Origin of the sequence: Nocardia testacea NBRC 100365, assembly GCF_000308775.1 — a bacterium.
Lineage (GTDB): Bacteria > Actinomycetota > Actinomycetes > Mycobacteriales > Mycobacteriaceae > Nocardia > Nocardia testacea.
Genome location: NZ_BAGJ01000273.1, coordinates 1 through 56312 on the forward strand (window position 1 = coordinate 1; position 56312 = coordinate 56312).

A 56312-nucleotide genomic window follows, 5' to 3' on the forward strand; every position below is an offset into this window, starting at 1 on the left:
CGCACCGCCGCGTCCGGGTCGGTGAGGGCGCCGGCCAGTGCCGCGCTCGCCTCGTCACCGGGTATCTCCGCGATCGCAAGCACCGCGCGCCGCCGGATGGCGGCGTCCGCGGCGCCCAGCCCGGCCACCACGCCGGCCAGGCCGTCTCCGCCGGCTCGGGCGAGCGCCCAGCGCAGCGCCCCGGCGACATTCGGATCGGATTCGGTGAGAACCGCCCCGGCCAGCAATTCGGTGGACACCGGAGCATCCTCGGCCGAGGCCAGGGCGGTCCGCTGCCGGCGCGCGGCACTCGGCGACTCGAGCCCGTGCAGCAGTTCCACGATGCGCAGGACATCCGGCCAGCCCGCCGGTGTCGAGGCATCGACGGTCCGGAGCCGGTCGAGAAGCTCCTGTTCCCGTCGCACCCGCGCCTCGGTCCGCTCGATCAGAGCGCTCACCAGTTCCGCCGGGGTGAATGCGGGGTCCTCGAGCGCCCGCCCGACCTCCCGTAACGACAGGCCCAGCGAGCGCAGGCTTTCCACATGGAAGATCCGCCGGATATCGGCGGGGGCGTACTCGCGGTAGCCGCCGACGGTGCGACCGGTCGGCCGCACCAGCCCGAGGGAGTCGTAGTGCCGCAGCATCCGGGTACTCACCCCCGAGCGGCGCGCCACCTCACCGATCAGCATGCGGCCGGTCCGGCGCGTTCGGGACCGAGCGCGATGATCCGTTTCGCCTCGGCGATATCGGGGTCGAAACCGGCCTCCGGGTCGCGCAGCAACCGTTCGGTGGCGCGGGCATGCGCGCGCACCGCCGGATCCGGTCCGGCCGACCTGGCCCGGACGGCCGGACCGGCGTGGTCGCCGAGCGCGACCAGTGCCCGGCTGAGACTCAGCTGGACGGTCCGGTCGCCGCGCCCCAGCTGGGTGGCCAGTTCCGCGGCCAGCTCCTCCTGCTCGCCGTCGGGCACCAGGACCACGGCAGCTCGCCAGGCGCTCCGGGCGACCTCGTCGTCGGCGTCGCGCAGCAGCGATCGGGTGATCGCCGGCCAGACGGACCTGTCGCCGATCTTGGACAGGGTGTGCAGCGCCTGGCTCCGGGCCTGCGCGCCCGCGGCACTCAGTTCCGCGCGCAGTGCCGGCACGGTGATGTCGGCCGGATGGCGGGTCAGGGCCCAGGTGAGCATGTCGCGGACGTAGAAGTCGGGTTCGATCGCGCACCGCGCGATCAGCGGGCCGACGAGGCCGGGCACGGGGTTCGTACCGGCGGCCAGCGCCGCCTGCAGCCGGGTCGACGAGGCCGGGGCGTGCAACGCCTCGAGCAGGCGCGTATCGGGTGAATCGATTATCGGGTCGATGGGGACCACCTCCTGCGCTCAGTGAAGACCTTGTCACAGTGTCAGGGTCAAATCCGTGAGGTCCGGGCCGCCGCGCGCGGGTGCCGTCGATACCCCGCCCCGGCCCCGCGTGGTGTCACCGGATCGGTATGCCGGAATGTATTGGGCGCCTTGCCCGGATGGGGTATACCTGCGGGGTACCGACCGCACGACCCCACGAGGAGCATCCGCCGTGTCCGACGGCTCTATCGATCTGCGTACCGATGTCGCGCATCCCGCGCGCATGTACGACTACTTTCTGGGTGGCAAGGATTCCTACGATGCCGACCGAGCCGCGGCCGAGCAGGCACTGCGCGATTTTCCGGCGGTCCGGCTGACCGCGCGCACCAACCGCGAGTTCATGCGACACGCCACCCGTTTCCTCACCGAGCAGGGAATCCGCCAATTCCTCGATATCGGTACGGGTATCCCCACCGAGCCCAATCTGCACCAGGTCGCCCAGAGCCTGGCACCGGACTCGCGGGTGGTCTACGTCGACAACGACCCGATCGTCCTCGCCCACGCGCGGGCGCTGCTGGTGAGTACCGAGCAGGGCCGTACCGCCTACATCCAGGCCGACGCGGGGGATCCGGAGGCCATCCTCGCCGCGCCGGAACTGCGCGCGACGCTGGACCTGTCGCAGCCGGTGGCGGTTTCGCTCATGGCGGTGCTGCATTTCGTGCCCGGTGATGTGTACGAGATCGTGAACACGCTGATGGCTCCGCTGGCGCCGGGTTCGTATCTGGCGATGTCACATGTCACGACGGAGTTCGACGAGGGGCCCGACGATCCCGACGGTATGGCCCGGCTGTTGCAGGTCTACGTGGATCGCGGAATTCCGGTGCGGCCGCGGACCCGCGCGGAGGTGGCCCGGTTCTTCGATCAGCTGGAACTGGTGGAGCCGGGTGTCGAGGTGATCCACCGATGGCGCAACTCGGGTATCGAGCATCCGCCGAGCCATGACAAGAAGGTGTCGCTCTACGGTGCCGTGGGCCGGAAGGTCTGAGACTGACCGGCGCCCGGCGGGAGTGCTCGTGGCCGGGCACCGGTAGCGGTTCCGGCCACCAGGGGCGGCTCGACGGGGACCGCGTCGTGGTCCGGTTCGGTGACGGCCGGGATCCGACGCTGTTCCCGATCGTCACCGATGCTCTCCGCGGCGGGTGGCGCGGGACGGCGTGCCCGCTGGGCATCGACCACCGCGCCCAGCAGCACCGCGAAATTGGCGACCCACAGCCAGACGAGGAATACGACCGCCGCCGCCAGGGAACCGTAGACCTTGTCGAAGGAGTCGAAATGCGCGGCATAGAACGACAGGCCGGCCGAACCGGCCAGCCATACTCCGACCGCCAGCGCGCTGCCCGCGGTGAACCAGCGCAACGGCTGCCCGGAAACATTGGGCGCCAGCCGATACAGAAGTGACAGCGCGAAACTCGCTACCAGGGCGAGCACGATCCACCGCAGTATCGACCAGATTCCGTGCACGAACGGCAGACCGGCGAGAACTCCGCCGTACCGTCCGGCCATGCCGTTGGTGACCACGAAGCCCAGACCGGTGAACACCATCAGCGAGATCAGGACCACGCTGAGCGACAGCTGCAGAAGTACCGTCCTGAGCCGGGATCGGCTCTCCACCACGGAATACAGCGCATTGGCGGCCCGGATGAACGCGCCGATATAGCCAGACGCCGTCCACAGCCCGGACACCAGTCCCGCGATCGCGATCGGCGCCGACCAGACCCGTACCTGTTCGAGATGGCGTACCGAATCGGCGAGCAGCGTCCGGCTGCCCTGCGGACCGACATGGCTCGCCGCGCCCGCGAGCGCACCGGTCGGCTCCGGCCCGGCCCGGCCAGGCCGAGGACGGCGACGGTGAGCAGCAGGGCCGGAAAGAGCGACAGCATACTGTAGTACGTCAGTGCCGCCGCCCAGTCCGACAACTCGTCCGACCACGCCGCCCGCACTGTGCGAACCAGAATCCGGAACTCGCCACTGCGCAGCACTCGCACGCGCACTCCGCGCCACCGCCGATCCATCCCCGGCAACACCTCCGGTTCTCTCGGCTACCCGCGCCGTGCGCTGCGCAAACGCGATCCTGCCCGGTGGCTCTCACATATGCGAGCCGCCGTCGACGCGGATCTCGGTCCCGGTGACGAAATAGGCATCCGGTGAGCCGAGCATCGCCACCACCGCGGCCACCGCGTCGGGTCCGGCGAAGGGTGCCCCCGCGGGCAGCGGCAGGGCGGGTGTGGCCTTGGCGAACAGTGCGATATCGGCATCGGCGGGCAGCCCGGGGCCGAGGCTCTGACCGGACGCGCCACTGCCGTCGGTCATGCCGGACGAGATGGAGCCCGGCTGAACGGCATTGAACCGGATGCCCTGCCGCCCGAACTCCATCGCCAGCGCGTGCGTCATCGCCTGGATACCGCCCTTGGACGCGGCATAGGCGGACATGTAAGGGTGGGCGAACGCCGCGGAGGTAGAACTGAAATTCACGACCGCGGGGTCGTTCCCGGCCCGCAGCGCGGCCAGGGATTCGCGCGTGACCACGAAAGTGCCGACGAGGTTGATCCGCAGGATCTGCTCGAATTCCGCGACCGAGGTCTGTTCGAAATGTGCCGACCGCAGGACACCGGCCGCATTCACCAGGGTGTCGAGCCCGCCGAGCCACCGCAGGGCGTCGGCCACTCCGGCGCGGACCGACTCCTCATCCGCGATATCCATGATCGATGTGCTCAGTCGCGCCCGGTCGGGACCGGCCTTGGCCGCGGTGTCCTCGAGGCCGGCCGCGCTGATATCGGCGGCGACCACCCGGCCGCCTTCCCGCAGTATCCGCAGCGTCGTGGCCTGTCCGATACCGGATCCGCCGCCGGTGACGAGGACGCGGCGGCCGTCGTATCGCTGGAGTTCGGTCATGGGAGGGCTCCTGTCGGAAGTCGGGCTCGGTGGGCGGAACGAACGGTGCTCCGCCCGACTCCCGAGGATGCTGGCCCGCGCCGCCGCCCGGCCGTGCGATTCCATTGAGTGGGCAGTCGCCTCAGGACCCGGCGCGCAGCCCTCGAGAATCACGCGTATGAGCGATGGACTCCCCACACCGGAGCAGCTGACCGCGCTACCCGGGACGATGACCGGGACGGTCACCGCCGAGACACTGGACGGCGGTGACCATATGAATGTCGTGCAGTACCTGCGCTGGGGCACCGAAGGGGCCGATACGCTCGTCCGCGCGGTCGGTATCGACGACACCTACCGCGCCGAGCGGCAGATGGGCCTGTTCACCGCCCGGCACCATCTGTCCTACACCAGCGAACTACGCGAAGGTGATCGGTTCGCGGTGGCCGGACGCATCCTCGACCGCAGCGCCAAAGCCGTGCACATGATGACCTTCCTCGTCGATACCGGCCGCGGCCGGATCGCCAATACGCTGGAGATCCTGCTGATCCACGTGGACCTGCGGCACCGGCGTGCGGTCGAGCTGCCCGCGGATATCGCCGACTCGCTGGACGAGCACATCGCCCGCTCCCGGGCACTGCCCTGGGCGGCTCCGCTCTGCGGCGCCATCGGCATCCGGCGCTGACGGCCCGGGCCGGGAGCTCGGCAGGAGAAGCCGCTCGCCGGCGGCACAGGATCGAGCGGTAGCCGTCGCCCGCGGCCGTCGCGTACCGGCGGCGGGGACCGCGGGCGGGTACCGCTTCGCGAGTTACCGGGTCAGTCCGGCGCCGGCCGCACCGGCGGTGAGTGCTTCGAGACCGAACGCTTCGACGGGGCCCAGCGCACCGGCGCCGCGCAGACCACCGTCGAGCGCGGTCTGCGCACCCCAGGCGAGGATGGACGCGGTGAAATCGTAGGGGTCTCCACCGGTCAGGGTGACCGATGCGAGATTCGAACCGGCCGCGTCCGACACTTCGGCCACCACCCATGTCCGGGTGCGGGAGCGCGCGGTGGCCGCCGGACCCCCGGTGGATCCTTTGACGATCCGGGTCAGCGCACTCTCGGCCAGTCGTCGCACCGGGCCGATCCGGGCCAGGGTGCCGGTGAGCAGCGAGGTGACCCGTAGACCGTGCGCCGCCCCGCCGGGCATACCGAGGTAGACGTCGGCGTCACGCAGCTGCGGATAGGAACGGGGGAGCGCGAAATGTTCCGAACCGGGCACCGACGCGCCGGTGAGCTCGCGGCCGGCGACCTCGAAACCGCGGACCCGCGCGGCCGTGCGCTCGGGGACGACCCGGCCGCCACGCAGCGCGAAACCTCCTTCGAAGAGCATGCCCGCCATCGAGGCCCGGGTACCGCCACTGGTGCCGGGGTCGGTGATGAAATAGCCGATCTCCGCGCGGACCGCCTCCGGCGCTTCGGCCAGCGCGAGACCGGCGGCCAGATTGCCGGGGACGTAGTCGTAGCCGAACGCGGTGAGCAGGCCGACGCCCGCCCGGCGGGCCACGTCGTCGTGCTCGAAGACGGTCCGGATGAACGGGCCCTCACCGGTGGAGTCGAAATAATGCGCCCCGGCCTCGACGGCCGCGGCCAGTGCGGGGCTGCCGTAGCGCAGGAACGGCCCCACGGTGCTGATCAGCACATCGCCGGGACCCAGCAGGGCCCGGACCGAATCCGGGTCGGTCACATCGGCCACGGCGGTGTCGGCGCCGCCGAGGTCCGCGGCCAATTTCTCCAGGGCGGCCGCATTGCGTGCGGCCAGGACGGGCGCGGCGCCCCGGCCGACCAGGGTCTCGGCGATCAGCCGGCCGGTGTAACCGGTGGCTCCGAACAGAACGATCTTCGGCATCACTGGTACTTCCCTATCTGTACTCGGTGCGGCAGGACATGGTTGCGCGGTGCGGCCGAACGGTCATTCGAGCCGGTCGCGGGGATGCTCCGGCCCCGGCAGGTGCAGGGCCAGCAGCGCCGTGTCGTCGGTGACACCGGGGCCGAACGAATCGAGTAGGGCGGTGATCGCGGAGACGGTGTCGCCGGCCGACGCGGGAGCGAGATCGCGGGCGAAGTCGAGCAGCGCCGACTCCCCGTAGAAGCCCGCGGCGGTGCGGGCCTCGGTGAGTCCGTCGGTGTAGAGCAGCAGCGTCGCGCCGGGTTCCAGGACGAAGGTCACCGTCGCGACCGCCGCGTCGGGGAACACCCCGACCAGTTGCCCCCCGGGAGTGTGCAGGTAATCGGCCGTGCCGTCGGCGCGCAGCAGCAGGGCCGGGGGATGCCCGCCGGAGGCGAGGGTGACGGTGGCGCGGGGGCCGGCGACGCTGTCGGTCAGCGTGAGCCGGCCGTAGATGACGGTGCAGAAACGGGGATGGCCGCGGCGGTGGTCGCGCACCATGGTGGTGTTCAGATGCCGCAGGACCGCGGTGGGATCCGAATCGTAGACCGCGGCAGCACGCAATGTGTACCGGGCGAGCGAGGTGATGGTGGCGGCGACGGCGCCCTTGCCGCAGACGTCACCGAGAAAGAAGCCCCAGGTACCCGGGGAGATGGGGAACAGGTCGTAGAAGTCGCCGCCGACCTCGTCGGGGGAGGCGGGGTGGTAGTGCGCGGCGACATCGGCTCCGGGGACCTGCTCGAGTGCCGCGGGCAGCAGCGTGCGCTGCAGGGTCTCGTTCAGCCGCTGCAGGCGTTCGCGGTCGCGTTCGACCTCCCGGCGTGCGCGCAGCAGTTCGGTCTCGTAGGCGCGGCGCTCGCGGGCGTCGAACACCGTGGTCCGGATCAGCATCGGCTCCTCGTCCGTCCCGGTCTTCACCGTGGAGGTCACCAGGACGGGCAGCCGCGAGCCGTCGGCGGTCCGGAGTTCGAGCGCGATCCCACTGATCTGGCCCTGCATCCGTAGCAGCGGCGCGAAATGGGTTTCGTGGTAGAGCCGGCCGCCGACGGTGAGCAGATCGCTGAAGTGACGGCGGCCCACCAGGTCTTCGCGCCGGTAACCGAGCCAGCCCAGCAACGTCGAGTTGATCTTGGCGATCCGCCCGTCGAGCAAGGTGGACAGATAGCCGCAGGGGGCGTTCTCGTACAGGTCTTCGACGTCGTCCTCCAACAGGGCGGTGAACTCCGCGCGCTGCTCCGGATCGTCCGGTTCGAACCCGGCGCGTTCCGGTCCCGAGCCGCCCGCGCGGCACATCATCATGATAGGTCGCGCACGAAGCCGGCGATCGCGGCGGCGGTCTCCTCGGGAGCCGCCAGTTGTGGACAGTGCCCGGTCGCGGTGAGGGTCACCAGCCGGCTGCCGGGGATGCGGGAATGCACGAACTCGCCGACGCCCGGCGGGGCGATCGCGTCGTTCGAGCACTGTGCGACCAGTGTCGGAACCCGCACGGCCGCGAGATCGTCGCGATTGTCGGACAGGAACGTCACCCGGGCGAAGATCCGGGCGATCTCCGGATCGGTGCGGCAGAACGTCGTCTCCAGCTCCTGCGCGAGCTCCGGGCGCTCCGGGTTACCCATGATCACCGGTGCCATTGCTCCTGACCAGCCCAGATAGTTGGCATCCAGCGATTCGAGCAATTCATCGATATCGTCGGCACCGAAGCCGCCCCGGTAGCCGCTCGCCGGGTCGTCGATGAAGCAGGGGCTCGGCGCAAGCAGCACCAGGCCCCGGAACAACTCCGGCTCCGCCGTCGCGGCCAGCACGCCCATCATGGACGCCACCGAGTGGCCGACCAGGACCACCGGACCCATATCGATCGCCCGGCACACCTGCCGGATGTCTTCGGCGTAACCGTCCATCGTCGAGTAGCGTCGCGGGTCCCACGCCGACAGATCGGACCGGCCGGAGCCCACGTGATCGAACAGGACGACTTCGAACTCCTGCGCCAGCAGGGGCGTCACCAGACGCCACAGGCCCTGATCGCAGCCGAAACCGTGCGCGAGGACCACCACCGGCGCTCCGGTGCGACCGGTGACGACCACACGATTTCTCTTCAGCACATCGACCACAGACCTCATCCTCGCAGAACTACCCCGGCGGACCGCGCCCAGACGGTCGCCCCGGCATACTTCGCTTTGTGGACCATCGGGCGGTCACCGGCGCGGGGAACCCGTCCGCCGGACGCCGCTCCGCGCCCACCGGCTTCGGGACGGTCCGGACTCTTCCCATGCCGGGAGAGTCGTCGTCATCGCATGGCGGACCACGACGTTTCACACTGTTCACATGTCTGTGTGCGTCATATCGGGGATGCCGGCCGAACCGACCCACGGTCCGGCCCGGCCGCGGTGACGACAAGCGGGGACATCGTTGAACGAGACTCCGAAGGTGGACACGGACGAACTACGGGCCTTGGTGACGACGCTGGAGAAGCTGATCACCGAGGCTTCCCGGGTGACGGGGGAATTGAAGGCCGCCATAGCCTCCGCCGAGGCGATTTCGGCTCCGGGCCCGGCGGTCGTCGCCTCCTCGATGGTGACGGCCTCTCCCGAACCCGCTGTCGCGGTGGAGGGTCGGCTCGCCCGCGGTGGACCGCCCGTGGCCACGCCCTCGGCCGTCCGCGCACCGGCTTCGACCCCGTGGGCCCGTAAGCGGGCAGCCACCTCCGCTGTGGTTCGTCCCGCACCTCCCGGTACGGTTGCCGCCCCCGTCGTCGCGGCATCACCCGCGGAAACGACGACCCTTCCAGAAAAGCCGGCGGCCGCGGCATCGGCGCCGGAGTCGCGGCCGATGCCGGTCGCGCCCTCGACGCCTGTCCGGTCGGTTCCCGCGCCTTCGGCTTCCGTACCTTCGGTTCCCGTACCTTCGGTTCCTGCGCCTTTGATCCCCGCACCTTCGGCGTCCGTCCTCGCGATGGCGGCTGCCGGATCGGTGCTACCCGCTTCGCCGGCGTCCTCCGTTGTGGCCGCACCGGAACCACTGCAAACGACCGGCCAGGCCGAGTCGTCGCCCGGTCCGGTGCAGACCGCCGGCGCCGTGGGTGTGTCGCACGAACCCCAGCGGCCGCCGGCGACCTCCATGACCGGTGGTAAGACGACGTCCGAAACCATTGGGCGAGAGATCGATTCCGTGCCGCTGGGCGTGCTCGGGGCCGGGGTCGATACCCGTGCCGCCGCCGCGGACAGCAGCGTGAGCGCGGCTGCGGCGAACGTCGGTACGCGAGCGCCCCGAGAACAGCCGGAGCCGCTCGAGGTCGCGGCGTGTTCATTGTGGGATTCGGCCGGGGAACCGGTGGTCCCACACGCCGAGCCGGTCCTGTCCGCAGGCAGGGTCGAGGTGTCACCGCCCCCGGAACGAGCCCGGCCCGCGGGTGGGCCGGGCGAACGGCCGCGTATGGCCGTGCACAGCGAAACGCCCCGGCCCGTGGCGCCGGAGCCCCGCCCCGTGCCGCGCACGGTCGAGTTGCCCCCCGAGTTGTCGCTGCAACTGGCCCGGATCACGAAACCGGCCGGAACCCGGCCGGTGCCGCGGCCGGACGATCCGGTGCGGCGGGAGCCGTCGGCCGAGCCGGTTCGCCCGGACATACCCGTCGCGCTGGTTCGCGGGGAGGTACCGGCGGTGGCGATGGGTGCCGAGCCGCCACCCGGGCCGATGCGAACGGAGGCACCGGCCGAATCGGCGCGCGCGGAGGAACCGAGGCGCCGGGAGTCGCCTGTCGGTCCGGTGGCCGAGGAGTCGTTGGTCGGTGTGGCGCCTGCGGAGTCGCCTGCCGGTCTGGTGCCTGCGGAATCACCTGTCGAGCCGGCGCGCGCGGAGTCGCCTGCCGGTCCGGTGCCTGCGGAATCACCTGTGGGTCCGGTCCCCGCCGAGTCGCTGGTCGGTGCGGTACCCGTGGACTCGCCCGTCGGGTCACTTCGGTCGGAGTCGTCCGAGCCGGTACGCGGGGAGCCACCTGCCGACCCGGTCCGCCCGGAGCCGCCGGCCGAGCCGGAGACAGCTCCCACATTGCATTTGGTGGGGGACCCGTCCACGCCGGATATCCTCTCGGCGTCCGGGGCGGAGCCGGAGCCGTGCGGGCCGCCCGAGGCGCTGACCGTGGTGCCGGGAACGGGCGGCGACCCCGGCGGCGCGATCCGGCTCGCGCACGATATGGCCCGCAGGCACGGCCTGAGGATCCGTGGCTTCGAGACGGTCGAGCTGGAAACCGAAGTGGTGCAGCAGATCTCCGCGGCGTTGAACGACCTGATCGCGAAGTACACCGTCGAGCTGTACGGCATCGAGGTCACCGAACAACGCGACGATACGATTCGCCGGGAGCGCAAGAAAGCAGTGGAGTCGGGTTCGGCCGAGCCACCCCCGGTGTGGATCACCCTGGAGCGCGCGGAGCTGACGGGCCCGGATGCCGGCGGGCCGGGCTCGACGAGAAGGCGTTTCCGCCGGGGCCGCACCACCGGCCGGCCGGCGTACACCGCGGTGGTCCGCGCATTCGCGGCCGCGCTCGACGAGGCGGGAGATTACCGGGCACGCCAGGAAGCCTGGCGGATCCTGATGGCCGGTTCCCTCAGCGGTGGGCCGGATATCGGTGCCGGTCTGCTGGATCCCGGGCGGGCGCTGGTCGAAGGCTTCGTGGAAGTCGAGTTACACGGCAAGCGGGCGGGTGAGCCGGCGAAGGCGCTGCATCAAGCCCTGCTGAAAATGGCTCAGGCCGACTCCACGGAGTCGACGGCCTGACCGGCGTCCCGCCCGCTCCCGTGGTGTCGGATATGGGTCCGGGTGGGTGTCGCCGCGCGGACGTCGCGCAGGCCGAGGTTGTCGCGCAGGGTGGTGCCGGTGTACTCGTCGCGCAGGACGCCGCGGTCCTGGAGCAGCGGCACCACCTTGTCCACGAATTCGTCCAGCCCCCACGGCACGAGATGGGAGCCGAGAATGAATCCGTCCGAGCCGTTGTCCTGCACGAAGGTATCGATCTGTTCGGCGACCTGGGCGGGGGTACCGACCAGCGGGCCGCGCTCGAACTGGTCGATCACCACTTCCCGCAGCGTGAGTTTTTTCGCTTCGGCCACCTCGCGCAGGCGTCGCGCGGTGGCGAAGCGATCCTGATGCACGAACGCGCGGCCCTGGATGATCGGGGGTGCGTCGGGATCGGGGTCGATATCGGGTACCGGGCCCTGCGGGTCGTAGCCGGACAGATCGCGGTTCCAGATCTGCTCGAGCAGGATCAGCGCGGTCTGTCCGGTGACCTGTTCATCGCGGACGGCGTGATACTTCTCCACCGCTTCGGCTTCGGTATCCCCGAGCACGAAACCGGCCGAGGGCAGGATCTTGATATCATCGGCGGCTCGTCCCGCCGCCACCGCCCGTGCCTTGATATCGCGGTAGAACTCCGCTGCCTCCGGTAGTTTGCCGTACGGGGAGAAGATCGCGTCGGCGTTCGCGGCCGCGAAATCCCGGCCCTGCGGTGATACTCCGGCCTGCAGGATCACCGGTCTGCCCTGCGGGCTGCGCGGTACGGTGAACGTTCCGGAGATATCGAACTGTTCACCCCGGAAGGCGAAGGCGCCCGCGTCCGGGCGGGCCAGGAACCGGCCGGACAGCCGGTCCGCGACCACATCGCCCGCCTCCCACGAATCCCACAGGGCACGTACCGCGTTCAAGGTCTCCTCCGCCCGCACATAGCGGTCGGCGGGGTCGAGGAAGCCGCCGCGCCGGAAGTTCTGACCGGTGAACGCGTCGAAGGAGGTCACCACATTCCAGGCGGCGCGTCCCCCGGAGAGGTGGTCCAGGCTCGCGAACTGGCGGGCCAGCTCGTAGGGCTCGTTGAAGGTCGTGTTGATCGTGCCCGCCAGTCCGAGATGTTCGGTGACCGCCGCGAGCGAGGCCAGCACGGTGAAGGTATCGGGACGGCCGATGATGTCCTGATCGAAGATCTTGCCGGCGCGTTCGCGCAGGGCGAGTCCCTCGGCGAGGAAGAAGAAGTCGAATTTCCCGCGCTCGGCGGTGCGGGCGGTGTGCTCGAAGCTGCCGAAGTCGATCTGGCTGCCCGCCTCGGGGTGCCACCATGCGGTGTGGTGGTTGACGCCGCCGAGGTAGGCGCCCAGGATGACCTGTTTACGGGGAGTGCTCATGGTGGCCTCGCTCAGGTGGTCGCGTAGCGGTTGGGAACGGTGGTGGGCAGTCCGAGCAGCGCGCGCAGCGAGCCGTCCGGATACTCGGTGCGGAAGACACCGCGGCGTTGCAGGACGGGAACGAGCCGATCGGACACCGCGGCCAGATCGTCGACCGCGACACCGGGCCGCAACCGGAAACCGTCGATACCCCGGCCGCTCCAGTCGATGAGCAGCTCGGCGAGTTCGTCGGCGCCACCGGCGGATACGGCGGCATCGGAGGTGTACTCGGCACCCGCCGCCTCGTTCAGGCGGGCCAGGCGTTGTGCTCCGGTCGCGTCACCGGTATCGAGGAAGACGACGAGATCGGCGTAGACCCGCAAGGGCTCGCCGGTGCGGCCCACCGCCGCCGCGGCCGTGGCTATCTGTTCGAGTATCGGGGCGGGACCTGCTTCGCGAGTGGGTGTGACGAACACCAGATCGGCTCCCCGCGCGGCGAATTCGTAGATCAGCGGCGCGTGCGCGAGTGCGGTCACCACCGGCTGGCCCTGCGGTGGCCGCGGTGTGATCGACGGGCCACGGACGTTGAAGTGACGGCTCCGGAAATCGATGTAGTGCAGTTTGTCGCGATCGATGAAACGCCGGGTGGCGATATCGCGGATCTCCGCGTCGTCCTCCCAGCTGTCCCAGAGCCGTCGCACCACTTCCACGACATCGGCGGCCTCGTCGAATAGATCCCGCACGAATTCGGGAAAGATGCCCGCGGCCCGCGCCTGCGCCAGTTCGGTGGCGGAGAGTTCTCGCGTGGGGCGGCGCCCGAAATGCGCGGCCTCCGCCGCGGTGGCCGAGACTCTGGCCTGCCAGCCGGCCCGGCCGCGTGAGGTGTGGTCGAGCGTCGCGATGGCCTTGGAGAGGTGGAACGGCTCGGTATGGGTGGTGGTTACGGTCGGCACGAGACCGATGTGGCGGGTGACGGGCGCGAGGCGCGCGGCGATCAGATGGGCGTCGATCCTGGCCCGGACGCGGTCGAGGGCGCCGTCGGGTGTGTCGGGCACGGTGAGACTGTCGTCGATGGTGAGGAAGTCGAGTAGGCCACGCTGGGCGGTGGCGGCCAGGTCCGTCCAATAACCGGGGGTGAACAGTTCGGCGGGCCTGGAGTTCGGTTCCCGCCACGCGGCCGGATGCCGGCCCGCTCCGTCGAGCGCAACGCCGAGATGTAGTTTCGGTGCCATCGTCTCCCGTTTCCTGTGCGTACGCCAGTGGTCTCCGGGTCAACGCCGGGTTCGTCGCCGGCGGCCGCGCGGGTCGGGCGAACACCGCGCCGAGTGGGTTCTCCGGATGAGCGGCGGGGGAGTCGTGTACGGCGATAACGGGTGGCCACGCCTTCGCCGCGAGCGCCGTCCCGCCTGGCGCCGGGCGCTGTCAACGATTGGGATCAGTTCGAGCCCGCTGAAATAGGAGTCCGGTGCACGCCGCCGCGCTCCGTGATCGGCTCCGGGGAACGGCCGCGACCGTCCGGCCGCGGGCACCGACATAGTGTGACCTCGTGCGCGCGCGACTGATCGAATCTCCCCACCGGGTGGCCGCGGGGCTCGTCGCCCTGCTGGTGCTGATGGCCGCAGTGGTGGTGACCGTCGCGGTCGACGGGAGCGGCCCGCGGCCGGTCCCCGCGACGGCGACCGATGGGTTCAGCGCCGAACGGGCCCTCACCCACCTGAACCGTTTCGCGACCGAACCGCGGCCGCTGGGCAGTCCGGCGAGCGACCGGGCGCGGCAATACCTCACCGGACAGTTGCGGTCGGCGGGCTTCACGGTGGAGACCCAGCGCGCCGTCGGCGCGCGGGCGTGGGAAGGGCTCGCGACATTCGGCCGAGTGGACAATGTGATCGCCACGCTGCCCGGGCGCGCGTCCACCGGAACGGTGCTGTTGGTCTCGCACTACGATTCGGCCGCGACGGGCCCGGGCGCCTCCGACGACGGCGCGGCGGTCGCGGCGATGGTCGAGGTGGGCCGGCTGATCGCCCGGCAGTGCGAGCAGCGCAACGATCTCGTGCTGCTGTTCACCGATGGGGAGGAGGACGGGCTGCTCGGTGCCGAGGCGTTCGCCCGGGAGCATCCGCTCGCCCGCTCCGGCGGTGTGGTGCTCAACTGGGAGGCCCGCGGTGTCGCCGGACCGTCGCTGATGTTCGAGACCTCGGCGCACAATGCCGCGCTGGTATCGCTGTTCGCCGGCGCGGTGCCGCATCCGCGGGGTGATTCGTCGCTGGTCGAGGTGTACCGGACGATGCCGAACTTCACCGATTTCACGGCTCTGTCGGACGCCGGCTTCACCGGGCTCAACTTCGCCTATATCGAAAACCCGTCCTACTACCACACGGCCGGGGACACCATCGGCAACCTCGATCGCGGCAGCCTGCAACACCACGGCGAGAACATGCTCCACCTCGCCCGGGCATTGGGTGCGGCCGATCTGGCCGACTTGCGATCCGACCACGACGCCACCTATTTCCGGCTCGCGGGCACCATGATCACCTATTCGAACGCGCTGGTCCTGCCGATCGCCGTGCTCGCGGCGGTGGCGGTCGGTGCGGTGGCGGTGCTCGCCCGCCGTCGCGGGTATGCCGGAACCGGGCAGCTACTGCTCGCCGCGGCGTCGGTGGCACTGCCCCTCGGAGCGGCGGCGCTGCTCGGGCAGGGCATGTGGTCGGTGCTGGAGTGGCTGCGTCCCGCGTACGCGCAGATGGGCGGGCTACTGCATCGCCCCCAGATCTACGAGTGGGCGCTGGTGGCGCTGGCCGTGACGTCGGTACTTGCCTGGTATCTGCCGGCGCGCCGCCGGCTGGGAGCGGCCGCGCCGGCCATCGGGGTCCTGGCCTGGCCCGCGGTACTCGGTGTGGTGTGTGCGGTGGTGGCGCCCGGCGCCTCGTTCCTGTTCGCCCTGCCCGCCCTGTGCGTGGCGCTGGGCATACTCGCGGCACTGCTACCGGTGCGCTGGAGCCTGTGGCCGGTGACGGTGTTCACGCTGGGCGCGCTGGTTTCCGCCGCGCTGCTGGCGCCCCTGACCGGCAACCTGGTCGACGGCATCGGCCTCGCACTCGGCGGGGTCGCCGGGGCCGGCGCGGGACTGTTCGTGCTGATGCTGCTACCGCTGGTCGAGTTGCTGCTGCCCGCACCCACCGCCCACCGCCGCGTCACCGTCGCGGTGCCGGTGACGGCGGCGGTCGTCTCGGTGCTCCTGATCGGCGCGGGGACCGTGGTCGACACCTTCGACGCCCGCCATCCCGCCCGCGCTCACCTCGCCTATGTCCTGAACGCCGATACCGGTGTGGCGAGCTGGGTGAGCAAGGACGCGGAACCGGCCGAGTGGACCCGCACCTTCGTGGACGGCACCGACATCGCGCGGCTCTCTCCGGGGTATGCGCGGGGCACCCTGTGGACCGGACGAGCCGAGCCGATGGCGCTCGACGGCCCGGTGCTCGATGTTCGCCGTCGCGACGGGGACACCGTCACCGTGCACGTGGCGTCCCGGCGCGCGGCGACCGGCCTGGTGTTGCGCATCGATCACCCGATCGACCGCGTGACCGCGGCCGTCGCGGATGCGACGCCGGTCGAGCTGGCCGTCACGGGGGAACGGGCCGATACCTGGCCAGGGGAGATCCAGTTCCGCGATCTGCCGCCGGAAGGAGCCGATATCACCGTGCGCACCCCCGGCGCCTATCGCGTTCGGATGACGGTTTCCGACGAGACCCACGGCCTGGCCGCCGCGCCGGGCTTCCGGCCTCGTCCGGAGGATCTCGTGGCCTCGATCCGGGACGACGGCGAGCGGATCGTGGTGACACGCACGGTAGAACTCTGATCGGCAGCCGAAACCCGGAAGCGGGTGGTGCGGAATCGCTGACCCGGCGAACATCTCATGCGCGGTAGTCCGGCGGTGCGGCCGGACGTCCTGAAGCTGTTGCCGCGCCCGCGGTTTACCGGCGTCCGATGATGCCGTCTTCGTCCACGGACAGTTCTGTATGTGGGCGGTGGACGGGTGAGTGTCGCTGCGGCGGTACCGATCCCGGGGTGAGCCCGCCGCCGGCCGGCGGCGCCCGGGTGGCCGTTGTCCGCAGGAGGCGCCGGGTCGGCGGGCGACACATCGGGACGGCTGTGTTCGGCCCGATCCCGGTGACCGCACGCTACGACGGCATCCGTCGACCTCCCGCCGGTCGTTCGCGCCACACGGACCGGTCGGCCCGCGTGCGCTGTACCCCGCCGGAAAGGACCCGGCCCGTGCCGAAATCGGATGTGCATCGCAGGAAGGCTCTCTTCGATGCCGAGGCCAGGTTGTCCTGGGGGCTCGCCGGTCTGGCGGGGCTCATCGGCGCCGCGGCCCTCGCCCATACTGCGGGTGGTTCGCGATCCGTTACCGTCCAGAGTCCTTGCCGGAGCCGACAACCGGCAGCATTCCGGCCGGTAAATGAACAACAGGAACACTTTTCGCGCTGTGCGGGCCGCGGTGGGCGAAACCCTGGATGTGGTGGGGCGAAATCCGCCGATGCCGTCCCCGAGCATCGGGCGAACCTTTACCGTTCCGGCGGCGGCGCATTAATCTGGGCGCACGGGGTCGCCGGAAGGTCGGTGGCTCGGTCGTTTTCGAGAGCGAGGGAAAATGTCCGGCCCGTCGAAAAAGCCCTTCGTCCCCCCGCGTTGGTTCGTCAGGTCCTTCTGGGCGGGCCACCGCCTGATCTATCGCCTCACCGCGCGCGGTCTGGCGCGCCCCGAACACCACGGCCGGATGGGCATGCTGCGACTGCGGACCCGGGGGCGGCGCACGGGTCGCGAGCGCGCGGTGATCCTGGGCTATTTCCGCGACGGCGATGATTTCGTCACCCTGGCGATGAACGGCTGGGCCGAGCCCGCGCCCGCCTGGTGGCTCAACCTGCAGGCCGATCCGGCCGCCGAGGCCGACACTGTCGACGGTGTGATCCGGGTCCGCGGCCGGGAAGCCATCGGCGCCGAACGCGATCGTCTGTGGGCGGAATTCCCGCGGTACAACGGCTGGGGCGGCGCGGACTTCGAACGGAACGCCGCACTGCGTTCCCACGCCACGCCGGTGGTTGTGCTCGAACGGATATAGCCGGGACGCCGGTGGCCGATCCGGGTCGGGGTGCCGGCGAGCTCAGTCCGGTGGTTCCTGTGTCTCGTCGGCGACGGTCACCTCCGGCGCGATCTCCCGCGTGGCCATTCCGCCGTCGCGGCCCTGATCGGTCGGGCCGGGCCGTCCGCCTTCGGGCTCGTCGTTCTCGGTCTTCTCCGTGCGTTTCGCTTCGGTCAAGACGACTCCTTTCGCTGTGGCTTCGGCCTACCCCCGTTTCCGCGGTCGAAAAGCGGAGATCCGGCTCCGTGCGCGGGTTTGCGGCGGAGCGCCCGGGGTATCGCGCTCGGGCTGCCGGGCCGACATTCGGGAAGGGAGAGCGCGTGAACTATCTACAGAAGGCGATGGACGAAGTGACCACTCTCATCGGCCGAGCCGTGGGTTCGGTATCCGGCGGAACCGGCCGGCGGGCGCTGACTATCGAGCGGCCGCGCGCGGCAGTGGAAGATTTCTGGCGTGACCCGGACAACCTGTCGCGTGTCTTCGACGGGTTCGCCGACGTGCGGTCGACAGCTCCGGACCGCTACGAGTGGACGGCGCCGCCGGACGGTGCGGACGCGATCCACTGGGAGAGCGTGCTGCTGGCGGAGCAGAACGGACTGAAGTTCGTCGACGCGGTGGACCCCGACCGCGCGCGGATCGAGCTGGAGTTCACCGACGCGCCGCGGGGCCGCGGTACCGAAGTGCACATATCGGCGACGGCGCCGCTGCCACGGCAGCTCACGGGTGCGGCTGCCTTCGCGGTCCTCTATCGCGCGCGTGCGCTGATACAGACGGGAGAAGTGCCCACCCTCGACCGCAACCCCAGTGGCCGGGCGGCCACACAGGAGGCGTGATGCGTGCACTGTGCTGGAACGGAGTCGACGATCTCGCGGTCCAGACCGTGCCCGATCCGGGCCTGGTGAATCCGCACGATGTGATCGTGCGCGTGAAACTGACGACGACCTGCGGCTCGGATCTGCATTTCATCGACGGCTATCTCCCCGGTATGCGCGAAGGTGACGTGTTCGGCCACGAGTTCATGGGCGAGGTGGTGGAGACCGGGGCGGAGGTCACCGCCACGAAGGTGGGGGACCGCGTGGTGGTGCCGTCCTTCATCGGATGCGGGGCGTGCTGGTACTGCGAGCACGACCTGTACTCGGTGTGTGACACCACCAACCCCAACGCGGCCCTGCAGCAGCCGGTCCTCGGTCATCCGACGGGCGGGATCTACGGGTACACCCATCCGTTCGGCGGGTACCAGGGCTCGCACGCGAACTACATCCGCGTCCCGTTCGGCGACGTCAATTGCTTCACCGTGCCGGAGGGCATCACCGACGAACAGGCCCTGTTCTGTTCCGACGCGGTCCCCACCGGCCTGATGGGGGCCGACTTCTGCGATATCGCCCCGGGTGACACTGTCGCGGTGTGGGGCGGTGGCGGGGTCGGCCTGATGGCGGCACACTCCGCCCTGCTGCTCGGCGCCGAACGGGCCGTGGTGATCGATCGGATTCCCGAACGTCTGGCTCTCGCCCGGGACCGCTACGGCGCGGAGACGATCGACTACACGGCGGTGGACAGCGTCCAGGAGGCGCTACTCGAGCTGACCGGCGGCCGGGGACCGGACGCGTGCATCGACGCGGTGGGCATGGAGGGGCACGGAACGGGGCTGCAACAACTCTACGATCGGGCCAAACAGCTACTGCGACTGGAAACCGACCGGGCGACCTCGCTGCGGCAGGCACTGCTCGCCTGCCGCAAGGGCGGAGTGGTCTCGGTGCTCGGCGTCTACGGCCTCACCGATAAGTTCCCGATGGGGGTGGTGACGAACAAGAGCCTCACCATCCGTACCGCGCAGCAGCACGGGCAGCGGTACATGCCGCGGATGTTCGACTACATCCAGCAGGGCGATCTCGACCCCTCCCATCTGATCACCCACGATATGCCGCTGGAGGACGCGGTGCGCGGCTACGAACTGTTCAAGACCAAACAAGAGGGCTGTATCCGGGCGGTTTTCCGGCCGTGAACGGCGATGTGTGCGCCGGGGGGCGGTGTCGATGAAGGTCGTGGTCACCGGCGCCAGCGGCAATATCGGTACGGCGCTACTGCGCTCGCTGTCCCGGGAGGGGCCGGAACCGGTCGGGATCGCGCGACGTCGTCCGCCGCGGGGGCAGCAGCCCTACGACCGGGCCCGGTGGGTCGAATGCGATATCGGCGAGCCGGCGGCGGTAAGCCTGCTGACGAAGGTGTTCGCCGGCGCGGATGTGGTGGTCCATCTCGCTTGGGCAGTGCACCCGCACCGGACCGATCCGCCGCTGACCAGGACCAACGCCGGTGGTACCGCCAATGTTCTCCGCGCGGTCGCCGAGGCAGAGGTGCCACATGTGGTGTGCGCGTCCTCCGCGGCGGCTTACACGCCGGCCGCGCGATGGCGGCGCGTCGACGAGCAGTGGCCGTGCGATGGACTGTCCGCGAGCGCCTACAGCAGGGGCAAAGCCGAACTCGAGGCTCGACTCGACGAGTTCGAACAATGGCAGCCCGCCGTGCGGGTGGCGCGTATCCGGCCGTGCGCTGTGGTGCAGGCCGACGCGGCGGCGGAACTGGGCGACTGGTTGTTCGGCCGCTGGCTGCCGCCTGCGGTGATCGGCCGTCCCGGGTTGCCCGTTCCGCTGTGGAACGGCCTGCGCCTGCAGTTGGTGCATGCCGAGGACGTGGCCGCGGCCGTCGTCTCGATCATCGAACGACGCGCCGGCGGCGCCTTCAATCTCGCCGCCGACCCCGTGCTCACCGCGGCCGATCTGGCCGCGGTGTTCGGCGGCTTCCGGATCCCCGTGCCGCACCGGGTGCTGACCGCGGGCGCCGAGGTGAGCTGGCGGCTGGGTTTACAGCCGCTGCATCCGGCCTGGCTGCGGCTGGCCGACCGGGCCTGCCTGCTCGACACCGGCCGGGCCGCCCGCGAACTCGGCTGGACGCCGCGATACGACGCGGCCGCTGCCTGCGCCGAACTCGCTGCGGCAATGCGCGCTCGGCAGCGCGGTCCCAGTGCACCGCTGGCGCCGGGTCGCCCCGCTTTCCGATTGGGGCGACCGACCCACCAGAGCCAGCGACCGCCCGCGCCCGGGTGACAGCCGCGGGACCGGCACCGGGGGTCGGTGGGTCAGCTCTGGGAGTGGGGGGATCGCCCGACGGCCAGGGCGGCGAGACGCTGGAGTGATTCGCGATTGCGCGGCACCAGCGCCAGGTCCTGCAGCGCTCCGGGAAGGTATTTCCCGGGGCCGCGGACGATTCGTTCGGTGATCCCGATCTCGGTGCGGTCGGGTCCGAGTTCGGTGAGGTCGAGCTGGATATAGGCCGCACCCGCCGGCCACAGCCGGGCTTCCAGTTCCAGCCGGTGCGGTGCGTCGACCGCGCGAACTTTCGTGGTGTCCTGCCGGGCCAGTGGCCAGCCGCCCACGCTGTGGTGGATACGGGTGCCCACCTGCGGCCATCCGCTGTCGACCGCGCGGATATGCGAGGCGCCGACAACCCACAGCCCATACAACCAGCCGTCGGCGAGGACCGCGAACACATCCTGTACGGGTACCGGTATCTGCACGCTCGGTTCGGCCGCCATTGCTCCTCCGATCATCCGGACCATTCGGTCACCGGGCGCCGCTGCCCGGCCGGTGAACCGGGGCGCGATACCCGGGATCCGTGACTCGAAACAGTGGCGCCCGGACGCGGTACGCGTCCGCGCGGGGTTTGCCGCGCGGCGGGCGGGGCACCCGGCGGAAGGCCGGAGCGGGAGCGGCCCGCTCGGGCGCCAGGAGGAAAGGACGAGCCAGTGTCGAACCGTGACCGCACCACCACACCGACCGCCCGTTCGCCGGTACAGTTCGCCGCCACCGCGGTCGGTGCGGTTTTCCTTCTTGTGGGCGTGCTCGGCTTCATACCGGGGATCACCACGAGCTACGGGGATCTCGCGTGGGCGGGGCACCACTCCGGGGCGCAATTGTTCGGTCTCTTCGCGGTGTCGGTGCTGCACAACATCGTGCACCTGGCATTCGGTCTCGCGGGCCTGGTCGCGGGCGCGCGAGCCCGGGCGGCCCAGGTGTACCTGCTGGCAGGCGGCGCGATCTATCTGGTGCTGTGGGTGTACGGGCTCATCGTCGACCAGGACAGCACCGCCAATTTCGTGCCACTGGACACCGCGGACAACTGGCTGCACTTCGGTCTCGGCGTGGGCATGATCCTGCTCGGGGTCCTACTGACCCGGCACAGTGAAGATGTGGGGCGCCGACTGTCCGACCGACAGCCGGGCATCATCGAATAGGCGCAGGAACAGCGAGTGGAGGGATGATGGCGAACGGACCCGAGCCGCCCGGGTCCGCGGCGCGGGCGGCCGGTGGGATGGACGATCGCGCGTCGCCCGTGGTGGTCGGTGTGGTGGCCGACCCGGATCTGCCGGCGCGGCTGGCCCGGGAACTGGTCCAGACCCTGCCCGCGGAACTTGCCCGTCGCGGCGATCCGTCGCGGTGGCGGCTCGAGGTCCTCGACGATCCGTTCGAGGCCATGTACCCCGATCTGGAATATCTGATCGACAAAGCCGGGCGGCACGTCCGCGACACCGCATGGGATCTGGCGTTGTGCCTGACCGATGTGCCCATACGCAGTGACGGCGAGATCCTGCTACTGAGCTTGGATCTGCGGCACCGGGTTGCGCTCGTCTCGCTGCCCGCGCTCGGCGGTCTGGGGATACGGCAGCGTCTGCAGAAGCTGGCCGCGGTGGTCGTCGCCGCCCTGCCGGCCACGGATCGGACGGCGGCGGGCGCGGCGGTCGCCGAGGTGGCGACCCGCGTCCGGCGCGCCCGGGTGCGGATAGATCCCGAGGACAGTGGTGTGCGGGTGGTGCGCGACCGGGCGGTCGGCTATCCGGCGTTGCTCGCGGGCATGGTGCGTGCGAACCGGCCTTGGCGGCTGTTCGTCGGCCTGTCCACGGCGCTGGGCAGCGCGCTGGCCGGTACCGCGTTCGGGGTGCTGTACTCGAGTATCTGGCAGCTGGCGGACGCGATGGGCGCCCTGCGCCTGGCCGCTGTGGCGCTGGCTTCGGTCGTCTCGTTGACCGTATGGATCGTGATGGGCCACGGACTCTGGGAGCGCCACGGTGCCGGAGAGCCGGCCCGCGGACACGACACCGCACTGCGCAATGCCGGAACCGCCGTCACGGTGGGTATCGGGGCCGGGGTCTTCTTCGCCGTGCTGTTCCTGCTGACGCTGGCCGCGGTCTGCCTGGTGATCCCGCCGTCCTATCTCGCGAGCGTGCTCGGCGGTCCCGCCGGTTTCGCCGAGTACCTCACGATCGCGGTGATGGCCAGTGCGCTGGGCACGGTGGCGGGCGCTGTCGGATCCGGATGGGAGGACGACATCACCGTCCGCAAGGCGACATACGGATACCGCGAGCAGGAACGCCGCGGCCTGGTCGACCGCGGCGACCGGCCGGGGCGGCCCTGACCGCGACGCGGTACGGGGTGCGGACCGCCCCGGCGGGCTCAGAGAATCGGATTCCCGCCGGTCACCGCGACCCGCGCACCCGAGACGTAACTGCCGTCGTCGGAGGCGAGCAGAACATAGACGGGAGCCAGTTCGGCGGGCTGGCCCGCACGCCCCAGCGGAGTGCTGTCGCCGAACGCGGTGACCTTCTTCTCGGGCATGGTGGAAGGGATCAGCGGCGTCCAGATCGGCCCGGGGGCGACACTGTTCACCCGGATCCCCCGCTCGCCCAGAAGCTGCGCGAGGCTCGCCGAGAAGTTGGCTATACCGGCTTTGGTGGCCGCGTACGGCGCCAGGGTGGGCGAGGGCGAATCGGAGTTCACCGAAGAACTGCCGATGATGGAGGCGCCCGGGCGCATATGCGGTAGCGCGGCCTTCACCAGGTAGAAGTACGCGCCCATATTGAGTTTCCAGGTGTAGTCGAACTCTTCGTCGCTGATCTCCTCGAGCGTCTCGTGCGTCATCTGATAGGCGGCATTGCTGACCAGCACGTCGATCGTGCCGAAGGCGCCGGCGGCGCGCTCGATGACGGCCCGGCAGTGGGCCGGGTCCGACAGATCGCCCGGCACCAGGATCGCCTTGCGGCCCGCTTCCTCGACCAAGGCGCCCACTTCCGCGGCATCGTCGTGTTCGTCCAGGTAGGAGATCAGCACATCGGCCCCCTCCCGGGCGAAGGCGATGGCGACCGCCCGGCCGATACCACTGTCGGCGCCGGTGATCACCGCCGACTTGCCGGTGAGCTTGCCGCTGCCGCGATAACTCTGCTCGCCACAGTCGGGGACGGGTGTCATCGCGGACTGGATGCCGGGGACCTGTTGCTGCTGTTCCGGGAAACCCATGATCTTGCTCCTTTCACGGCATGCGGGGTCACCACCGCGGTGGTGGGTGATCGAGGTGCGGATTACCGGACCGGGCCGTTCGAAACCGGGCGGGCCGGATCGGTACATCCCCACCGAATCGCGGGCGCCGTGCCGCGCCCCGGCGCGGTGTCGTGCGTGGGCCGGCCCGGCCACGCCGACCGCGCGCCGGAAGGTTTGCTGGCAGCCCCCGGCGCAGTGCCGGTGGGGCGCACCGCCGCCCCGCTCCGCTGTTCCTGATGAACCAAGCGTTCGCCGCTGGCGCGCAGCAGGTCTCGATCGCCCGGTCGGCCGGCGCCGGAGCCGGCGTGCGCAACCGGGCCCGAACGTGTCGTACCCCGCTGCTACCGTCCGGTTGTAGTGCGAAAAGCGTTGTGTCTCAGTTCAGCTGTGCTCGCCCTCGGGTCACCGCCGTCAAACCTGTTGGTTCATCGATCCTTCCGGGCCTAGGCGGAGCGCGGGAAAATAATTACACTCGGCGTCAGGCTCTGGCTACGAGCCTGGACGCAGGGGTCGGGTAGCTGGAAGGTGTCGGTGTGGGTATCGAGCTTGTTCCGGGAGTGCAGGGTTCGCCCGATCGGGCCGGTCACGGAGGCGACCGGGCCCGGATACACGCCGGTTCGGCTCCTCGGTCCGGAAGGCAGCTCGGCCGGACCCGTGACGACTCGTACACCCGGCCGCACCGTGCCGACCCCGGAGAGGGAATCGAGTGGGAACTGTCGGGCTTCGCGGGGGAAGCGGGAACACCTCGCGAGCGTGGATCGGTCAGAACTGGAAACGCTCATGGGCAACGAAGCTCCGGACCGCCCCGTGGCTATGGCGGACTATCTGAACGCTGATCCCACCACGACGACCGTTTCGTCGTTCGTCGTCGAGGCACGTCGGCGCGGGATCGATCCGTCTCCGTTACTGGATGCCGATTTCCTTCTCCGCGGCGAGGACTAGGTCGCTCGGCCGGATGCCGAAGACCTTGCAGATCTTGTACATCTGTGCCATCGTCATCGCCCGTTCGCCACGCTCGAGCCGGATGATGGTCTTCTTGTTGTAGCCGGCCTTCTCGGCGAGCGCTTCCTGACTCCAGCCGCGCCGTGCCCGCATCGCGCGGACTTCCGCGCCCAACGCCGCGTCCAGTCGTGCCTCCTCGCTGGTCGCTTCCTCCGACTCCGCGGGCGTCGCATCCATGTCGACCATTCTGGGATCGGGCAGGGTCTGAATCAAGTGCCCGATAGTTTCGGATCCGCGGCGGAATTCCGGATCTATAGTGTACTAACATGGCCCATTAGTGACTGAAAAAGGTTGAAAAGAGACCGAAAAGGGCCTACGGTGAAGAGAGCGGTTATCTATCACCGCAGTTCACGCCCCCGCAGCGCCGGTCGCGTCCGCACCGGTGAACACGGCCGGCCTCCCGGGGCGCCGACGACGATCGGCGCGAGGACAGGAGGGTCCGATGGCCTGGAGCGGAGACCCGGTATGGCTGGCCGATGTGCTGCGCGGCGCCGGCTTGGCGGTGATCGAACACGACGGCTGGCGCCAACGCGGCCACGGCGACTTCCTCGACATCCGCGGCGTGCTGTGTCATCACACCGGCGGGGGTGGTCCCAACGACTGGCGCATCGTCCAGGACGGCCGTCCCGATCTGCCGGGCCCGCTCGCCCAGCTGGTGCTGGAGAAGGACGGCACCTACCGGGTGATCGCCGTCGGCGTCTGCTGGCACGCCGGGCGCGGGAGCTGGCCCGGCTGGCCGACCGACAACGCGAACTATCACACCATCGGCATCGAAGCCGTATCGCGTGGCACCCCACCCTGGGATTGGACGCCGGCTCAGCTCGACGCCTACAAACGCGGCTGTGCCGCCCTGCTCCGGCGCATCGGTCGCGGCGCAGGCGATTGCGTCGCGCACCGCGAGTACTCCAGTGAAGGAAAGATCGACCCGGCGGGGATGGATATGAACGCCTTCCGCCGGGATGTACAGGCGCTCCTCGACGGAAAGGGCGAGCAGATGGCGTTTCTGGAAGAAAAAATCACCAATTATCACGGCGAGCAGGTCACTGTGGGGACCCTGCTGCACTATCTGGACAAACATGTCGGGCTCGCGCTCGACCAGCTCTCCGGTGCCGGGACCGCCCGCGGTGCGAACTTCCCCGGCTGGGATTTCCTGGGCGACCGCACCACCGCCGAGGCGCTGGGCGTTATTGGCGCGGCCCTGAAGATTCCCGGATTCCGCGATCCGGCCGCCGACGAACGCGCCTGAGAAAGGACGCGACAACCCCGCCGCAGTTGGGAGGACAGCATGATCAGCGAAGTGGCATCTGTTCTCGGCGGCCTGGTCACCGGCGTCGGCGGGGTATGTGCGGCCGGGATATTCGGCAGGCGTAAACGACGGGCCGACGCGGTCCAGGTACTCACCCAGGCCGCCGCCCAGATGGTCGAGCCGCTGTCGCGGCAACTCGCGGCGATGACCGCCGAATTGGAAGCGCACCGCCGGATCGTCGCCGACGCGGAAAGACGTTGCCGCCTCGCCGCCCCCCAGCACGCCAGCTGGGACATCGTCGTCCGGTCCTCCCTGCTCGATCTGGGTGTCGATGTACCGCCACCGCCCCCGCTCACCAGGGAGATCGCCGAATGACGGGGTAGCCGGGCGCAGGAGTCACCGCCTGACGCGGCACTCGTGATCCCGTAGTGGCGCGCGGGCGGTTCTCGGTGACCGCACGGCGGCTACTCGGTACCCTCGCAGGTCCCGAACGCGGGGTGGCCGGGCTGAAACAGGCGGGCCGGTGGTACGCCGGGACACGGGCGCTCGACGACCCGGAGATCAGCCCCGCCTTCGCCGACCTCACCGATCTTCCCCCGGCGATCGTGTTCATCGGCCACCGCGACATCCTCCTGCCCGACGCCCGGCGGATCGAAGAGCTCGGTGCCGCCGCCGGCGTACGGGTCGAACTGCGCGAAACCCCGGTGAACCCGCGTCGTGCAGGGTGACCCGCGCGCCGATCGCCGGGTGAACGACCGGTTCGGCTCAGCCGGTGCTCACCGGTCGGCTCGATCGCGCCGTTGGTGTCGGATCCGTCGCCTCGGCGGCGAGATCCAGTGGGGCCGACAGATCTTCGTGTTCAGACCTCGATCTGCGAGCCCATGATCACCGTCCGGTCGCGGGGGAGCCCGAAGTAATCGGCGGCGTCGGAAGTGAGGTAGGAGGTGGCGATGAACAGGTGTTTGCGCCAGGGCGCCATGGTGTGCGCCGGGCCCGGTTTGAGTTCGATCTTCGACAGGAAGTAGGACGCGTCCTCCACCGAGATCGGGCCCTCGGTCTGCGCGGGATCGAGCAGGCCCAGCAGCCGCGGCACCCTCGGGGTCTCCATATAACCGTGGTGGACGGTGACATGGATGATCCCGTCGTCGGGGTGGCCGAGTGGATCGATGCGGAGCCGGTCGGTGTCGGGTACGCGCGGAACCGGCAGGGTGTCCAGGGACAGGATCACGACGTGTTCGTGCAGGACCCGGTTGTGTTCGACGGTGGCGCGCATAGCCAGCGGCGTGGTGCTGCTGCCGCGGTTCAGGAATACCGCTGTCCCGGGGATCCGGATCAGCGGCGGGCGGCGGCTGCGCAACTGTTCGACGAACTGCGGGAGCGGACCCTCGGCCTGCCGCCGCGCGGCGGTGACGAGGACCCGGCCCCGCGCCCAGGTGATCATCACGGTGAACGCGGTGAGTCCGATCAGCAGCGGGAGCCACGCGCCGTGGACGAGCTTGGTCAGGTTCGCCGCGACGAACAGCGCGTCGATGGTGAGCAGTGGGACCGCGCCGAGCAGCACCAGCCACAGCGGGGTTCGCCATTTGGTGTGGGCCACGTAGAAGAAGAGCAGGGTCGTGATGGTGATGGTCGCGGTCACCGCCATACCGAAGGCGTAGGCCAGCGCCGCGGAACTGCGGAAGGCGAAGACCAGGGTCAGTACCGACACCATGAGCAACCAGTTGATCCACGGCACGTAGATCTGCCCGATGGTGGATTCGGAGGTGTGCGCGACCCGCAGGCGCGGCAGATATCCCAGTCGCACCGCCTGCGCGGCCACCGAGAACGCGCCGGTGATCACCGCCTGGGACGCGATCACGGTCGCGGCGGTGGCCAGCAGTACCAGGGGCAGCCGGGCCCACCCGGGAGCGAGCAGGAAGAACGGACTGTCCACCGCGGTTTCGTCACCGAGGACGAGCGCGCCCTGCCCGAAATAGCTCAGTGTGCAGGCGGGCAGGACCAGACCCAGCCAGCCCCGGGTGATCGCCTTCCGGCCGAAATGGCCCATATCGGCGTAGAGCGCTTCGGCGCCGGTGACCGCGAGCACGACGGCCGCCAGGGCGAAGAACGCGATATGGAAATGCCCGATGGCAAAACCCAGCGCGTAGGTCGGGGAGAGCGCTTTCAAAATCTGGGGATGCTGGGCGATTCCGGCGATGCCCAGAGCGGCGATGGACAGGAACCACACGATCATCACGGGACCGAACAGCCGGCCCACCGTGGCGGTCCCACGTCGCTGGACGGAGAAGAGAGCCACGATGATCACGACCGTGATCGGAATGATCAGGTCTTTCAGATCCGGTTCGACGATCCGCAGCCCTTCCACCGCGGAGAGCACCGAGATGGCGGGGGTGATCATGCCGTCACCGAAGAACAGTGCGGCGCCGAAGATCCCCGCCCCCGCGAGGAAGCCGGCCGTGCGGCGGCCGCGGGACGCGCCGAGGCGGCGTAGCAGCGTGATCAGCGCCATGATGCCGCCTTCGCCGTCGTTGTCCGCGCGCATCACCAGTGAGATGTAGGTGAAGGTGACGATGGTCATCACCGACCAGAAGATCAGCGACACCACCCCGTACACATTGGCGGTACCGATCGGCACCGGGTGTGGATCCTGCGGGTCGAACACAGTCTGGATGGTGTAGATGGGGCTGGTGCCGATATCGCCGAATACCACTCCGAGCGCGCCCACGATCACCGCCGCACGCACCGGGTCGCGGCCTGGGGTATGCGCGGCGGGACCGGTACGGGTTTCGCTGGCCATGGTTCGCTCCTCGTCGGCCGGGTCCGCACTATCGTGCACTGCCCGACCGCCGGTCTGCGGGAGCGGCCGCCCGCGCGCTTGTCGGGCCGCGGGAGTGGTCGGTACGCGGATCCCCGGCCGGGGACCGCGATCAGTGCGCCGCCAGAGCCCGGTCCGCGCGGGCCACGGTGATCCGGTCCAGCGCCATGACCAGGGCCAGGGCCGCGACCACCGGAATGCAGGCGAGGAGCACGATCGTGGCGGTCGACGCGCCCAGCGCGATGAGCGCACCCCCGAGGATCGGCCCCAGTACCGAACCGAGCCGTCCCAGGGACGACGCCCAGCCGACTCCCGTGGCGGCGGTGCGGTCGGGGTAGAGCGAGATCGCCAGCGCGGCCTGTCCGATCATGCCGGCCTGCAGCCCGAGGCCGACCCCGGCGAACACGATGAGCAGCAGCGCCTTGTCCGCGCCGAGGAAGCCGGAAACGACCAGGAAGATCACGGCCGCGACGGTGGTGCCCGCCAGTACCGAGGTCATGCGCAGGCGCAGCGCGCCCAGCATGAGTACCGCGGCGCCGATGATGCTGCCGACCCCCAGTGCCGCCGAACCCAGCGGGGCCAGGCCCTTGCTGAACCCGTAGCCGGTGAGCAGGGTGGGCAGCCACGACGAGAAGATGTAGAACACCGAGAAGGTGAGGAACGAGAAGCCCCACAGCAGAACGGTGCGGAGGCGGACGCCGGGGTCGAAGAGCCGGGCCACCGAGGCGCCGTGCCTGGCGGCCGCCGGTTCGATCGTGCCGATGACCGTCGTTTCGTCGGGCAGCCCCAGCCACAGCAGGGGGAACAGCAGGGCGGAGGCGAGCGCACCGGCGACGAACACCGACTGCCAGCCGTAACTGCTCACGAGTTCGGTGCCGACCAGGCCCGCGATCAGGGAACCCAGGGAGATCCCCATGGTGACGAACACCGCGATGGATTGACGTAAGCGGGCCGGGTTGAGGGCGGTCGCGTGCGCGACGGCCGCGGGAAGCACCGCACCGAGACCGAGCCCGGTGACCAGGCGTAGGGCGGTCAGCTCCCAGAGGGATGTCGCGGCCGCGGTGAGCAGCGATCCCGCGGTGAACACGAGCACGGCGGCCAGGATGACGCGCCTGCTCCCGAAACGGGCGACCAGCCGGCCGACCGCGATATACCCGAGTGCGACGCCGAGGCTGGTGATCGAGAGCGCCGGGGTGAAACGCGACGCGGCGACACCCCAGTCCGCGGAGAGCGCGGGGATCGACAGACCCAGGGCGATGGTGTCGTAACCGTCGAGCACGACAGCGACGAAGGTCAGGGCGAGCACGACCCGGTCGGGGCGGGTGACGGTGCCCGGGGTTACGGCGGCGGGGTGTCCGCTCATGGTGGCGTCCTCGGCAATAGTCGGCGCTGGGCGCATGATCGATAAGTTTGTGGTCGGGCGCTCATCTCCGCCGAGACGGCTCGGCGCCAAGGCATGTGTAATCGCTTAGCACTAAGACGTCAATGCGTGATAGTGATCCCGGCATGCTCCGAACGGCTTATCTGGCCGGCCGGAAACGGCGGAGACGCAGGTCACAGGCTTGGTGACGCCGGTCACGGAGATCGGAAAAAATTTTCGGGCGCGGACGTCGGTTCGAGCGGTGCGTTCACCCGGAGGGCGCCGACGCGGTAGGTACTACGGTATGCGGAACGCGCCCCGCTGTGCAGGGGCCGGCCGAGCTCGACCGAACTGGAGGCTCCCCGGATGAAGGGCCCGATTCCGCTGCCGATCGTGCTGCTCGGCTACGGACCCGTCGCGCGGAACTACGCCGCCGTGCTCCGTGCCCGCCGCGCCGAATTCCGCGGCCGGTACCTGGTGGACCCGTACGTCGTCGCGATCCGCGGCCGCGACGGTCAGGTCCGCACACCCGACGGCGGCGTGCCCCCCGATCGGAACCGCTGGCCGGCCCGCACATCGATCGAGGAATTACTGGCGGACACCGCTCCCGCTGTCGTCGCGCAGGCCGTCCCGTCACACCCGGACGGCGCCGCGGAAGCGCTCGCCGAGGGACTCGCCGCACTCGCCGCCGGGGCGCATCTCGTGACGGCGACCAAATCCCCGCTGCTGTGCGGATGGTCGCGATTGCACTCGGTGGCCACCGAATATGGACGAGGCGTCCGGATCTCCGGTGCCACGGGCGCGGCGCTGCCCGCCGGTGATCTCGCCCGCGCAGGGCTGCGCGGTTTCGAGGTGGCGGAGGTACGCGGCTGCGTGAACGGCACGGCCGGTTTCGTTCTCGATCGGCTCGGCGAGGGCCTGGCCCCGGCCGCCGCACTCGCGCTGGCCCGCGACCGCGGGATCGCGGAGGCGGACGCCACGGCGGACCTGTCCGGCGCCGACGCCGCCACCAAACTGCGCCTGCTGTCCGGTCTTCTCTGGGGGTGGGATGTGGCGGCGTGCCGGGTCGAGGCGGAACCGATCACCGACGGCACCGCCACCCGGGCCGTCGCCGCCCACGCGCGTGGAGCGGTGCTGCGGCATATCGGGTCGGCCCGGGCCGATGATCCCGGCCGGGTCGTCGTCGCGCTGCGGGAGTTCTCCCGGACGGCCGTGCCCTTCGGTGTCCTGACCGGCCCCGAGAAGGCGGTCCAGTTCCGCTGCGGCGACGCCGGCGACATCACGGTGTCCGGGGGGCGGTCGAGTCCGCTCGGCGCGGGACTGGCGATGGTCAAGGACACGCTCGCGCTCGCGATCGACCCGGTGGCCGGGATCGGCTGAACCTCCCGTCGCGGTGCTCGGCCCGGCTCACCGTTCGTCGCGCAGCCGGTACAGCGTGGCGGTGACGGCGCTGGTCGCGATATCGGCCGCGAAGTCGGGGTCGCCTTCGGCGTCGAGCAGGACGGCCTGGGTGAACAGCGGGCTCAGATGCGCGGCGACCGTACGTCGCAGCTGATCCGGCGGGGAGCCCGTGCCGCCCGCCGCCGACCAGAGAGTGCCGGTGATCGTGGTGAACAGCTCGTGCAGTGCGCGCAGATTCTCGTCGTGGGCGGCGGCCAGCAGCGGCGGCAGCCGCCGCGTGCGCAGATGCCAGATGATCCGGCCGGCCGCGGCGGCCTGCCGGTGCACGCGACGGGTCAGTTCGGCCAGCCAGTTCTCCCACTCGGACCCGTCGTACTGCGGGAGGGAATCGAAGAAGTCGGCGTAACCGGCCGCGAGGGCGTCCCGGATCAGCTTCTCCCGGGTGGCGAAATGGCGGAAAACGGTGCGGCGCCCGACTTCGGCGTGGGCGGCGATCTCCTCGACGGTGATATCGAGCCCGTGTTCGTACATCGCCCGCTGCGCGGCGGCGAGGATGGCGTCGGTCGTTACCCGCACCCTCTTCAGTTGCACCGAACTGTGCTGGTCAGTGCTACCGGTCACGTTTCCCGCTCTCTCCTTGACGCGCCACAGTGTCGCTCCGACACTTGAGAGTGTCAAATGACACTCGCGAGTGCCACCTACGAGAGTTCGAAGGTGAGTCCGATGTCGATCGATACACGCGAATCCCCTCTGGAACACCGCATCGCGGAGTTGTACCGCACCGATCGGCAGTTCGCCGCGGCCCGGCCCGACCCGGCCGTTACGGCGCGAGCGGAGAAACAGGGCGCGCGGCCGGTCGAGGTCGCCGAAACCGTGATGCAGGGATACGCGCGGCGGCCCGCGGTCGGTCAGCGCGCGATCGAATTCGTCACCGATCCGCAGACCGGGCGTACCTCGGTGGCACTACTGCCCCGATTCGACACCCTGACCTACGGCGAAGTCTGGGACCGGGCCGGCGCGCTCGCCGCGGCGCTGTCCGGTGATCCCGTGCGGCCCGGCGACCGGGTCTGTGTCCTGGGGTTCTCCAGCGTCGACTACACGCTCGTCGATCTGGCGCTGGTACGGCTGGGGGCGGTGGCGGTGCCGCTGCAGACCAGCGCGCCGGTCACCCAGTTGCGGTCCGTCGTCGCCGAGACCGAGCCCACCGTGCTCGCCGCGAGTATCGACCACCTGGACGTGGCCGTCGACCTGGTACGCACGGGCCCCGGCGCGGCCCGGCTCATCGTGTTCGACTATCACCCGCAGGCCGATGACCAGCGGGCGGCTTTCGAAGCCGTGGTGGCGCGGCTGTCCGCCGCGGGCAGTCCGGTACGTGTCGACGATTTGTCCGAGGTCATCGCCCACGGCGCCACACTGGCGCCGCCACCGGTGCCGCCGCCCGCCGAAACCGACCCGCCGGCCCTGCTGATCTACACCTCCGGAAGTACCGGCGCGCCGAAGGGTGCCATGATCACCGAGCGCCTGGTGGCCGATCAATGGCGTGCCGCGACCAGCGAACGGTGGGGCCAGCCCGCCACCGAGCCGGCCATCGCGCTCGGCTTCATGCCGATGAGCCACATCATGGGCCGCGCGATCCTGTACATGACGCTGGCCCGCGGCGGCACCGTTTTCTTCGCCGCCCGCAGTGACCTCTCGACCCTGCTGGACGATCTCGCGCTGGTCCGGCCCACTCAGCTCGTATTCGTGCCCCGTATCTGGGAAATGCTCTACCAGCGGTTCCGTGGCGAAGTCCAGCGTCGTACCGCCGCCGGCGCCGACCCGGCGACGGTGGAGGAAGAGGTTCGCACCGAGCTCCGGGAGAAACTGCTCGGGGGCCGCTTCCTCGCGGCGACGACGGGTTCGGCGCCCATCTCGCGGGAGCTGCGAACCTGGGTCGAAACGCTGCTCGGCTTCCACCTCGTCGACGGTTACGGCTCCACCGAGGCCGGGAGTATCGCGGTCGACGGCCGGATACGCCGGCCGCCGGTGCTCGACTACGAGCTCGTCGACGTCCCAGAGCTGGGTTACTTCCACACCGACCGGCCGTATCCGCGCGGCGAACTGGTGATCCGCTCGGAAGCGCTGATCCCCGGCTACTACAAGCGTCCAGACGCCACCGCCGAGGTGTTCGACGCCGACGGCGCGTACCACACCGGCGATATCTTCGCCGAGGTCGGCACCGACGAACTCGTGTATCTCGAGCGGCGCGGTTTCGTGCTGAAGCTCTCCCAGGGCGAGTTCGTGGCGGTGTCCACGGTGGAGGCGGCACTCGCCGAAAGCCCCCTGGTCCGGCAGGTCTACGTCTACGGCAACAGCACCCGCTCCTACCCGCTGGCGGTGGTCGTGCCGACGGCGGAAGCGATCGAACAGACCCGCGGCGATATCGAGGCACTGCGGCCGCTGCTCGCCGAATCATTGCGCCAGGTCGCGAAAACGGCCGGTCTGCAGTCCTATGAGATCCCGCGCGACCTGCTCGTCGAGACCCGGCCGTTCACCCCGGAGAACGGGCTGCTCACCGGAATCGGCAAACTCGCCCGGCCGGCGCTGAAGCAGCGCTACGGGCCCCGGCTGGAGCAGCTCTACGCCGATCTGGCCGCGGCCGAGGCCGAGGAATTGCGCGCACTGCACCGCAGCGGCGACCGGCCGACGGTGGACACAGTGGTCCGCGCGGCCGGTGCGCTCCTGGGCTCGGCCACCGGTGATCTGCGTCCGGACGCGCATTTCACCGAACTCGGCGGTGATTCGCTGTCGGCCCTGACCTTCGCGCAACTGCTGCGGGAGATCTTCGATATCGAGGTGCCGGTGGGAACGATCATCGGACCGGCCACCGACCTGCGCGCTCTCGCCGATTACATCGACGGGCAGCGGCGCGGCGGTCACCGGCCGACCTTCGCCTCGGTACACGGTGCGGGTGCCACCGAGGTGTATGCGCGCGATCTGACCCTGGACCAGTTCATCGACGCCGGAACGCTCGCGGCCGCGCCCGGGCTTCCGGAGCCGAGTGCGCCGGCGCGAACCGTCCTGCTGACCGGTGCCACCGGGTTCCTCGGCCGTTATCTGGTGCTCGAATGGCTGCGTCGGCTGAACCACTCCGGTGGGACGCTGATCTGCCCGGTCCGGGCGCCGGACGACGCGGCCGCCCGGGCCCGGCTGGACGAGGTGTTCGAGACCGGCGATCCGGCGCTGTCCGCCCGCTACCGGGAGTCGGCCGCCGGTCATCTCGAGGTGATCGCCGGGGACAAGAGCGCGCCTCGGCTCGGCACGACCCGGGCCGTGTGGGAGCGGCTGGCGGATACGGTCGACGTGATCGTGGATCCGGCCGCGCTGGTCAATCACATGCTGCCCTACCGGGAGCTGTTCGGTCCCAATGTGGTGGGCACGGCAGAGTTGATCCGCCTCGCGCTGACCACCAGGCAGAAGCCCTACACCTATATCTCGACCATCGGGGTGAGCGATCAGATCGATCGGGCGGCGTTCACCGAGGACGCCGATATCCGGGTGATCAGCCCGCGGCGAGCGATCGACGGCGGTTACGCCAACGGATACTCGAACAGTAAGTGGGCCGGTGAGGTCCTGCTCCGGGAGGCCGCCGACCTCTGCGGTCTGCCGATCGCGGTGTTCCGCTGCGATATGATCCTCGCCGATACCGAATACTCCGGTCAGCTCAATCTGCCCGATATGTTCACCCGATTGGTCCTGAGCGTGGAGGCCACCGGGACGGCGCCGGGCTCCTTCTACGAACTCGATGCCGAGGGCCGGCGGCCGCGCGCCCACTACGATGGGCTCTCGGTCGGTTTCATCGCCGAGGCGGTCGCCACGCTCGGGGCCCGGCCCGGGTCCGGTTTCCGGACCTATCACGTGATGAACCCGTACGACGACGGGATCTCGCTGGACACCTACGTCGACTGGCTGATCGATGCGGGCCACCCCATCGAGCGGATCTCCGGCTACGACGACTGGTTGCAGCGCATGGAGACCGCGGTCCGGGCGCTACCGGACCGGCAGCGCCGATACTCCCTGCTGCCGTTGCTGGACAACTACCGCAAACCGCAGCAGGCGGTCCGCGGGTCCATCGCGCCGACCGAACGGTTCCGGGATGCGGTCCGGCACGCGGAAATCGGTGCCGAGAAAGACATTCCGCATGTGACCCCGGACATCATCGTCAAGTACACCACCGATCTGGAGCGGCTCGGACTGCTGTGAATCCGCCGGCCGCGAGGTCGGAGCCCGGCCGGTGCGACTAGGCCGCCGCGCCGGTACCCACCGGCCCGGGCTCGGTGGCGTGGGGCCGCCGCATCCGATCGACGATCAGGCCCGCGACCGCCAGCGCGCCGGCGAGGGGCAATTCGACCGCGCCGGCGACGGTGAGGGCGCCGAGTCCGCCGTAATAGAGATAGCGGGTCGGGAGGGACAGCTCGACCGGCCCGGCCTTCACATCGATGCCCGGGCCGGGGATCGCGACCTGGGCGCTGAGATGGGGCAGGGTCACCCGGGCCGCGGGTGCGCCGCGGCCGCGGGGGCGGCCGGCCGGGGGCGCCGCGATGGCGGGGGACGATTGCCCGGGGCTGTTCGTGTTGTTCCGGGAAGGCATGGGACACAGTCCTCTCATGGTCGATAACTGCCGAATCGCCGGCGGCCGACTGGACCGGCCCCGCCGGGTCGCTCCTATCGATGATCGCGCTCTGACCAGGTCGAAGGCAACCGCTCGCTGCCTCCGCCCGGTTTCCGGCGGCCCGGATGATCGGATGCTGCCGTGGGTTCCACGCCCGGTGATCGAACCATGGCCGGGAACCAGCGGCAGCACCTTCTGCAAGCCTCGGCCATGCGGTGACCTGGGACAACTGCCCGGATCGGGCGGCCGATCCGGGCAAGTGCTGCGGGCACGGCTTCCAGCCGCCCCACCGCGCCCCGATATCGCTGCCGGAACCGCGGGTGCCCGGCGGTCGCCGGGAACATTTTTCCGATACTCGGCCGGGCCTCGCGGCGGATAGTGGTGGCCGACCGGGACACCGCGAGCCGCCCGGATCGACCCGCACACAGCTGCTGATGAGAGGACACCCGTCGTGACGAACCCACCCGAGCCCGCCCGGTTGCAGGCTGCCTTGGACGATATTCACCGCGCGGGGGTCCCCGGCGTATTCGCCGAGGTGCGTGACGGTGAGCGGAGGTGGCGCGGTGCCGCCGGGGTCGCAGATATCGAGACCGGCCGGCCGGTCACGGCGGATATGCGCCACCGTGTCGGCAGTATCACCAAGACCTTCACCGCGGCGGCAGTATTGCAGCAGGTGGAGAACGGGCAGATCGGCTTGGACACTTCGATCGGTCACTACCTGCCGAAGCTGGTCCCCGGCGCCCGCGGCGATGCCGTGACGGTCCGGATGCTGATCAACCACACCAGCGGGTTGGCCGAATATCTGCCGTACGCCTACCCGTCTCTCGCCGCCTTCCCCGCGGTGGCCGATACGCGGCCCGACAGCCTGGACGAGAACCGGCACAGACGTTTCGACCCGCTCGAACTGATAGAACTGGGGGTCTCCGCCCCCGCGGTGGGGACGCCCGGGGGCACTCCGGGCATCTACTCCAACACCAACTACCTGCTCCTGTGCCGGCTCCTGGAACTGGTCACCGGCACGACCGCGGAGAAATACATCACCGGCAATGTCATCGAGAAAGCCGGACTGCGCGATACCGAACTCCCGGAGAGCACCCGGATCGACGGGCCGCATTCGCGGAGCTACGAAGCGTGGTTCGGCATGCTCGAGCCGCCTCGCGATTTCAGCGTTTTCGACATGTCGTGGGTGGGCCCGGCGGCTTCGCTGATCTCGACGGTCGCCGACCTGAACCAGTTCTTCGGCCTCCTGCTCGCCGGTGAGATCGTGGCGCCCTCGTCGCTGGCGCAGATGCAACGTACCGTCCCGGTCATCTCCTTCGAAGGGAAAACGATCGAGTACGGCCTGGGACTGCATCGCATCGAGATGCCCGGGCACGGGACGTTCTGGGGTCACGACGGCTCGGTCTGGGGCGCCGGAGCGATATCGATGGTCCGCGCCGACAGCGCTCGGCAATTCTCGGCCGCGATCAATTTGCAGCGCTGGAATCGGCTCGACGAGCAGGGCAGGCCGCAGCCGCATCCCATCGACGGCGCGCTGGCGGCCTTCTACCGGCTCGTGATGTGAGGCGCGAGGGCCGGCGGCTGCGCGGGTGACGGGGGGTGCGCTGCCGCCGGGCCCGGCGTGCTGCCGCGGCGCGGCGTGGATCGCTGCCGGACGGTGTCCCGGCATGGTTGTATGAGGGCGAGCCGAACCGGAAGGAGCCGGAGAGCGCTGTGACCGACAGGGACGAGAAGCAGACAGCACATCGTGCGCTGGTGAACAGCGTCCTGACCGGCGCGGGGCGCGCATCCCCCGAACAGCGGGCACGAGCCTTCGCCCGCGCCGGCCTGCCACCGCCGGTGGACACCTTGATCGACAAGGTCGTCACCTGTCCCGGCCGGATCACCGATGCGGATTTCGGTTCGGCGAAGGCCGCGGGTTTCACCGAGGACCAGCTCTTCGAGCTGGTGATATGCGCCGCGGTCGGTCGCTCGGCCCGGCTCTACGCGGCCGGGCCGGCCGCGCTGGCCGCCGCCGACGCCGGTGCGGCCGAGTAATGCGACTCGATATCCTCGACCACGGTTACCGCCGGCGAACCGAGTTGCTGTTCACGCTCATCCGGATGCTCTCCGGACACCCCCCGCCCGATGCCGCCAAACTGACCTTCTACCGGCCCGCCTTCTACGGGACCGCCGCGAAGAAGTTCACCCAGGCGGCGATGCGCGGGCCCTCGGCGTGGTCGGTCGCGGACCGAGAACTGATGGCGGCCTACGTCTCGCAGGTCAACGGGTCGGCATTCTGCATCGCCGCGCATACCGCGACCGCCGGCCGGGCCTATCGCGACCCCGCGAAGGTACGCGAAGTGCTCACCGACCTCGATACAGCCCCGATCGACGACGGGCTCCGCGCCACCCTGCGCATGCTGGGCACATTGACCAGGGAAGGGGCGGTGAGCGCCGCGGATATGCGTGCGGTGCTGTCCGCGGGGGTCTCGCGCGACCGGATCGCGGACGCATTGGCGGTCTGCGCCGCCTTCGACACCACCGACCGGCTCGCCGACGCGTTCGGGTTCGAGGTGCTGAACCCGGCCGGCTTCGAGGCAGGGGCGAAGTACTTGCTGAAGCGCGGTTACCGCTAGCGGTCGTCACGGCGCGGTGCCGGTGTTCCGTCCGGCGGCGCGAAGCCGCCCGCGACCGTCCGGTCCGGATGTTCCACACCCGCTGGCAGACTGGGCGGATGGCCCGTTCCGCTGAGTACCGTCCCACACCGGCCGACCTGGCGGCCGCGGCCGGGAAGACGATCCCCGATGTGCTGGCGCCGGATCTGCGGGTGCTGTTCTGCGGGATCAACCCCGGACTGTGGTCGGGTGCGACCGGCCATCATTTCGCCCGGCCGGGAAACCGTTTCTGGCCCGCGCTGTTCCGATCGGGTTTCACGCCGCGCCTGTTCCGCCCCGATGAACAGGACGAACTGCCGGCGCTGGGGCTGGGGATCACCAATGTGGTCACCCGCACGAGCGCGAAGGCCGACGAGCTGACGAAGCAGGAACTGCGCGACGGTGGCGTCGCACTCGCCGACCGGGTGCTGCGTAACCGGCCACGAATCCTCGCGGTGCTGGGCCTGGGCGCCTACCGCACCGCGTTCGGCCGCCCGCGGACCACCGTCGGGCGCCAGGCCGAGACGATCGGCGACACCGAGATCTGGGTACTTCCCAACCCCAGCGGCCTCAACGCCCACTACACCCTGGACGCACTGGCCGACGAATTCCGTGCGCTGAGAAGGGAATCGGAGTCGAGGGCCGCGCCCGGGCACGCTGCCGAGTGAGGTGGCGCGGTCGCGGCGATCAACCACCGGCGACCGACGGAATGATCATGACCTCGGTGCCGGCGTGCAGGGGTGTGTCCAGGCCCCGTAGTGTCCGGCATTCGTCGCCGTCGACGTAGAAGTTCACATAGCGGCGAAGTTCGCCGCTCTCGTCGCGGAGGCGGCGCTCCAGTGCGGGCGACCGCTCGCGCAGCGCATCCAGCACGCCGCGCAGCGTCGCGCCGTCGACGGCCAGTTCCTTGTCGCCACCGACGTAGGCCCGCAATGCGGACGGTAAGCGCACCTGTGCCACGGCCCTATCCGACCACTCGGGCGCGCACACACAGGACATCCGGCAATTTGTCGACGACCAGTTCCCAGTGCTCGCCCTCGTCGGCACTGCAGTAGACCTCGCCGTTGCGGGTACCGAAATAGATCCCGGCCGGGTCGGCGTCGTCGGCGCACATGGCATCGCGCATGACCGCCGCCCAGAACGGTTCCCGCGGCAGCCCGTCGGTCTGCGCCGACCAGGTCTCGCCGCCGTCGGTACTGCGGTAGACGGCGCATTCGGCGTTCGGCGGGAAGCGGAATCGCTCCATATCGGCCACCAGCGGGAATGTATAAATCATTCCGGGGCGCCGCGGGTGCGCGACGATCGGGAATCCGAAATTCGAGGCCGGTAACCCGCCGTCGATCGGCTGCCAGCTCGTCCCGTCGTCGGTGGTGCGGAAGACCCCGCCGTGGTTCTGCAGATACATCGTGCTCGGGGTACCGGCGTCCATGGCGACCTTGTGCACGCACTGCCCCCACTCCGGTAGTTCACCGGGCATGAAATCGGCGGTGACCCCTTTGTTGGTGGGCTTCCAGGAGTTGCCGCCGTCGGCGGTCTGGTAGACACCGCCGGTCGACATGGCGACCGTGATGCGCGCCGCGTCCACCGGATGCGCAATGATCGTGTGCAATGCCAGCCCGCCGCCACCCGGCATCCATTCGGGGCGGTGCGGGTGGTCCCACAGGCCACGGATCAGTTCGAAGGTCCGCCCGGCATCGGCGGAGCGGAACAGCGCCGACGGTTCGGCGCCCGCGTACACCACGTCCGGCTCGGCCGCGGTCGCGGGCGCGATCTGCCATACGCCCCGCAGCGCCGCTCCGGTATCCGGCGGGAAGGCCAGCGGCGCGGCGTCCGGTTCGCTCCATGTCCGGCCGAGATCGTCGCTGGTCACCATGGTCGGGCCGAAATGGCTGTCCAGTACTCCGGCGAGGACGCGCGGCGTCGGCCGCCGGGTATCGATGGCCAGCGCTTTCACATCGGCCACGGCGAATCGGGGCGGGCTCACCTCCCAGCTCGACCGGCCGTCGGTGCTGCGCGCCAGGAACAAACCCTTGCGCGTCCCGATTCCGAGCAGAACCTCCATGGCCGACCTCCAGGTGTCACCGCCACGCCGACGCGTGCGAGCCTACCCCGTGGGTGTGACCGGATTCACCGGATCGCGGACGGGCGAGTCGCGCGGCGGGGCCGATCAGTTCTGTTCCGGGCGCCGATCGGTGGTCCGCACAGTGGCCGGCCGGGCCGGGAACGGTTCCGCATCGGCCGGGGTGGGCAGCGCGGATTCGGCGCCCAGGCCCTTCTCCGCGGCGGTCGCGCGGACCGCGTCGACGACGAGCAGCAGTGCGGCCCGCCGGGCCGTATTGGTACGGAAGGCCAGCGATACCGTCCGGGTGAGCACATCGCCCAGGGCGACGATATCCACCCCCGGCGGGCGCAGGGCCAGGCCGAGATCCGATACCAGCGTCACACCGAGCCCGGCCGCCACCATCGCCATGGCCGTCGCCTGCTCCTCCACCTCGTGATCGATCCGTGGTTCGAGCCCGACGGATTGGAACGCCAGCCGCGCCGCGTGCCCGAAATGCGAGCGGGCCGGCGCGAGGATCCACGGATGCTCGGCCAGCTCGGCCAGGGTCACGCTGGCCGCCGGTACGGCCCCGGGCGGGACCGCGACGTAGATCCGTTCGACCGCGATGACGGCACGCTCCAGGCCGCTGTCCCAGGTCATCGGATAGTTGGAGTACTCGAGAACGAACGACAGATCCAGTGCCCCGTCGCGCACCGCGGCGGCGGTGGCCTCCGGCACGAGTTCCCGCGTCCGTACCGAGATTCCCGGATGGGTCCGCGCGAGGGCACTGAGCGCGTCGGGCAGCAGACCGGAGGCGACCGACGCCCACACCCCGGCGGTGAGTTTCGCCGTCATCGTCTCGCCTGCGTCCTCGAGGGCCTGGGTCGCCCGCTCGACCGACGCGAGGATCTCTTCGGCGTGCTCGGCCAGCAGCACCCCGAGATCGGTGAGTTGCAGTCGGCGTCCCCGCCGCTCGAACAGGCGGGTGCCGACATCGCGCTCCAATTGGGCGAGCTGCTGGGATACCGCCGACGCGGTGTAGTGCAGTGCGGTCGCGGCCGCGGTGACCGTGCCGCGCCGATGCAACTCGCGCAACATTCGCAGACGGGCCAGCGACAGGTCCATGGTTTCGAGCCTAAGCGTTGTGCAGCATCCCTGAACACCGCCGTGAACGAACCGTAAATAGACGAATGTGCGATCGCGAATGCAGGCTGGTGACACCGGAATCGAGCCATCGGCCGGGACGACGTGGTCCGGACAGGGGATTACGCGCGCCCGGCGCTTCTCCGTGGGTGATGGTGTATCCGGCACGAACACGAAGAGGAGGTGGTTCGTCGTGACGACGATGCAGGACCCGGCGGGGGGCGCCGCGCAGATTACAGCGCAGACAGTACCGGCCGTACCGGCGGCAGTGGCCCTCACCCCCGCGGTCCGTCGTTCCGAGCCGTATATGCGCCTGCAGTGGACGGACTCGCAGACGGGCGCGGTCGGTTATCTCGTGGTGCACACACTGCGCGGTGGGCTGGCCACCGGCGGCACCCGGATGCGGGCCGGCTGCACGGTGAGCGAGGTCGAGGATCTGGCCCGGGGCATGGCCAACAAGACCGCGACATTCGATCTGCCGATCGGCGGAGCCAAGGGCGGGATCGATTTCGACCCCAAGGATCCGCGTGCTGTCGAAGTATTGGAGCGATTCTGCGAGGCCATGCGTCCGTGGATCGATTCACACTGGGTGACCGCCGAGGACCTGGGGGTCCCACAGCATCTGATCGACGAGGTCTTCGAAAAGCTCGGCCTGGGTCAGAGTTATCACGCCGCGATCCGCCGGGCCGCCGACCCCGCTGCGACCCTCGAGCGGGTCCGCCGCGGTTTGAACGCGGCGGTCGAGGGCGGGTTCCTGCTGGGCGATGTGATCGGCGGCTACGGTGTCGCGCACGCCTGCCTCGCCGCCGCGGTCTGGTGGGGCCAGGTGCCCGCCGAGACCACGGTCGCGATCCAGGGGGTGGGCACCATGGGCGGGGCGGCGGCCTACTACCTGCACGAGGCCGGGATGAAGGTCACCACCGTGGCCGACGCGGCCGGGACCCTGCACTGCGCCGACGGGCTGGACATCCCGGCGCTGCTGGCCCTGCGCAATGGGTACGGCGAGATCGACCGCTCCCGGTTGCCGGCGGGCATCGAGCAGCTGCCACGGACCACGATCCTGGCCGCCGAGGTCGACATCCTGGTCCCGGCCGCGATCTCCTACGCGATCACGCCGGACAACTCCTACGATGTCCGGGCCCGGATCGTCGTCGAAGCCGCGAACGCGGCCACCACCCCGGAGGCGGAGGCGATGCTCGCCGCCCGCGGAGTCCCGGTACTGCCGGACTTCGTCGCGAACGCCGGCGCCGTGGCCTGGGCGTGGTGGCTGCTGCTCGGCGAGGTCGACGATACGCCGGAGAACTCGTTCGACCGGCTCCGCACCATCATGCACAGCAAGGTCGCCTTGCTGCTGGCGGCGTGGGCCGAACAGGGCGTGACCCCGCGCGAGACCGGTCACCGCTGGGCCGACGACCCGCCGCCGCTCACCGGCCCGGTTGTCGTCCCCTGATCCCGGAGGCCCCGGCCCGTCGGCCGCTGCACCGTCAGCGGCCGACGGGTACCCGTAGCTCGACGGCTCGCCGGGCGAGCCACTGGAAGTCGTCCCACAGTTCCGGTGCGTTGCGATCCGCACGGTATTTCTCCACGAGGGGCCGCAGCACATTCCAGCAGGTTCGCAGCGAATCGCCCCAGGAGTCGGCCACGACATCCGATGGTATGAACCCGCTCCGGCACATGATGCCCACGCAGTCGTAGCTGTGACAGACTCGTTCGGCGCGCTGGATATCCTCCTCCGACCACGAGGCGAACTCCTGGAATCGCAGGTGACGCATGACGAATCGGCGGTCCTGGCGCAGCGATTCGTCCTGGAGCATGTCGTAGACGGCTTTGAACGCACTGGCGTAGGTGGTCTTTCGCATCTCGACCACCTGCCATACGACCAGCACCGCGGCGATCAGAGCGATGAGCGCTGTCGCTACTCCGGCCGCCGCCGCGACCGCAGACGAATCCATCCGGCACACCTCATATCACCGACGGCAGAACCGCCTCGAGCGTAACCGATCCGTTGCCGGTCCGCGGTGCCCCGGCCGCCGGTCGGCGGACCGTCAACCACCGTCGCGCGCAAGACATCTCGGATCCGAGACCGGTCCGGTCCGCCGACCGGGCGCGGCACGGGAGCGTTTCCGGTGCCCGCGTGACGGACCGGGCCGCGGTGCTCAGCTATCGGTGTCGCGGTAGACGACGATCGGCCGGTCGGCGCGGTGCAGGAGGTTTTGACTGGTGGATCCCATCAGGGCCCCGCGGAATCGCCCCCGGCCCTTACTGCCCACGATCGCCAATTGCGCATCGTCGAGCGCGCGCAGCAATTCGCGTGCCGCCGATCCGCGCCGCGACCGCTCCTCCACTTCCACGTCGGGGAAGTCCGTCCGGTACGGCGCGATGACGGTCGACAGGGTCTGCGCCTCGGAACGGGCGATCCGTTCCCAGTCGATCACCATCGCCGTCGGGCCCAGGAGTTGCAGCGCGGTGGGAACGGCGTCGCCGACCGCGGTGCTGTCGGACCACACCCGTACCGCGGTGACCGGGACCGAGAAGAGCCGCGCCCATTCGAAGGCCAGCCGGGTCGCCCCGGCCGACAGCGGGCTCCCGTCGACGCCCACCACGATCGGGCGATCGTCACCGGGCGCGATATGCGCGGTGTCCCCGCGCCACACCGCCACCGGGCATCGCGCGCTGCCGACCACCCGCAGCGCCGTCGACCCCAGCAGCCAGCGTTCCACCATCCCGGCGCCGGTGGCGCCCAGGACGATCAACGCGGCGCCTTCGGCGGCTCGCAGCAGGGCCGTGGCGGGCGCCTCGGTCTCCGCGATGGAGGTCAGTTCGACACCGGGCGCCCAGTCCCGTAACGCGGATTCGGTCGTGGCGAGGAGTTCGGCGCGGAAGAGCCGGTGTCGTTCGGCCAGTTCGGCGGGATCGAGCGCGACCTCGGGCATCGGGCCCGGCGCGGGGGAGGAGTGCACCAGATGGAGGGGTAGGGCGAGCTTGTCGGCGAATCTCGTGGCCCATTTGGCGGCCGCCAGCGCGGTGTCGGATCCATCGATACCCACCACGATATGGCTCGCCGCGGAATTCGCGTGCATCGCACTCCGCCTTTCGTCCCGAGGTTGCCGATCTCCCGCCTGGCGCTGCGTGTCCTCGACGTGCGCGACGACCATTCGTGCCGCTCCGTCGAGCCCAGGATAGGAGTCGGCACGGCAGGCCCGGTGGGTCGACACGCGGCCCGGTGGTCGTTCGTCCGGGTCGTGCGCCCGGCGCATCGGCTCTCACGACCGGGGAAGACCGAAGTGATACCGCTATCGGGGGCCGTTGTGGCCCTCGCCGAGCCCGGCCCGATGGAACGCCCGCCGGCTGTGCACGAGTAGTTCCCGCACCGCGGGGCGTACGGAGTGTTTCCAGATCAGGGCGAGGTACGCGGCGGTATCGACGCCTTCGAGGGTCAGCGGGACGAGCCGGTCGCGGTGGGCCGCGGCCATGGAATCGCTGAGGACGGCGACCGCGAGTCCGCGAGCGGCGAGATCGGCGATGGCGTCGGCGGCGCCGGCCTCGAGCGCGACCACCGGGCGGAGGTCCTGTGTCTCGCAGGCGCGGTCGAGCACGGTGCGTACACCGGTGCCGGAGGGCATGCACACGAGCGGGTGGGCGCACAGCTCCGCAAGGGTGACCCGCCGCCGCGCCGCGAGCGCATGTCCGCGGGGAACCGCCGCGACGAGTTGTTCGCGGATGAGAGTCAGCGCTTTCAGCCCGTCGGGTTCGGCGGTCGCCGTCCCGATGAGAGCCACATCCAGCGCACCGGTCCGTACGGCCTCGGCGAGCCGGTCGGAATTGTCCTCGAGCAGGGAGATCTCGACACCGGGGTGGGCGCGGTGAAAATCGGCGAGGGCGTCGAACAGTGGTGTGACGGTGCAGCCGACGACCATTCCCACGGTGAGTCTGCCCCGGATCAGATCGGTGACCTCACCGACCGCCTGGCCGACCGCTTCGGCGGCCTCGAGGGCGGTCCGGGCGTGTTCGAGCGCGGCTTTTCCCGCGACGGTCAGAGTGGCGGTGCGCGCCGACCGGTCGAACAATTCGGCACCGAGTTCTTTTTCCAGTGCGCGGATCTGGGCGCTGACGCCGGACTGGCTGATGTGCACCCGCTGTGCCGCCCGGGTGAAGTTCTGTTCCTCCGCGACCGCGACGAAGTACTCCAACTGCCTCAGTTCCATAACTGTTGATTCTAGCTTTCATAAGAACCAGCTGTTGGACTTCTGGTTTCTATCCGGCCAGGCTGAAACGAGTCGAATCCGAAACCACAGGAGGAAAACAATGCCCGAATACGAGAAGGCGCTGCGGCCCGAAGACATCACACGCCTGTTCGTCGAACGCTCCAATGCCGGTGACGCGGAAGGAGTCGCCGCACTCTACGAAGAGGACGCCGTCCTGGCCTACCCACCCGGCAGCCGAACCGTCGGGCGGGCGGCGATCCGCGCACTGTGGGAGAAGGTGCTGGCCGCCGGGCCCCGGTTCGAACCGGAAGAACCGCTGCCGACGCTGATCAGCATCAGCGGCGATCTCGCCCTCACCTCGACGCCGCCGAAGGACGGTACCGGTGCGCGGGCGCAAGTGGTCCGGCGCCAGCCCGACGGCAGCTGGCTGCGAGTACTCGACCAGCCGGAGTTCATCGCACCGACCCCCTGAACCCGGACGCGGGTTTCCACCCCGTCGGGACCGGACCCGCGAGGACGGTGCGGAAGCATCGCCCGCTCGGGTCCGCTGCGGCCCCGTGCGGGCGCACCGTGTCCTCGCGCCGAACATGAAGGGCGACAACGCTCGTCGACATCCCAACACGCGCAGTCGCGGATCGACCCGCCCGCACTGCCCGAACCGGGGGCCTGACCGGTGCGCCGCGTCTGCGCTGTCGCACAGGACGATCCGCTCGCCGCGCCGTGGCTCGGCGAACTGGTCGTCGAGTACAGCAGCCGGTACGGCGGTGCCGCCGAGGAGGTCCGGCACGTATCCCGCCGGGGAGTTCGCCCCACCGGACCGGTGCCCTGTTGGTGGCGGCCGGTGCCGACGAGACAGAAACCTACGCGAGGCGCCCCGGATGATCCGGGACGCCCCGCGTCCGGTCGGGGCCGGCGCTAGGACGTCTCGACCACCTGGGTCCCGTCCGCGAATCGGTCGTGCCAGCCCTGTTTGGTCGAGCTGGAACCGACCGTGACGGCGATACCGAGTGCGGCGAAGAACCAGAGGACGCCGCCGATGCACGGCACCAGGTTGAGCAGCATATAGGCGTTGCGCAGGGCGGATTCCTTGACACTGGGTTTGGCCGCGCCGCCGGAACCGTTGACGTGCAGGCCGAGCAGCTTCTTACCGGGGGTGGAACCCGAGCTCACCTCGAACCCGAGGAAGTACAGGAAGGCGAAACCGGCGCCGGGCAGGATGGAAACCCAGCCGGGGGTGTGCACGGTTTTGTCCAGCAACCAGAAGAAGATCGCACCGATGATCGCCGCGACGATCCAGTCGATGAAACGGGCCGCGGCGCGTTTGCCCAGGCCGCCCGGGGTGATCCCCGCGGCCGCGGTGAATCGGGGGTCGTATGCTCCGGTGGTCATCGTGTTCCTCCTCGATAGCGACCGCCCCCGGCGGTGTGGGCGCGGGGCCCGTCCGGGGGCGGTTCCACGATCTCATATTTCGTCGTGGCGCTCGGTGTGGTCGTGCGCGGTGTGGTTGGGGCCGTTGCCATCCCGAGTCCGGTCGCGGTGTCTTTCGCCATCCGTCTCGCCGGCTGCCGTCCCGGGTGCTCCCGGTCGGCTGTCCATATACCGCGACGGTGTGCTGTGCGGCGATTCCGTGGCCGACCGGGGCAGCAGACGCTGCAGCACATCGGTGAGCGTGATCAGGCCGACCGGGTCGTCGGCGTGGCCGGCGGTGGTGACGACGGCGAGGTGACTGCGGGTTTCGCGCATGGTGCGCAGCGCCTCGTACACCTTCGTCGCGGTGGTCAGGACCAGGACCGGACGCATCAGCCGCTGCGCGGTGGTGCCCGCTTGCGCCTGCAGGCTGTCGCGGACGTGCAGGACCCCGTCGATCCGGGCGCCCTCGCGAACCAGCAGCCGCAGATGCCCGGACTCGCGCGAGATCGCCTGGATGGTCTCCGGGCCGGCGTCCGGGCCGACCGCGCTGGGGCGGGCGCCGGGCCGGAGGATATCGGCGACGGTGAGCTGCTCCAGTTCCAGCGCACTGATGAGATTGCCGTGGTATCGCTCGTCGAGGGTGCCCACGGTCGCGGAGTGTTCGACGAGGTGGCGCAGCGCGGCGGGGTCCTGTCCGGCCTCGACCTCGTCCACCGGTGTCACCCCTACCACGCGCAGGCACCGGTTGGCGGTGCTGTTGAGCGCGGTGAGCAGCGGGCGGGTGAACCACATGAAGATCCGCATGGGGACGGCCAGAATGGTGGCCGACTTCTCCGGATGGGCGATCGCCCACGATTTGGGTGCCATCTCACCGACGACCAGGTGCAGGAACGTCACCACGATGAGCGCGAGGACGAATCCGATGACATCGGCGACCCAGACCGGCGCGCCCAAACCTTCGAACAGCGGCGTCAGCCAGTGGTGCACCGCGGGTTTGGTGATCGCGCCCAGCGCCAGCGTGCACACGGTGATGCCGAGCTGCGAGCCGGCCAGCAGCACCGACAGCTCCGCGGAACTGCGCAGCGCCGCGCGCGCGGCGCCGCTCTCGGCCGCGGCGTCCTCGAGCCGGTGCCGCCGGGCGGCGATGAGCGCGAACTCGACCGCGACGAAGAACGCGCTCGCTGCGATCAACCCCACCGTCACCGCCACGACGACCCAGGGGTTACTCATCACCGGTGGCCTCCGGCTCGGGCCGCACGATGACGAACACCGACGCGGGCACGTGCTTGTCGACCCGGCGCACCTCGGCGACCAGCGTGCGGGCCGGCCGCGGCGGGTCGCTGAGGTAGTCGGCCGGCTCGGCCGGCAGGGGAATGCGCACCTCGTCGCCGACTTCCGGTAACCCGCCGGAGGCGCTGATCAGCAGACCGGCCAGGGTTTCGTGATCGCCGCCGGGCAAGGCGGAGGCGAGGAGACGTTCGACCTCGTCGAGGTGGACGTCGCCGCGTACCAGCCAGCCCTCGCCCTCCACGACGATATCGCCGACGGTGCCGGGATCGTGTTCATCGGCGATTTCGCCGACGAGTTCTTCGGCGATGTCCTCGACGGTGACGATCCCGGCGAAACCGCCGTATTCGTCGACGACGAGCGCCATCTCCTCCCTGGCGGCACCGAGCCGGTCCACCAGCTCGGGGAGCGGGAGCGAGGCCGGGACCAGGACCGCGGGGCGCAACCGGGTCTGTGCGGTGCCGGTGGGAGCGCCGGCGAGAAGATCGTGCAGATGGATCACCCCGCGCAGGTCGTCGCTGGAATCTCCGATCACGGGGTAGCGCGTATGGCCTGCTCGCATCCGGGTGAGCACCTCACCCACCGGATCATCGATGTGCACGGTGTCGACCCGCGCACGGGGGATCATGGCGTGCTCGGCGGTGCTGGTCGGGAAGTCGAGGATGCGGTCGAGCAGCGTGGACAATTCGGCGGGCAGCTCCCCGGAATCCCGGGACGCCGCGACGATGTGCTCGAGATCGCGGGGGGTGGCCGAATGCTCCACATCGTGCACCGGCTCGATGCGCAGGGCGCGCAGCAGCAGGTTCGACGACTGGTCGAAGAGCCGGATCAGCCACCCGAACACTTTCAGGTACACCGCCGTCGAGGCCGCGAGCCGGCGGGCGACCGGCTCGGGCCGGGCAATGGCGAGGTTCTTCGGTACCAGTTCCCCGAACAGCATCTGTACCAGGGTGGAGAACGCGATGGCCAGCACCGCCCCGATTCCGATCCCGACGGCGGCCGGTACTCCGGCACCACCGAGCAGATCGGCGAGACCCCGGCCGATGAGTGGTTCGGCGACATAGCCGACCAGCAGCCCCGTCACCGTGATCCCGAGCTGGGCGCCGGAAAGCATGAACGAGGTGCGCCGGGTGACCCGCAGCGCGCGGACGGCGGCCCGATCGCCCGCCGCGGCACCGGCCTTCAAGCGGGACCGGTCCACGGCCATGAACGCGAATTCCTGGGCGACGAAATAACCCGTCGCCGCCGTGATGAGCAGCACGACCCCGATGCCGAGGGCGATGTTCAGCGCGGTCAGCACTGTCGTGCCCCGCTTCGATGTCGGGGAGGTTCCTCGTCCCGGCGCGCGCCGGGGTGCCGATTCTTGCGCGATGCGCGTTTCATGAACTCTCTCTGCTCAGGGACGGTGATGGGGGAACCGCGGGCTCGGGTCGCCGGATGTTCGCGTCAGACGTTCACGCCGTAGTCGCGGGCGATCCCGGCGAGTCCGGACGCGTAGCCCTGTCCGATGGCACGGAACTTCCACTCGGCGCCGTGGCGGTACAACTCGCCGAACACCATCGCGGTTTCGGTGGAGGCGTCCTCGGACAGGTCGTAGCGCGCCAGTTCCGTCCCGTTGGACCGGTCCACCACTCGGATGAACGCGTTGCGCACCTGGCCGAATGATTGCTGCCGGGCATCGGCCTCGTGGATGGACACGGGGAAGAAGATATTGGTGATCGCCGGCGGGGTCGCCGCCAGATCGACGTGGATCACCTCGTCGTCGCCCTCGCCTTCACCGGTGAGGTTGTCGCCGGTGTGCTCGATGCTGCCTTCGGGGGAACGCAGATTGTTGTAGAACACGAAATGCTGGTCGGACACCACTTTCTGCTCCGGGCCCGTGGCGATGGCGCTCGCGTCCAGATCGAAATCGGCACCCGTGGTCGACCGCACGTCCCAGCCCAGACCGACCGCCACCGCGGTCAGGTTCGGCGCCTGCTTCGACAGTGAGACATTTCCGCCCTTGGCGAGACTGACACTCATTCGGCTTCTCCTGATTCTCGAGACGTCATCGATTGTCCGGCGCCGCGGCTGCGGCGAGGACTTGGCGTATCCTCCGGCATTCGCCGACCGGCACGGATACGTGCGCAAAGTCGCTCGGCACGGACACCGGGCGCGGGCTCAGCACGCGCAGGATATCCGGCCCACCGGCCGTGCGGTGCCGGTGACGCTGCGGATTTGCCGAGTCCCTCGTGCGGACATACATCCGACACTAGCACGCACCACTGTATGGTTGTCGGTGGCAGAAGGAGGTGCCCGTGCCCGAGTCGCTGCTCAGGATCGGTGAGTTCGCTGCCCGCGCCGAGGTCAGCGCGCGCACCATCGACTATTACACCGGTCTCGGCCTGCTGATTCCGGCCGAACGCACGACCGGTAACTACCGGCTCTACGACGCCGCCGATATCGACCGGGTCCACCTCATCCGCCGGCTCGAGGCCCAGGGCCTGCCGCTGGAGGAGATCGCCACCGCCCTTACGGCCGGCCCCGGCGATATCGGGCACGTGCTGGACCGAATCGACGACGATCTGAAACTCCTGCACGCCGCCGCCGAAACCGCTCCGGCCGAGATCCACGGCCTGCTGACGGTGATCAGTGCCCGCATCCACTCGCTGATCACCGTGGCGCTGCAGCTGCCGCCCGACATTCCGGTCCTGTGAATCGGTCCGGTGGTGCTATGTGAGCGCCCGAGGCCGAGAAGCTGTTCGAAGAAGCCGCCGAAACCGTGTGCGCGATCGACGAGATGGATCTCAGGAGACCATCGGGACCGCTGCGCCGCGCGGGCGGCGCGGCAGGAGATCGGCGAGCGGCCCCGCCGCCGTCAGCGCAGGTCCGGCGCGATGACCCGATGGGCCCGTGCCAGCTCCGGAATCACCCGGTCCCAGATGCGCCGGGTGTGCGGCCGGCCGTGGAGCAATACGAGCGCCGGACCGGAGCCGGCGACCGTGACGGCCAGTTCCACGGAATTCGCTGTGATCCGCAGCCCTCGCGGTGGTGTGCCCACCCGCATCTCGCCTCCTGCACCCCGGGGTGACCGCCCGGCGCGGCGATCTGTTCGCGCCGGACTGCCCGACCCGGCAGTTGCTGGACCGCCTGGGGACGAAATGGGTCTCGATGGTGGTCGAGGTGCTGGCCGAGGACAGTCCGCATACGGTCCGTTTCGCCGCGCTGCGCCGGCGGATGCCCGGCGTCTCACAGAAAATGCTGTCGCAGACACTGCAGGGGCTCGTCGCCGACGGGCTCGTCACCCGGCACGTCGAAACAACTGTGCCGCCACAGGTCCACTACGGCCTGACCGAGCTCGGGCAGTCCCTGGAACTCGTCCTCGCGGTGATGCGCGACTGGGCCGAAACACATATGCCGGAGATCGGCGCCCACCGTGCGGCAGGCGGGGGACCGGTGAGTCCGGCGGCGGAGGGGCGCGGGCCGAACGGGAACGGATATGCAGGGCCACCGGTGACGCCGTGCGCCACATACGCGCACACGCGAGGCGCGCCGACGGACCCACTGCACCGGTACTGGTCAGCCGAATCCCGACGGCCGGCAGCGCTGTACCGGAAGCCGGGTCCCGTCCAGGAACGAGCTCGGGGAAACGCCCATGAGAGAACGGAATTCGGCGGACATATGCGAATGGTCGTAATAGCCGGCGCCGGCAGCCAGCTGCGACCACGACGTGGTACCGGCCCCGGCGAGCACCCTGCGGACCCGGTCGATCCGTGTGTAGTGCTTCGGGGACACGCCGATTCCGGTGGAGAAGAGGTTGCGCAGCTGTCGTTCGCTCACGGCGAGAGCGCCGGCCAGCGCGGGGACCGTACCGCCGGAAGGCTCCGCGGATACCGTGTCGACGGCGTTGCGGAGCAGCGTCCGATGCAACCGCTGCGTCGGGCTCTCCCGGATACGTTGCGGTAGTCGCTCTTCCAGGTAGGGCAGCAACTCGTCGTAGCGCAGCTCGGCCATTTCGGTGGCGAGTCCGGCTACCGGGCCCGGTAGCTCGGCGAGGCGGACGACCCGGTCGGTGAGGTCGCCGGCGCCGACCCCGAGCACCGGCCCGGTGGCGCCCGGCGCGAGCCGTAGCCGCAGACAACCGAGAGGTTTGTCCGCGGCGGCGTAGGACGCCCGGGTGCGTGGGCCGAGGACGAGCGGGTCCCGCGAGCCGTGATCCTGCGTGGTGCGCAGCACGATCATGGTGGCGGCCCACGGAATATGGGCGAAGGGTACGGCGACGCGGTTCGCCGGGATACGGCCGAGTTCGGTGAGCCACGGACGCAGGGCCGGTGGGGCCGGCGTCGTGGTCTCGGTGAGATCGGTGGTCACGGACGGCAGCTGAGCCGGCGAGAGGGTCACTCCTCGAGTGTATGCAGGTCACGGAGCTCCGATTGTGCCGAAATCTCCTATCGGTCCGGCCCCGCACGGCGGCACGGTGGTGTCATGATCCTGATCACCGGTGCCACAGGCACCATAGGTAGTGAGCTCGTCCGGCTGCTGAGTGCGGGCGGCGAACGGGTTCGCGCCCTCACCCGCAACCCGGGCACGGCCTCGGTACCCGCCGGAGTGGAGGTCGTCCACGGCGACTACACCGACGTACCCGGAGTGGCCCGCGCGATGACGGGCGCCGAATCGGTGTTCGTTCTCGGCCTGCTCGGGCCGGAATACATCGAGACCGATCGCGCGCTGATCCGGGCCGCGCGGGACGCCGGGGCACGCCGCATCGTGAAGTTGTCCGCGATCGGTACCGGGGACCCCGCACTCGGCCGGGTCGGGACCTGGCATCTGCCCGGGGAGGAAGCTGTCCGCGACAGCGGCGTGGACTGGACGGTCCTGCGCCCCAGTTCGTTCGCGTCGAACACGCTGGCCTGGGCGCCCGCGATCCGCGCCGGGTTGCCCGTATCGAACCTCACCGGATCCGGCGCCCAGGGAGTGGTCGACCCACGTGATGTCGCCGCCGTCGCCGCCGAAGCGCTGCTGTCCTCCGCCCACGCCGGTCGGGTCTACACGCTGACCGGTCCCGAACTGCTCACCGCACACGACCAGGCGGCCGCACTCGCCGCCGCGCTCGGACACTCCGTCGAGGTGGCCGATATCGCCGAGAGCGCCGCCCGCGAACATATGCTCGCCGCGGGAGCCACCACGGAATTCGCGGACGGGGCGCTGGCCGGGCAGGCCTTCGTCCGGGCAGGCGGCAATGCCGTGGTGACCGGCGATACCCCCGAGGTTCTGGGCCGGCCGTCGCGGACCTACACCGACTGGGTCGCCGACCATATTTCGGCGTTCACCGACGCGCCGGCGCCGCGCAACTGGCGCTCGTACTGACACGGGGGCCTGCGGGATGCGTTGCGGGCCCGCAGAATCAGCGCGTTCACGGCCACACTGCCCTGGCCGTGACGGTCGCTCTGGTGCGCCGGCATATTGTCCGGCGCCGCCGCTCACCGATGCCCGGCCGCCCTCGGCCGTCAGCGGCTCGTGCGACGCCGATGGCCGCGCTGCCGGCAGGTCGGTCCGCAGTAGCGCGCGGGCCGGCCGGTCGCCCGATCCCGCAGCCGCGTACCGCATTCCGCGCAGTGCCGGCCGCGTCCGGTTTCGTGACGCCGAGGTAGCTCTCCGTTACGTAACATGGCTCCTTCCGTGACGGTCGTGGTGCGCACCACCTCGAGCAGTTGCCGGACAAGGCGGGCGCCGCGCACCCGGCTGCGGTGGGCCGACCGGATCGCTGCGCCGCCGACGGTCAGCGCGGTCAGATCGGCGACCTCTATCTCCGGGCCGACGGCCCCGGCCCGTTTCGCCTGGTGCAGCAGGCGCCGCAACGATTCGTCGAACTGCTGCGCCGCGGTCGCGAGCAGGGCGTGCGGCCAGCTCTGGTCAGCGGTGAGCGCATCGCAGATCTGTTTGCGGCCCGCCGATTTCTCGATCACCTCGAGCAGGAAACCGTACAGCGCGTCGCCGGGTGGGGCGGATTGTGCCCACCGGTCGGCCGCCCGGGCGAGACCCGCCACGTGCTCGGCGAGTACTGCCTCGACCAGGATCTCTTTACTGGGAAAATGCCGGTACACCGTACCGGCGCCCACGCCCGCGCGCTGGGCGATCCGGCCGATCGACACCTCCGGCCCCTCGTCGGTGAACAGGCGCACGGCGGTTCGCAGGACGAGCTCGCGATTGCGTCTGGCATCGGCGCGCGCACTGTTCGGTGCCGGAGGAGCTGTCATGTCACGTAATCCTTGTCCGAGGCGAGGAAACGGGCGGAGTATTCCGGATCATGTCAGTATCCACATTCGACGGAACGGACGCCGTGCGCACCGAGAAACAGATCCCTTCCGATTCTCCGATCCTCGTCACCGGGGCCACCGGCCGCCAGGGCGGTGCCACCGCGCGACGCCTGCTGGCCGCGGGCCGGCCAGTGCGTGTCCTGGTCCGTGATACCGAAGCGCCGGCCGCACGCGCACTCGCCGCCGCGGGCGCCCGGCTGGTGCGCGGAGATTTCGACGACCTCGGCACCCTGGCGCCCGCACTGGAGGGTGTCGCCGGCGTATTCGGTATACCGCCCGTGGCATTCGGGCCGTCCGGACCGGATATCGAACTCGAGACGACGCGGGGCCGGGCACTGATCGACGCGGCGAGGGCCGCGGGGGTCGAGCAGGTCGTCTTCAGCACGGTCGCCTCGACCTCGGCGCCGCTGCCCGGCGGCGTCGCGAAGCGTGCGATCGAGCGGTACCTGCTCGATCGCGTCGATGTGCCGACAGTGCTGCGGCCGGTCCGGTTCATGACCAACTATCTCGGAGTCGCGGTGGCCGGTATCGACGGCATATCACACGGCGTGCATCGGCATCTGTTCCCGCCCGAGGAGCCGATGCAGGTCATCGCGGTGGAGGATATCGCCGAGTTCGCCCTCCTCGCGTTCACCGAACCCGCCCGTTTCGCCGGCCGGATACTCGAACTCGCGGGCGACCAGCCGACTCCGGTCGCGGCAGCCGCCGCGATCAGTGAGGCCACCGGTATCCCGGTGCGGTACGAGCAGCTCACCGACGACGAAGCCGCGGCGCTCGGGTCCGAGATCGCGGCGGCGCGGACGAACTGGCGCGACGGTCACCGCTGGCACGCCGATATAGAAGCCCTGCGCGTGATCCACCCCGGTCTGCGCACCTTCGCCGATTGGCTCGCCGAATCCGGCGCCGCCGTGCTGCGGGAGCATCTCGTCGCCGCCGGTCTCGAATCCGTGGAGTGAGCCGTGCGCGGCCCGGGAGCGCCCGCCGGCTCTCCCGGCCCCGCAACG

The 56312-nt window shown here is 70.0% G+C and carries 54 protein-coding genes and 3 pseudogenes; 25 read left to right on the forward strand and 32 right to left on the reverse strand.

The features are described from left to right. The coding region (locus ON38_RS32145) for a MerR family transcriptional regulator (protein WP_039829037.1) at positions 1-668 on the reverse strand (668 nt) is incomplete at its 3' end. Continuing rightward, entirely contained in the window at positions 662-1336 is a 675-nt protein-coding gene (locus ON38_RS32150; RefSeq protein WP_157182038.1) for a HEAT repeat domain-containing protein, read from the reverse strand. The genes ON38_RS32145 and ON38_RS32150, both read right to left, overlap by 7 nt. Before the next feature lie 211 nt (positions 1337-1547). Here ON38_RS32150 and ON38_RS32155 point away from each other — a divergent pair, with 211 nt between their 5' ends. Then, positions 1548-2360, forward strand: a complete 813-nt coding sequence (locus ON38_RS32155; RefSeq protein WP_245564481.1) for an SAM-dependent methyltransferase — start codon at positions 1548-1550, stop codon at positions 2358-2360. Here ON38_RS32155 and ON38_RS32160 read toward each other — a convergent pair. The 3 genes and pseudogenes from ON38_RS32160 to ON38_RS32165 form a co-directional block, all read right to left on the reverse strand. Then, on the reverse strand, positions 2333-3304 hold the full coding sequence (locus tag ON38_RS32160) for a YihY/virulence factor BrkB family protein (protein WP_083873280.1): 972 nt from the start codon (positions 3302-3304) through the stop codon (positions 2333-2335). The two genes, ON38_RS32155 and ON38_RS32160, sit on opposite strands and share 28 nt — an antisense overlap. Next, a pseudogene (locus ON38_RS38325) lies at positions 3253-3387 on the reverse strand (ribonuclease); the annotation flags it as partial. The pseudogene ON38_RS38325 and the gene ON38_RS32160, both read right to left, overlap by 52 nt. Positions 3388-3460: 73 nt before the next feature. Continuing rightward, positions 3461-4267: an SDR family NAD(P)-dependent oxidoreductase gene (locus ON38_RS32165; RefSeq protein ID WP_039829041.1), complete on the reverse strand. Its 807-nt coding sequence runs from the start codon at positions 4265-4267 to the stop codon at positions 3461-3463. Positions 4268-4424: 157 nt separating this feature from the next. Between ON38_RS32165 and ON38_RS32170 the strand changes: the two genes are divergently transcribed. After that, complete coding sequence (locus ON38_RS32170) at positions 4425-4928, forward strand: thioesterase family protein (protein WP_039829043.1); 504 nt, start codon at positions 4425-4427, stop codon at positions 4926-4928. A 123-nt stretch (positions 4929-5051) separates the two neighbouring features. On the opposite strand, the gene ON38_RS32175 is transcribed toward ON38_RS32170, so the two are convergent. The 4 genes from ON38_RS32175 to ON38_RS36555 all read right to left on the reverse strand — a co-directional run bounded on the left by ON38_RS32175 (position 5052) and on the right by ON38_RS36555 (position 8869). Beyond that, the gene (locus ON38_RS32175) at positions 5052-6131 is read right to left on the reverse strand and encodes a saccharopine dehydrogenase family protein (RefSeq protein ID WP_039829044.1); all 1080 of its coding nucleotides are present in this window, start codon (positions 6129-6131) and stop codon (positions 5052-5054) included. A gap of 63 nt (positions 6132-6194) precedes the next feature. Continuing rightward, positions 6195-7469, reverse strand: a complete 1275-nt coding sequence (locus ON38_RS32180) for a PP2C family protein-serine/threonine phosphatase (RefSeq protein ID WP_245564490.1) — start codon at positions 7467-7469, stop codon at positions 6195-6197. Beyond that, a complete protein-coding gene (locus tag ON38_RS32185; protein WP_039829046.1) occupies positions 7466-8287 on the reverse strand; it encodes an alpha/beta fold hydrolase in 822 nt (273 codons plus the stop codon). The genes ON38_RS32180 and ON38_RS32185 overlap by 4 nt, the downstream gene beginning before the upstream one ends. A gap of 201 nt (positions 8288-8488) precedes the next feature. Continuing rightward, positions 8489-8869, reverse strand: coding sequence for a hypothetical protein (locus tag ON38_RS36555; protein ID WP_157182032.1), 381 nt, complete (start codon positions 8867-8869; stop codon positions 8489-8491). 1351 nt (positions 8870-10220) lie between these two features. Between ON38_RS36555 and ON38_RS36560 the strand changes: the two genes are divergently transcribed. Further along, the gene (locus ON38_RS36560; protein ID WP_157182033.1) at positions 10221-10937 is read left to right on the forward strand and encodes a hypothetical protein; all 717 of its coding nucleotides are present in this window, start codon (positions 10221-10223) and stop codon (positions 10935-10937) included. Here the strand turns inward: ON38_RS36560 and ON38_RS32200 are convergent. Beyond that, positions 10907-12331, reverse strand: coding sequence for an NtaA/DmoA family FMN-dependent monooxygenase (locus ON38_RS32200; protein ID WP_083873281.1), 1425 nt, complete (start codon positions 12329-12331; stop codon positions 10907-10909). The two genes, ON38_RS36560 and ON38_RS32200, sit on opposite strands and share 31 nt — an antisense overlap. An 11-nt stretch (positions 12332-12342) precedes the next feature. Continuing rightward, positions 12343-13542 (reverse strand): LLM class flavin-dependent oxidoreductase, encoded by a 1200-nt coding sequence (locus ON38_RS32205; RefSeq protein ID WP_039829050.1) that lies wholly within the window; start codon positions 13540-13542, stop codon positions 12343-12345. Positions 13543-13856: 314 nt separating this feature from the next. Here ON38_RS32205 and ON38_RS32210 point away from each other — a divergent pair, with 314 nt between their 5' ends. Together ON38_RS32210 and ON38_RS32215 are read left to right on the forward strand one after the other, a co-directional pair. Then, positions 13857-16166 (forward strand): M28 family peptidase, encoded by a 2310-nt coding sequence (locus ON38_RS32210; RefSeq protein WP_039829051.1) that lies wholly within the window; start codon positions 13857-13859, stop codon positions 16164-16166. Positions 16167-16961: 795 nt separating this feature from the next. After that, entirely contained in the window at positions 16962-17429 is a 468-nt protein-coding gene (locus tag ON38_RS32215) for a nitroreductase/quinone reductase family protein (RefSeq protein ID WP_039829052.1), read from the forward strand. Positions 17430-17471: 42 nt separating this feature from the next. On the opposite strand, the gene ON38_RS36735 is transcribed toward ON38_RS32215, so the two are convergent. Next, entirely contained in the window at positions 17472-17627 is a 156-nt protein-coding gene (locus tag ON38_RS36735; protein ID WP_169333319.1) for a hypothetical protein, read from the reverse strand. 143 nt (positions 17628-17770) lie between these two features. Between ON38_RS36735 and ON38_RS32220 the strand changes: the two genes are divergently transcribed. Genes ON38_RS32220 through ON38_RS32230 form a run of 3 tightly spaced genes read left to right on the forward strand, consistent with a single transcriptional unit; the run spans position 17771 to position 20551 of the window. Then, entirely contained in the window at positions 17771-18283 is a 513-nt protein-coding gene (locus ON38_RS32220) for an SRPBCC family protein (protein WP_039829053.1), read from the forward strand. Then, entirely contained in the window at positions 18283-19452 is a 1170-nt protein-coding gene (locus tag ON38_RS32225) for a zinc-dependent alcohol dehydrogenase (RefSeq protein WP_039829055.1), read from the forward strand. The genes ON38_RS32220 and ON38_RS32225 overlap by 1 nt, the downstream gene beginning before the upstream one ends. 31 nt (positions 19453-19483) lie before the next feature. After that, complete coding sequence (locus ON38_RS32230; RefSeq protein ID WP_039829206.1) at positions 19484-20551, forward strand: NAD-dependent epimerase/dehydratase family protein; 1068 nt, start codon at positions 19484-19486, stop codon at positions 20549-20551. A 32-nt stretch (positions 20552-20583) separates the two neighbouring features. On the opposite strand, the gene ON38_RS32235 is transcribed toward ON38_RS32230, so the two are convergent. Further along, complete coding sequence (locus ON38_RS32235; RefSeq protein WP_051165559.1) at positions 20584-21039, reverse strand: SRPBCC family protein; 456 nt, start codon at positions 21037-21039, stop codon at positions 20584-20586. 210 nt (positions 21040-21249) lie between these two features. On the opposite strand from ON38_RS32235, the gene ON38_RS32240 reads away from it, so the two are divergent. After that, on the forward strand, positions 21250-21738 hold the full coding sequence (locus ON38_RS32240) for a DUF4383 domain-containing protein (protein ID WP_039829057.1): 489 nt from the start codon (positions 21250-21252) through the stop codon (positions 21736-21738). Positions 21739-21761: 23 nt separating this feature from the next. Continuing rightward, positions 21762-22916, forward strand: coding sequence for a hypothetical protein (locus tag ON38_RS32245; RefSeq protein WP_051165560.1), 1155 nt, complete (start codon positions 21762-21764; stop codon positions 22914-22916). 38 nt (positions 22917-22954) lie between these two features. Here ON38_RS32245 and ON38_RS32250 read toward each other — a convergent pair whose 3' ends face one another. Both ON38_RS32250 and ON38_RS32255 read right to left on the reverse strand, forming a co-directional pair. After that, positions 22955-23794: an SDR family oxidoreductase gene (locus tag ON38_RS32250; RefSeq protein ID WP_039829209.1), complete on the reverse strand. Its 840-nt coding sequence runs from the start codon at positions 23792-23794 to the stop codon at positions 22955-22957. Positions 23795-24718: 924 nt separating this feature from the next. Beyond that, on the reverse strand, positions 24719-24994 hold the full coding sequence (locus ON38_RS32255) for a helix-turn-helix transcriptional regulator (protein WP_039829210.1): 276 nt from the start codon (positions 24992-24994) through the stop codon (positions 24719-24721). Between the two features lie 265 nt (positions 24995-25259). Between ON38_RS32255 and ON38_RS32260 the strand changes: the two genes are divergently transcribed. From ON38_RS32260 to ON38_RS37820, 3 genes and pseudogenes are all read left to right on the forward strand, one after another. After that, positions 25260-26063 (forward strand): peptidoglycan recognition protein family protein, encoded by an 804-nt coding sequence (locus tag ON38_RS32260; RefSeq protein ID WP_085995537.1) that lies wholly within the window; start codon positions 25260-25262, stop codon positions 26061-26063. Positions 26064-26102: 39 nt separating this feature from the next. Continuing rightward, on the forward strand, positions 26103-26438 hold the full coding sequence (locus ON38_RS32265; protein ID WP_039829058.1) for a hypothetical protein: 336 nt from the start codon (positions 26103-26105) through the stop codon (positions 26436-26438). 110 nt (positions 26439-26548) lie between these two features. Then, positions 26549-26791 (forward strand): annotated as a pseudogene (locus ON38_RS37820) (alpha/beta hydrolase fold domain-containing protein); the annotation flags it as partial. Positions 26792-26922: 131 nt separating this feature from the next. On the opposite strand, the gene ON38_RS32275 reads toward ON38_RS37820, so the two are convergent. Both ON38_RS32275 and ON38_RS32280 read right to left on the reverse strand, forming a co-directional pair. After that, the gene (locus ON38_RS32275; protein ID WP_039829213.1) at positions 26923-28860 is read right to left on the reverse strand and encodes a potassium transporter Kup; all 1938 of its coding nucleotides are present in this window, start codon (positions 28858-28860) and stop codon (positions 26923-26925) included. A 130-nt stretch (positions 28861-28990) separates the two neighbouring features. Continuing rightward, positions 28991-30241 (reverse strand): MFS transporter, encoded by a 1251-nt coding sequence (locus ON38_RS32280; protein ID WP_039829062.1) that lies wholly within the window; start codon positions 30239-30241, stop codon positions 28991-28993. Between the two features lie 363 nt (positions 30242-30604). On the opposite strand from ON38_RS32280, the gene ON38_RS32285 reads away from it, so the two are divergent. Continuing rightward, positions 30605-31618 carry a hypothetical protein gene (locus ON38_RS32285; RefSeq protein WP_039829064.1) on the forward strand — a complete coding sequence of 338 codons (1014 nt, stop codon included), beginning with the start codon at positions 30605-30607 and terminating at the stop codon, positions 31616-31618. Positions 31619-31645: 27 nt separating this feature from the next. Here the strand turns inward: ON38_RS32285 and ON38_RS32290 are convergent, their stop codons facing one another. Continuing rightward, complete coding sequence (locus tag ON38_RS32290) at positions 31646-32260, reverse strand: TetR/AcrR family transcriptional regulator (protein ID WP_157182034.1); 615 nt, start codon at positions 32258-32260, stop codon at positions 31646-31648. A 102-nt stretch (positions 32261-32362) separates the two neighbouring features. Here ON38_RS32290 and car point away from each other — a divergent pair, with 102 nt between their 5' ends. Further along, positions 32363-35881 (forward strand): carboxylic acid reductase, encoded by a 3519-nt coding sequence (gene car / locus ON38_RS32295; RefSeq protein WP_039829215.1) that lies wholly within the window; start codon positions 32363-32365, stop codon positions 35879-35881. 37 nt (positions 35882-35918) lie between these two features. Here the strand turns inward: car and ON38_RS32300 are convergent, their stop codons facing one another. After that, the gene (locus ON38_RS32300) at positions 35919-36269 is read right to left on the reverse strand and encodes a hypothetical protein (protein WP_039829067.1); all 351 of its coding nucleotides are present in this window, start codon (positions 36267-36269) and stop codon (positions 35919-35921) included. Between the two features lie 472 nt (positions 36270-36741). Between ON38_RS32300 and ON38_RS32305 the strand changes: the two genes are divergently transcribed. The 4 genes from ON38_RS32305 (at position 36742) to mug (ending at position 39594) form a co-directional block, all read left to right on the forward strand. Continuing rightward, a complete protein-coding gene (locus tag ON38_RS32305; protein WP_039829068.1) occupies positions 36742-37854 on the forward strand; it encodes a serine hydrolase domain-containing protein in 1113 nt (370 codons plus the stop codon). 149 nt (positions 37855-38003) lie between these two features. Further along, positions 38004-38327: a carboxymuconolactone decarboxylase family protein gene (locus ON38_RS32310; protein WP_051165562.1), complete on the forward strand. Its 324-nt coding sequence runs from the start codon at positions 38004-38006 to the stop codon at positions 38325-38327. Continuing rightward, entirely contained in the window at positions 38327-38908 is a 582-nt protein-coding gene (locus ON38_RS32315; protein WP_039829069.1) for a carboxymuconolactone decarboxylase family protein, read from the forward strand. Before ON38_RS32310 ends, ON38_RS32315 begins: the two co-directional genes overlap by 1 nt. A 98-nt stretch (positions 38909-39006) precedes the next feature. After that, positions 39007-39594: a G/U mismatch-specific DNA glycosylase gene (gene mug / locus ON38_RS32320; protein WP_039829070.1), complete on the forward strand. Its 588-nt coding sequence runs from the start codon at positions 39007-39009 to the stop codon at positions 39592-39594. Positions 39595-39613: 19 nt separating this feature from the next. Here the strand turns inward: mug and ON38_RS32325 are convergent, their stop codons facing one another. The 3 genes from ON38_RS32325 to ON38_RS32335 all read right to left on the reverse strand — a co-directional run bounded on the left by ON38_RS32325 (position 39614) and on the right by ON38_RS32335 (position 42092). After that, positions 39614-39886, reverse strand: coding sequence for a ubiquitin-like small modifier protein 1 (locus ON38_RS32325; protein ID WP_039829071.1), 273 nt, complete (start codon positions 39884-39886; stop codon positions 39614-39616). Positions 39887-39890: 4 nt separating this feature from the next. Continuing rightward, on the reverse strand, positions 39891-40988 hold the full coding sequence (locus ON38_RS32330; protein WP_039829072.1) for a WD40/YVTN/BNR-like repeat-containing protein: 1098 nt from the start codon (positions 40986-40988) through the stop codon (positions 39891-39893). 105 nt (positions 40989-41093) lie between these two features. Then, positions 41094-42092, reverse strand: a complete 999-nt coding sequence (locus ON38_RS32335) for a LysR family transcriptional regulator (protein WP_051165564.1) — start codon at positions 42090-42092, stop codon at positions 41094-41096. Between the two features lie 220 nt (positions 42093-42312). Between ON38_RS32335 and ON38_RS32340 the strand changes: the two genes are divergently transcribed. Further along, complete coding sequence (locus ON38_RS32340) at positions 42313-43560, forward strand: Glu/Leu/Phe/Val dehydrogenase dimerization domain-containing protein (RefSeq protein ID WP_083873297.1); 1248 nt, start codon at positions 42313-42315, stop codon at positions 43558-43560. Positions 43561-43594: 34 nt separating this feature from the next. On the opposite strand, the gene ON38_RS32345 is transcribed toward ON38_RS32340, so the two are convergent. The 3 genes from ON38_RS32345 to ON38_RS32355 form a co-directional block, all read right to left on the reverse strand. Next, positions 43595-44062 carry a DUF4760 domain-containing protein gene (locus ON38_RS32345; protein ID WP_039829075.1) on the reverse strand — a complete coding sequence of 156 codons (468 nt, stop codon included), beginning with the start codon at positions 44060-44062 and terminating at the stop codon, positions 43595-43597. 204 nt (positions 44063-44266) lie between these two features. Beyond that, the gene (locus ON38_RS32350) at positions 44267-45190 is read right to left on the reverse strand and encodes a universal stress protein (protein ID WP_039829076.1); all 924 of its coding nucleotides are present in this window, start codon (positions 45188-45190) and stop codon (positions 44267-44269) included. Positions 45191-45403: 213 nt separating this feature from the next. Further along, positions 45404-46315, reverse strand: coding sequence for a LysR family transcriptional regulator (locus ON38_RS32355; protein ID WP_039829077.1), 912 nt, complete (start codon positions 46313-46315; stop codon positions 45404-45406). A gap of 100 nt (positions 46316-46415) precedes the next feature. Between ON38_RS32355 and ON38_RS32360 the strand changes: the two genes are divergently transcribed. Further along, complete coding sequence (locus ON38_RS32360) at positions 46416-46787, forward strand: YybH family protein (RefSeq protein ID WP_039829079.1); 372 nt, start codon at positions 46416-46418, stop codon at positions 46785-46787. Between the two features lie 443 nt (positions 46788-47230). Here ON38_RS32360 and ON38_RS32365 read toward each other — a convergent pair whose 3' ends face one another. From ON38_RS32365 to ON38_RS32380, 4 genes are all read right to left on the reverse strand, one after another. Next, on the reverse strand, positions 47231-47704 hold the full coding sequence (locus ON38_RS32365; protein WP_039829080.1) for an RDD family protein: 474 nt from the start codon (positions 47702-47704) through the stop codon (positions 47231-47233). 72 nt (positions 47705-47776) lie between these two features. Then, positions 47777-48955, reverse strand: a complete 1179-nt coding sequence (locus ON38_RS32370) for a hemolysin family protein (RefSeq protein ID WP_083873283.1) — start codon at positions 48953-48955, stop codon at positions 47777-47779. After that, complete coding sequence (locus ON38_RS32375; RefSeq protein ID WP_039829082.1) at positions 48948-50312, reverse strand: hemolysin family protein; 1365 nt, start codon at positions 50310-50312, stop codon at positions 48948-48950. Before ON38_RS32375 ends, ON38_RS32370 begins: the two co-directional genes overlap by 8 nt. Before the next feature lie 146 nt (positions 50313-50458). Further along, positions 50459-51034 carry a TerD family protein gene (locus ON38_RS32380; RefSeq protein WP_039829084.1) on the reverse strand — a complete coding sequence of 192 codons (576 nt, stop codon included), beginning with the start codon at positions 51032-51034 and terminating at the stop codon, positions 50459-50461. 275 nt (positions 51035-51309) lie between these two features. On the opposite strand from ON38_RS32380, the gene ON38_RS32385 reads away from it, so the two are divergent. Continuing rightward, the gene (locus ON38_RS32385) at positions 51310-51708 is read left to right on the forward strand and encodes a MerR family transcriptional regulator (RefSeq protein ID WP_039829086.1); all 399 of its coding nucleotides are present in this window, start codon (positions 51310-51312) and stop codon (positions 51706-51708) included. A gap of 161 nt (positions 51709-51869) precedes the next feature. Here the strand turns inward: ON38_RS32385 and ON38_RS32390 are convergent, their stop codons facing one another. Then, entirely contained in the window at positions 51870-52058 is a 189-nt protein-coding gene (locus tag ON38_RS32390) for an alpha/beta fold hydrolase (RefSeq protein WP_039829088.1), read from the reverse strand. Positions 52059-52162: 104 nt separating this feature from the next. On the opposite strand from ON38_RS32390, the pseudogene ON38_RS37830 reads away from it, so the two are divergent. Continuing rightward, a pseudogene (locus ON38_RS37830) lies at positions 52163-52354 on the forward strand (winged helix-turn-helix transcriptional regulator); the annotation flags it as partial. Positions 52355-52570: 216 nt separating this feature from the next. Here ON38_RS37830 and ON38_RS32400 read toward each other — a convergent pair. Next, positions 52571-53392: a helix-turn-helix domain-containing protein gene (locus ON38_RS32400; RefSeq protein ID WP_051165565.1), complete on the reverse strand. Its 822-nt coding sequence runs from the start codon at positions 53390-53392 to the stop codon at positions 52571-52573. A gap of 84 nt (positions 53393-53476) precedes the next feature. Between ON38_RS32400 and ON38_RS32405 the strand changes: the two genes are divergently transcribed. Further along, positions 53477-54358 carry an NAD(P)H-binding protein gene (locus ON38_RS32405; protein WP_039829091.1) on the forward strand — a complete coding sequence of 294 codons (882 nt, stop codon included), beginning with the start codon at positions 53477-53479 and terminating at the stop codon, positions 54356-54358. A gap of 140 nt (positions 54359-54498) precedes the next feature. On the opposite strand, the gene ON38_RS32410 is transcribed toward ON38_RS32405, so the two are convergent. After that, on the reverse strand, positions 54499-55248 hold the full coding sequence (locus ON38_RS32410; protein ID WP_039829093.1) for a TetR/AcrR family transcriptional regulator: 750 nt from the start codon (positions 55246-55248) through the stop codon (positions 54499-54501). Positions 55249-55298: 50 nt separating this feature from the next. Here ON38_RS32410 and ON38_RS32415 point away from each other — a divergent pair, with 50 nt between their 5' ends. Next, the gene (locus ON38_RS32415; RefSeq protein ID WP_083873284.1) at positions 55299-56264 is read left to right on the forward strand and encodes an NmrA family NAD(P)-binding protein; all 966 of its coding nucleotides are present in this window, start codon (positions 55299-55301) and stop codon (positions 56262-56264) included. Positions 56265-56312: the final 48 nt, after the last annotated feature.

Coding starts and splice junctions, on each gene's coding strand:
- ON38_RS32350 (WP_039829076.1), bottom strand. CDS start 45,190: ATGCACGCGAATTCCGCGGCGAGCCATATCGTGGTGGGTATCGATGGA.
- ON38_RS32275 (WP_039829213.1), bottom strand. CDS start 28,860: ATGGCCAGCGAAACCCGTACCGGTCCCGCCGCGCATACCCCAGGCCGC.
- ON38_RS32255 (WP_039829210.1), bottom strand. CDS start 24,994: ATGGATGCGACGCCCGCGGAGTCGGAGGAAGCGACCAGCGAGGAGGCA.
- ON38_RS32235 (WP_051165559.1), bottom strand. CDS start 21,039: ATGGCGGCCGAACCGAGCGTGCAGATACCGGTACCCGTACAGGATGTG.
- ON38_RS32175 (WP_039829044.1), bottom strand. CDS start 6,131: ATGCCGAAGATCGTTCTGTTCGGAGCCACCGGTTACACCGGCCGGCTG.
- ON38_RS32170 (WP_039829043.1), top strand. CDS start 4,425: ATGAGCGATGGACTCCCCACACCGGAGCAGCTGACCGCGCTACCCGGG.
- mug (WP_039829070.1), top strand. CDS start 39,007: ATGGCCCGTTCCGCTGAGTACCGTCCCACACCGGCCGACCTGGCGGCC.
- ON38_RS32205 (WP_039829050.1), bottom strand. CDS start 13,542: ATGGCACCGAAACTACATCTCGGCGTTGCGCTCGACGGAGCGGGCCGG.
- ON38_RS32180 (WP_245564490.1), bottom strand. CDS start 7,469: ATGATGATGTGCCGCGCGGGCGGCTCGGGACCGGAACGCGCCGGGTTC.
- ON38_RS32405 (WP_039829091.1), top strand. CDS start 53,477: ATGATCCTGATCACCGGTGCCACAGGCACCATAGGTAGTGAGCTCGTC.
- ON38_RS32250 (WP_039829209.1), bottom strand. CDS start 23,794: ATGGGTTTCCCGGAACAGCAGCAACAGGTCCCCGGCATCCAGTCCGCG.
- ON38_RS32355 (WP_039829077.1), bottom strand. CDS start 46,315: ATGGAACTGAGGCAGTTGGAGTACTTCGTCGCGGTCGCGGAGGAACAG.
- ON38_RS32415 (WP_083873284.1), top strand. CDS start 55,299: ATGTCAGTATCCACATTCGACGGAACGGACGCCGTGCGCACCGAGAAA.
- ON38_RS32390 (WP_039829088.1), bottom strand. CDS start 52,058: ATGCGGGTGGGCACACCACCGCGAGGGCTGCGGATCACAGCGAATTCC.
- ON38_RS32200 (WP_083873281.1), bottom strand. CDS start 12,331: ATGAGCACTCCCCGTAAACAGGTCATCCTGGGCGCCTACCTCGGCGGC.
- ON38_RS32335 (WP_051165564.1), bottom strand. CDS start 42,092: ATGGACCTGTCGCTGGCCCGTCTGCGAATGTTGCGCGAGTTGCATCGG.
- ON38_RS32360 (WP_039829079.1), top strand. CDS start 46,416: ATGCCCGAATACGAGAAGGCGCTGCGGCCCGAAGACATCACACGCCTG.
- ON38_RS32285 (WP_039829064.1), top strand. CDS start 30,605: ATGAAGGGCCCGATTCCGCTGCCGATCGTGCTGCTCGGCTACGGACCC.
- ON38_RS32215 (WP_039829052.1), top strand. CDS start 16,962: ATGTCCGGCCCGTCGAAAAAGCCCTTCGTCCCCCCGCGTTGGTTCGTC.
- ON38_RS32245 (WP_051165560.1), top strand. CDS start 21,762: ATGATGGCGAACGGACCCGAGCCGCCCGGGTCCGCGGCGCGGGCGGCC.
- ON38_RS32345 (WP_039829075.1), bottom strand. CDS start 44,062: ATGGATTCGTCTGCGGTCGCGGCGGCGGCCGGAGTAGCGACAGCGCTC.
- ON38_RS32185 (WP_039829046.1), bottom strand. CDS start 8,287: ATGAGGTCTGTGGTCGATGTGCTGAAGAGAAATCGTGTGGTCGTCACC.
- ON38_RS32230 (WP_039829206.1), top strand. CDS start 19,484: ATGAAGGTCGTGGTCACCGGCGCCAGCGGCAATATCGGTACGGCGCTA.
- ON38_RS32165 (WP_039829041.1), bottom strand. CDS start 4,267: ATGACCGAACTCCAGCGATACGACGGCCGCCGCGTCCTCGTCACCGGC.
- ON38_RS32260 (WP_085995537.1), top strand. CDS start 25,260: ATGGCCTGGAGCGGAGACCCGGTATGGCTGGCCGATGTGCTGCGCGGC.
- ON38_RS32380 (WP_039829084.1), bottom strand. CDS start 51,034: ATGAGTGTCAGTCTCGCCAAGGGCGGAAATGTCTCACTGTCGAAGCAG.
- ON38_RS32340 (WP_083873297.1), top strand. CDS start 42,313: ATGCAGGACCCGGCGGGGGGCGCCGCGCAGATTACAGCGCAGACAGTA.
- ON38_RS32410 (WP_039829093.1), bottom strand. CDS start 55,248: ATGACAGCTCCTCCGGCACCGAACAGTGCGCGCGCCGATGCCAGACGC.
- ON38_RS32330 (WP_039829072.1), bottom strand. CDS start 40,988: ATGGAGGTTCTGCTCGGAATCGGGACGCGCAAGGGTTTGTTCCTGGCG.
- ON38_RS32280 (WP_039829062.1), bottom strand. CDS start 30,241: ATGAGCGGACACCCCGCCGCCGTAACCCCGGGCACCGTCACCCGCCCC.
- ON38_RS32365 (WP_039829080.1), bottom strand. CDS start 47,704: ATGACCACCGGAGCATACGACCCCCGATTCACCGCGGCCGCGGGGATC.
- ON38_RS32300 (WP_039829067.1), bottom strand. CDS start 36,269: ATGCCTTCCCGGAACAACACGAACAGCCCCGGGCAATCGTCCCCCGCC.
- ON38_RS32370 (WP_083873283.1), bottom strand. CDS start 48,955: ATGAGTAACCCCTGGGTCGTCGTGGCGGTGACGGTGGGGTTGATCGCA.
- ON38_RS32265 (WP_039829058.1), top strand. CDS start 26,103: ATGATCAGCGAAGTGGCATCTGTTCTCGGCGGCCTGGTCACCGGCGTC.
- ON38_RS32315 (WP_039829069.1), top strand. CDS start 38,327: ATGCGACTCGATATCCTCGACCACGGTTACCGCCGGCGAACCGAGTTG.
- car (WP_039829215.1), top strand. CDS start 32,363: ATGTCGATCGATACACGCGAATCCCCTCTGGAACACCGCATCGCGGAG.
- ON38_RS32225 (WP_039829055.1), top strand. CDS start 18,283: ATGCGTGCACTGTGCTGGAACGGAGTCGACGATCTCGCGGTCCAGACC.